The 53,466-nt window shown below is 72.0% G+C and carries 46 protein-coding genes and 4 tRNA genes (1 of these 50 running past the window's edge); 20 read left to right on the top strand and 30 right to left on the bottom strand.

Annotation, left to right across the window (positions count from 1 at the left end; translation table 11 throughout):
• From ACWD0F_RS32430 to ACWD0F_RS32490, 13 genes are all read right to left on the bottom strand, one after another.
• Positions 1–1,130, bottom strand: partial view of a phospholipase D-like domain-containing protein gene (locus tag ACWD0F_RS32430; RefSeq protein WP_449882243.1) — the 5' portion only. The gene continues 25 nt to the left of window position 1, outside the view; only the first 1,130 of its 1,155 coding nucleotides appear in the window; it begins with the start codon at positions 1,128–1,130; its stop codon lies beyond the left edge, outside the window.
• 11 nt (positions 1,131–1,141) lie between these two features.
• Complete coding sequence (locus tag ACWD0F_RS32435; protein WP_449882245.1) at positions 1,142–2,158, bottom strand: ABC transporter ATP-binding protein; 1,017 nt, start codon at positions 2,156–2,158, stop codon at positions 1,142–1,144.
• Positions 2,142–3,146 (bottom strand): ABC transporter ATP-binding protein, encoded by a 1,005-nt coding sequence (locus tag ACWD0F_RS32440; RefSeq protein ID WP_449882248.1) that lies wholly within the window; start codon positions 3,144–3,146, stop codon positions 2,142–2,144. Before ACWD0F_RS32440 ends, ACWD0F_RS32435 begins: the two co-directional genes overlap by 17 nt.
• A gap of 2 nt (positions 3,147–3,148) precedes the next feature.
• Positions 3,149–4,021 carry an ABC transporter permease gene (locus ACWD0F_RS32445; protein WP_449882251.1) on the bottom strand — a complete coding sequence of 291 codons (873 nt, stop codon included), beginning with the start codon at positions 4,019–4,021 and terminating at the stop codon, positions 3,149–3,151.
• Positions 4,021–4,947 carry an ABC transporter permease gene (locus tag ACWD0F_RS32450; RefSeq protein ID WP_449882253.1) on the bottom strand — a complete coding sequence of 309 codons (927 nt, stop codon included), beginning with the start codon at positions 4,945–4,947 and terminating at the stop codon, positions 4,021–4,023. Before ACWD0F_RS32450 ends, ACWD0F_RS32445 begins: the two co-directional genes overlap by 1 nt.
• Complete coding sequence (locus ACWD0F_RS32455) at positions 4,944–5,999, bottom strand: LacI family DNA-binding transcriptional regulator (protein WP_449882256.1); 1,056 nt, start codon at positions 5,997–5,999, stop codon at positions 4,944–4,946. Before ACWD0F_RS32455 ends, ACWD0F_RS32450 begins: the two co-directional genes overlap by 4 nt.
• A gap of 33 nt (positions 6,000–6,032) precedes the next feature.
• On the bottom strand, positions 6,033–7,580 hold the full coding sequence (locus tag ACWD0F_RS32460) for an ABC transporter substrate-binding protein (protein WP_449882259.1): 1,548 nt from the start codon (positions 7,578–7,580) through the stop codon (positions 6,033–6,035).
• 13 nt (positions 7,581–7,593) lie between these two features.
• Complete coding sequence (locus tag ACWD0F_RS32465; RefSeq protein ID WP_449882261.1) at positions 7,594–7,932, bottom strand: hypothetical protein; 339 nt, start codon at positions 7,930–7,932, stop codon at positions 7,594–7,596.
• 8 nt (positions 7,933–7,940) lie between these two features.
• Positions 7,941–8,903, bottom strand: coding sequence for a DUF6772 family protein (locus ACWD0F_RS32470; protein ID WP_449882263.1), 963 nt, complete (start codon positions 8,901–8,903; stop codon positions 7,941–7,943).
• Between the two features lie 159 nt (positions 8,904–9,062).
• Positions 9,063–10,199: an MFS transporter gene (locus ACWD0F_RS32475; protein WP_449882266.1), complete on the bottom strand. Its 1,137-nt coding sequence runs from the start codon at positions 10,197–10,199 to the stop codon at positions 9,063–9,065.
• 280 nt (positions 10,200–10,479) lie between these two features.
• Positions 10,480–10,920: an SRPBCC family protein gene (locus ACWD0F_RS32480; protein ID WP_449882269.1), complete on the bottom strand. Its 441-nt coding sequence runs from the start codon at positions 10,918–10,920 to the stop codon at positions 10,480–10,482.
• Complete coding sequence (locus tag ACWD0F_RS32485) at positions 10,917–12,254, bottom strand: carotenoid oxygenase family protein (protein WP_449882271.1); 1,338 nt, start codon at positions 12,252–12,254, stop codon at positions 10,917–10,919. The genes ACWD0F_RS32480 and ACWD0F_RS32485 overlap by 4 nt, the downstream gene beginning before the upstream one ends.
• Positions 12,251–13,582, bottom strand: coding sequence for an MFS transporter (locus ACWD0F_RS32490; RefSeq protein WP_449882274.1), 1,332 nt, complete (start codon positions 13,580–13,582; stop codon positions 12,251–12,253). Before ACWD0F_RS32490 ends, ACWD0F_RS32485 begins: the two co-directional genes overlap by 4 nt.
• A 112-nt stretch (positions 13,583–13,694) precedes the next feature.
• On the opposite strand from ACWD0F_RS32490, the gene ACWD0F_RS32495 reads away from it, so the two are divergent.
• Positions 13,695–16,361 carry an AAA family ATPase gene (locus ACWD0F_RS32495; protein ID WP_449882277.1) on the top strand — a complete coding sequence of 889 codons (2,667 nt, stop codon included), beginning with the start codon at positions 13,695–13,697 and terminating at the stop codon, positions 16,359–16,361.
• Here ACWD0F_RS32495 and ACWD0F_RS32500 read toward each other — a convergent pair.
• Entirely contained in the window at positions 16,335–16,697 is a 363-nt protein-coding gene (locus ACWD0F_RS32500) for a DUF2255 family protein (RefSeq protein ID WP_449882280.1), read from the bottom strand. The two genes, ACWD0F_RS32495 and ACWD0F_RS32500, sit on opposite strands and share 27 nt — an antisense overlap.
• A 116-nt stretch (positions 16,698–16,813) precedes the next feature.
• Here ACWD0F_RS32500 and ACWD0F_RS32505 point away from each other — a divergent pair, with 116 nt between their 5' ends.
• Both ACWD0F_RS32505 and ACWD0F_RS32510 read left to right on the top strand, forming a co-directional pair.
• Complete coding sequence (locus ACWD0F_RS32505; RefSeq protein WP_449882283.1) at positions 16,814–17,011, top strand: hypothetical protein; 198 nt, start codon at positions 16,814–16,816, stop codon at positions 17,009–17,011.
• A gap of 8 nt (positions 17,012–17,019) precedes the next feature.
• Positions 17,020–18,807 (top strand): multicopper oxidase domain-containing protein, encoded by a 1,788-nt coding sequence (locus ACWD0F_RS32510; RefSeq protein WP_449882285.1) that lies wholly within the window; start codon positions 17,020–17,022, stop codon positions 18,805–18,807.
• Between the two features lie 20 nt (positions 18,808–18,827).
• On the opposite strand, the gene ACWD0F_RS32515 is transcribed toward ACWD0F_RS32510, so the two are convergent.
• The 5 genes from ACWD0F_RS32515 to ACWD0F_RS32535 all read right to left on the bottom strand — a co-directional run bounded on the left by ACWD0F_RS32515 (position 18,828) and on the right by ACWD0F_RS32535 (position 24,323).
• A complete protein-coding gene (locus ACWD0F_RS32515) occupies positions 18,828–20,033 on the bottom strand; it encodes a Cmx/CmrA family chloramphenicol efflux MFS transporter (protein WP_449882288.1) in 1,206 nt (401 codons plus the stop codon).
• A 388-nt stretch (positions 20,034–20,421) separates the two neighbouring features.
• A complete protein-coding gene (locus ACWD0F_RS32520; RefSeq protein ID WP_449882291.1) occupies positions 20,422–21,243 on the bottom strand; it encodes a hypothetical protein in 822 nt (273 codons plus the stop codon).
• A gap of 120 nt (positions 21,244–21,363) precedes the next feature.
• Positions 21,364–22,257, bottom strand: a complete 894-nt coding sequence (locus ACWD0F_RS32525; RefSeq protein ID WP_449882294.1) for a GNAT family N-acetyltransferase — start codon at positions 22,255–22,257, stop codon at positions 21,364–21,366.
• A 54-nt stretch (positions 22,258–22,311) separates the two neighbouring features.
• Entirely contained in the window at positions 22,312–23,517 is a 1,206-nt protein-coding gene (locus ACWD0F_RS32530; RefSeq protein WP_449882296.1) for an FAD-dependent oxidoreductase, read from the bottom strand.
• 158 nt (positions 23,518–23,675) lie between these two features.
• Positions 23,676–24,323: a PadR family transcriptional regulator gene (locus ACWD0F_RS32535; RefSeq protein WP_449882299.1), complete on the bottom strand. Its 648-nt coding sequence runs from the start codon at positions 24,321–24,323 to the stop codon at positions 23,676–23,678.
• A 133-nt stretch (positions 24,324–24,456) separates the two neighbouring features.
• Here ACWD0F_RS32535 and ACWD0F_RS32540 point away from each other — a divergent pair, with 133 nt between their 5' ends.
• The 4 genes from ACWD0F_RS32540 (at position 24,457) to ACWD0F_RS32555 (ending at position 31,521) form a co-directional block, all read left to right on the top strand.
• The gene (locus tag ACWD0F_RS32540; RefSeq protein ID WP_449882302.1) at positions 24,457–25,602 is read left to right on the top strand and encodes a YbfB/YjiJ family MFS transporter; all 1,146 of its coding nucleotides are present in this window, start codon (positions 24,457–24,459) and stop codon (positions 25,600–25,602) included.
• A gap of 23 nt (positions 25,603–25,625) precedes the next feature.
• Positions 25,626–26,321, top strand: a complete 696-nt coding sequence (locus tag ACWD0F_RS32545; protein WP_449882305.1) for an alpha/beta fold hydrolase — start codon at positions 25,626–25,628, stop codon at positions 26,319–26,321.
• A gap of 195 nt (positions 26,322–26,516) precedes the next feature.
• The gene (locus tag ACWD0F_RS32550; RefSeq protein ID WP_449882307.1) at positions 26,517–27,704 is read left to right on the top strand and encodes an NAD(P)/FAD-dependent oxidoreductase; all 1,188 of its coding nucleotides are present in this window, start codon (positions 26,517–26,519) and stop codon (positions 27,702–27,704) included.
• A gap of 22 nt (positions 27,705–27,726) precedes the next feature.
• Positions 27,727–31,521 (top strand): non-ribosomal peptide synthetase, encoded by a 3,795-nt coding sequence (locus ACWD0F_RS32555; RefSeq protein WP_449882310.1) that lies wholly within the window; start codon positions 27,727–27,729, stop codon positions 31,519–31,521.
• Positions 31,522–31,579: 58 nt separating this feature from the next.
• Here ACWD0F_RS32555 and ACWD0F_RS32560 read toward each other — a convergent pair whose 3' ends face one another.
• From ACWD0F_RS32560 to ACWD0F_RS32570, 3 genes are read right to left on the bottom strand one after another with little or no spacing between them, the layout of a single operon-like run.
• Positions 31,580–31,993, bottom strand: coding sequence for a class I SAM-dependent methyltransferase (locus ACWD0F_RS32560; protein ID WP_449882312.1), 414 nt, complete (start codon positions 31,991–31,993; stop codon positions 31,580–31,582).
• Positions 31,994–32,033: 40 nt separating this feature from the next.
• Complete coding sequence (locus tag ACWD0F_RS32565; protein ID WP_449882314.1) at positions 32,034–32,999, bottom strand: TIGR03620 family F420-dependent LLM class oxidoreductase; 966 nt, start codon at positions 32,997–32,999, stop codon at positions 32,034–32,036.
• Positions 32,996–33,964 (bottom strand): NmrA family NAD(P)-binding protein, encoded by a 969-nt coding sequence (locus ACWD0F_RS32570; RefSeq protein ID WP_449882317.1) that lies wholly within the window; start codon positions 33,962–33,964, stop codon positions 32,996–32,998. The genes ACWD0F_RS32565 and ACWD0F_RS32570 overlap by 4 nt, the downstream gene beginning before the upstream one ends.
• Before the next feature lie 117 nt (positions 33,965–34,081).
• Here ACWD0F_RS32570 and ACWD0F_RS32575 point away from each other — a divergent pair, with 117 nt between their 5' ends.
• Together ACWD0F_RS32575 and ACWD0F_RS32580 are read left to right on the top strand one after the other, a co-directional pair.
• The gene (locus tag ACWD0F_RS32575) at positions 34,082–34,696 is read left to right on the top strand and encodes a TetR/AcrR family transcriptional regulator (RefSeq protein ID WP_449882320.1); all 615 of its coding nucleotides are present in this window, start codon (positions 34,082–34,084) and stop codon (positions 34,694–34,696) included.
• Between the two features lie 89 nt (positions 34,697–34,785).
• Positions 34,786–35,823 carry an ABC transporter permease gene (locus ACWD0F_RS32580; protein WP_449882322.1) on the top strand — a complete coding sequence of 346 codons (1,038 nt, stop codon included), beginning with the start codon at positions 34,786–34,788 and terminating at the stop codon, positions 35,821–35,823.
• Between the two features lie 74 nt (positions 35,824–35,897).
• Here the strand turns inward: ACWD0F_RS32580 and ACWD0F_RS32585 are convergent, their stop codons facing one another.
• A complete protein-coding gene (locus ACWD0F_RS32585; protein WP_449882324.1) occupies positions 35,898–36,845 on the bottom strand; it encodes a hypothetical protein in 948 nt (315 codons plus the stop codon).
• Positions 36,846–37,336: 491 nt separating this feature from the next.
• Between ACWD0F_RS32585 and ACWD0F_RS32590 the strand changes: the two genes are divergently transcribed.
• Positions 37,337–38,737, top strand: a complete 1,401-nt coding sequence (locus ACWD0F_RS32590; protein ID WP_449882326.1) for an amidase — start codon at positions 37,337–37,339, stop codon at positions 38,735–38,737.
• A gap of 103 nt (positions 38,738–38,840) precedes the next feature.
• Here the strand turns inward: ACWD0F_RS32590 and ACWD0F_RS32595 are convergent, their stop codons facing one another.
• Together ACWD0F_RS32595 and ACWD0F_RS32600 are read right to left on the bottom strand one after the other, a co-directional pair.
• Positions 38,841–40,268 (bottom strand): N-acetylmuramoyl-L-alanine amidase, encoded by a 1,428-nt coding sequence (locus ACWD0F_RS32595; RefSeq protein ID WP_449882327.1) that lies wholly within the window; start codon positions 40,266–40,268, stop codon positions 38,841–38,843.
• A 29-nt stretch (positions 40,269–40,297) separates the two neighbouring features.
• Complete coding sequence (locus ACWD0F_RS32600; protein WP_449882329.1) at positions 40,298–41,275, bottom strand: M23 family metallopeptidase; 978 nt, start codon at positions 41,273–41,275, stop codon at positions 40,298–40,300.
• Between the two features lie 163 nt (positions 41,276–41,438).
• Here ACWD0F_RS32600 and ACWD0F_RS32605 point away from each other — a divergent pair, with 163 nt between their 5' ends.
• From ACWD0F_RS32605 to ACWD0F_RS32615, 3 genes are all read left to right on the top strand, one after another.
• The gene (locus tag ACWD0F_RS32605; protein WP_449882332.1) at positions 41,439–44,327 is read left to right on the top strand and encodes an AfsR/SARP family transcriptional regulator; all 2,889 of its coding nucleotides are present in this window, start codon (positions 41,439–41,441) and stop codon (positions 44,325–44,327) included.
• A gap of 98 nt (positions 44,328–44,425) precedes the next feature.
• Positions 44,426–45,289 carry an LLM class F420-dependent oxidoreductase gene (locus ACWD0F_RS32610; protein ID WP_449882334.1) on the top strand — a complete coding sequence of 288 codons (864 nt, stop codon included), beginning with the start codon at positions 44,426–44,428 and terminating at the stop codon, positions 45,287–45,289.
• Between the two features lie 65 nt (positions 45,290–45,354).
• On the top strand, positions 45,355–46,011 hold the full coding sequence (locus ACWD0F_RS32615; RefSeq protein WP_449882337.1) for a class I SAM-dependent DNA methyltransferase: 657 nt from the start codon (positions 45,355–45,357) through the stop codon (positions 46,009–46,011).
• A gap of 7 nt (positions 46,012–46,018) precedes the next feature.
• Here the strand turns inward: ACWD0F_RS32615 and ACWD0F_RS32620 are convergent, their stop codons facing one another.
• On the bottom strand, positions 46,019–46,921 hold the full coding sequence (locus ACWD0F_RS32620; protein WP_449882340.1) for a LysR family transcriptional regulator: 903 nt from the start codon (positions 46,919–46,921) through the stop codon (positions 46,019–46,021).
• 101 nt (positions 46,922–47,022) lie between these two features.
• Here ACWD0F_RS32620 and ACWD0F_RS32625 point away from each other — a divergent pair, with 101 nt between their 5' ends.
• Positions 47,023–47,388 carry a YybH family protein gene (locus ACWD0F_RS32625; RefSeq protein WP_449882343.1) on the top strand — a complete coding sequence of 122 codons (366 nt, stop codon included), beginning with the start codon at positions 47,023–47,025 and terminating at the stop codon, positions 47,386–47,388.
• A gap of 102 nt (positions 47,389–47,490) precedes the next feature.
• On the opposite strand, the gene ACWD0F_RS32630 is transcribed toward ACWD0F_RS32625, so the two are convergent.
• Genes ACWD0F_RS32630 through ACWD0F_RS32640 form a run of 3 tightly spaced genes read right to left on the bottom strand, consistent with a single transcriptional unit; the run spans position 47,491 to position 49,299 of the window.
• On the bottom strand, positions 47,491–47,886 hold the full coding sequence (locus ACWD0F_RS32630) for a winged helix-turn-helix transcriptional regulator (RefSeq protein WP_449882345.1): 396 nt from the start codon (positions 47,884–47,886) through the stop codon (positions 47,491–47,493).
• A gap of 9 nt (positions 47,887–47,895) precedes the next feature.
• Positions 47,896–48,657 (bottom strand): MerR family transcriptional regulator, encoded by a 762-nt coding sequence (locus ACWD0F_RS32635; RefSeq protein ID WP_449882348.1) that lies wholly within the window; start codon positions 48,655–48,657, stop codon positions 47,896–47,898.
• 39 nt (positions 48,658–48,696) lie between these two features.
• Positions 48,697–49,299: a TetR/AcrR family transcriptional regulator gene (locus tag ACWD0F_RS32640; protein ID WP_449882350.1), complete on the bottom strand. Its 603-nt coding sequence runs from the start codon at positions 49,297–49,299 to the stop codon at positions 48,697–48,699.
• 112 nt (positions 49,300–49,411) lie between these two features.
• Between ACWD0F_RS32640 and ACWD0F_RS32645 the strand changes: the two genes are divergently transcribed.
• The 6 genes from ACWD0F_RS32645 to ligA all read left to right on the top strand — a co-directional run bounded on the left by ACWD0F_RS32645 (position 49,412) and on the right by ligA (position 53,177).
• A complete protein-coding gene (locus ACWD0F_RS32645; RefSeq protein WP_449882353.1) occupies positions 49,412–50,227 on the top strand; it encodes an SDR family NAD(P)-dependent oxidoreductase in 816 nt (271 codons plus the stop codon).
• Between the two features lie 290 nt (positions 50,228–50,517).
• A tRNA-Ala gene (locus tag ACWD0F_RS32650) sits at positions 50,518–50,588 on the top strand.
• A gap of 9 nt (positions 50,589–50,597) precedes the next feature.
• Positions 50,598–50,670 (top strand) — tRNA-Leu (locus ACWD0F_RS32655).
• Between the two features lie 11 nt (positions 50,671–50,681).
• Positions 50,682–50,754 (top strand) — tRNA-Glu (locus ACWD0F_RS32660).
• A 26-nt stretch (positions 50,755–50,780) separates the two neighbouring features.
• A tRNA-Tyr gene (locus ACWD0F_RS32665) sits at positions 50,781–50,861 on the top strand.
• 183 nt (positions 50,862–51,044) lie between these two features.
• A complete protein-coding gene (gene ligA, locus ACWD0F_RS32670) occupies positions 51,045–53,177 on the top strand; it encodes an NAD-dependent DNA ligase LigA (RefSeq protein WP_449882356.1) in 2,133 nt (710 codons plus the stop codon).
• Between the two features lie 54 nt (positions 53,178–53,231).
• Here the strand turns inward: ligA and ACWD0F_RS32675 are convergent.
• The coding region (locus ACWD0F_RS32675) for a hypothetical protein (protein ID WP_449882358.1) at positions 53,232–53,466 on the bottom strand (235 nt) is incomplete at its 5' end.

Raw genomic sequence — 53,466 nt, forward strand, 5'->3', positions numbered from 1 at the left:
CGCATCCGCTCGAAGTTGGCCACGTACTGCCGGTAGATCGACGGATCGGTCAGCCGCAGCAGTGTCTCGTCGTTGCGGCGCAGCGACGTCTCGTTGTAGTTGTGGCTGCCGGTGAACACCACGCGCGCGTCGTGCTCGCCGTCGTAGGAGCCATCGATCAGCAGGTACTTGGAGTGCACGCGGCCGGGCAGCGCGCCGCCGTCGCCGAGGGTGCGCAGCTCGACGCGCGGCTCGGCCAGCAGCAGCCGCTTGACCTCCTCGTCCATGATCCCGTAGACGATCCGCACGGTGCAGCCCTGGGCGGCCAGGTCGCGCAGCCGCTCCGGGATCGCGATGCGGTAGGTGTCCCATTCGGACATGCCGGCGCGGATGGTCGTGCCGCGCCGGCAGGAGACGTCGCCGAGGGCGTCCACGATGGGGTCACCGCTCGCCTGCGGGAAGAACCGGGCCCGCACGCCGCGGGTCTGGACGACGCGGTTGTAGTCGAGGTTCTTGCGCTCGGCCGCCAGGTCGGCGAAGTAGCCGGCGTAGGCCGCGTACAGGCGCTTGTCGCCCGGCAGGACGACCGCGTTGTTCCAGTACGTCGAGGAGTTCAGGTCGGTGAGGTTGGCCGACGACTGCACCACCACGTCGGAGGCCCGGCCCGCGCGGGAGAACAGGTAGAACTTGTTGTGCTGGCCCTTGTTCCCGATGCACGCGGCGGTGCCGCCGGACGGCGGGCCGGTGCAGATGTGCGCCCAGGAGCCGGCCGTGGTGTCCGTGCCCAGCTCGGCCGTCAGCCGCCCGGCCACCGTGGCGCCACGGGTGTCCCCGTCGAGGACGACCTGCACGCCGACGCCACGCTGATGGGCCTTGATCAGCTCGTCGGCGAACTCGGTGCCCGCCGTGCCCGACATCACGAAGTGGGCGACCTGGACGCGCGCCCCCGCCGGCGTCTGCTTGACGAGCCCGCAGAGGGTGCGCACCAGGGCGGCGCCGTCGCCGGCCGCCGGGTCGTTGAACACCGCCCCGGCGGTCACGGGGACGGCCGGGGCGTCCGCGCAGGTGGTCGCGGCGCTCGCGGTGCCCGGTAACCCGGCCGTGGCCAGGAGGGCGCCGGTCGCGAGGATGGACAGGATCTTGCCTTGCATGGATGACTCCTTCACGAGGCGGCCGTCGTCATCCCGGAGGGGACGGCCTCGGGGAAGTGGCAGGCCACCGGATGGCCCGTGTCCCGGTCGATCAGCGCCGGCTCCTCGTCCCCGCACCGCTCCCGGGCCCGCCAGCAGCGCGTACGGAATCGGCAGCCCGACGGCGGGTTCAACGGCGAGGGGACGTCGCCGGCCAGCACGATCTCGCCGTGCTCCGCCGCGCGCCAGTCGTCCAGGCTGGGCGCGGCCGACATCAGGGCCTGCGTGTACGGGTGCGACGGGCCGCGGTAGACGTCGTCCTTGGCGCCGGTCTCGACGATCTTGCCGAGGTACATGACCGCGACCTCGTCGCAGAGGTGCCGGACGACGCCCAGGTCGTGCGAGATGAACAGGTAGGCCACGCCCAGGTCGCGCTGGAGCTCCTGGAGCAGGTTGAGTATCTGCGCGCGTACCGAGACGTCCAGCGCGGACACCGCCTCGTCGCAGACGATCAGCCGCGGCCGCACGGCCAGGGCGCGGGCGATGCTGATGCGCTGCCGCTGCCCGCCGGAGAACTGGTGCGGGTAGCGGCTCGCGTGCTCAGGACGCAGGCCGACCCGGCTCAGCAGGTCGCGCACCTCCTCGTCCCAGCGTTCGCGGGGCACCAGGCCGGGATGGATCCGCCACGCCTCCTTGATCAGGGCGGCGACGGTCATCCGCGGGTTGAGCGCCGCGTAGGGGTCCTGGAAGATGAGCTGGATGTCCTGGCGGAGCCGGCGCAGCTCCTTGGCGGGCAGCGTGGCGAGGTCGCGGCCCTCGAAGAGCACCCGGCCGCTCGACGGGCGGACCAGGCCGACGATGGTGCGGGCGATCGTGGACTTGCCGCAGCCCGACTCGCCGACCAGGCCGACGGTCTCACCGGGCCGCACGGTCAGGCTCACGCCGGCGACGGCGCGCACCTCGCCGCCCGACCGGCCGATCCCGCGCCGCAGGCGGTAGCCGGCGACCAGATCGGTCAGCTCCAGCAGGGGTTCAGCGCGCGTGGACATGAGCGATCACCTCCTCGGCGAAGTGGCAGGCGCTGGCCCGGCGCTGGCCGAGCTCGCGGGGCGCGGGATCCTGCTCCCGGCAGAGGTCCCTGGCGAACGGGCAGCGCGGGTGGAAGGAGCAGCCGCTCGGCGGCGCGGCGAGGTCGGGCGGCTGGCCCTCGATCGCCTCCAGCGGGGCCCCGCCGCCGCGGACGGAGGGCACCGCCCGCATCAGGCCCAGCGTGTACGGGTGCGCGGGCCGCTCGTAGACCTCGGCCACGGAGCCGGTCTCGACGACGCGGCCCGCGTACATGACCGCGATCCGGTCGGCCGCGCGGGCGACCACGCCGAGGTCGTGGCTGATGAGGATCATGCCGAGCCGGTCGGCCCGCTGCCGTCCGCGCAGCAGCCGCAGGATCTGCGCCTGGACGGTGACGTCCAGCGCGGTGGTGGGCTCGTCGGCGATGAGCAGCCCAGGGTCGAGCGAGAGCGCGATCGCGATCATCACGCGCTGCCGCATGCCGCCGGAGAATCGGTGCGGGTGGTCGTCGAGCCGGCGCTCGGCGTCCGGGATGCCGACCTGCGTCATCAGCTCGGCGGCCCGGCGGCGGGCCGGCGCCCTGCGCATGCCGCGGTGCCGGCGGAACATCTCGGCGATCTGGTAGCCCACGGTCAGCGACGGGTTGAGCGCGCTCAACGGGTCCTGGAAGATCATCGCGATCCGTTCGCCGCGCAGCGCGCGCCACTCGGCGTCCGGCAGGCCGACGACGTCGCGGCCCTCGATCTCGACCCGGCCGCCGGTGATCCGGGCGTTCAGGGGCACCAGGCCCATCAGGGTCTGCGCGGTCACGCTCTTGCCGCTGCCGGACTCGCCGACGATCGCCAGCGTCTCGCACGCGCCGACCTCGAACGACACCCCGCGTACGGCCCGCAGCGGGCCTCTCGGCGTGTCGAACTCCACGGCCAGGTCCTCGACCCGCAGCAGCGGGGTCGCGCTCTCGTTCGTCATCGTCACAACTCCGTCATCGGGTCGGAGGCGTCGCGCAGCAGGTCGCCGAGGATCCCGATGCTGACCACCACGATCGCCAGCGCGGCGCCCGGCGCGGCGGCGATCCACCAGGCGGAGGCCAGGTAGTCGCGGCCTTCGGCGATCGTCGAGCCCCAGGACGCCTGGGAGGACGGCACGCCGAGCCCGAGGAAGCTCAGCGACGCCTCGGCGACCATGGTCAGGCCGACCTGCACGGTCGCTGCCACGAGCAGCGGCGGCAGGCACGAGGGCAGGATGTAGCTCAGCAGGATCCGCCCGTGCGAGGCGCCCATCACCCGGGCCGAGTCCACGAACTCCCGGTCGCGCACGGCGAGGGCCGAGCCGCGCACCACCCTGGCGAAGATCACCCATCGGGTGACGGCCAGCGCGATGATCACGTTCACCATGCTCGGGCCGAGCACGCCGGCCAGCAGGATGGCCAGCAGCAGGCTGGGGAAGGCGAGCTGGATGTCGCCGATCCTGGAGATGATCCCGTCGGCCCAGCCACCGAAGTAGCCGGCGAGCAGGCCGAGCAGCAGCCCGACCGACCCGCCGACGAGCACGGTCACCAGGGCCACGGTCAGCGACGTGCGCATGCCGGCCAGCACCTCGGCGAGGATGTCCTGACCCACCTGGTCGGTGCCCAGCCAGGCGACGGCTCCGTCCGGCAACCGGGTGCCGGGCGGCAGCAGCCGGTCCACGGGGCTGGTGCGGGCGGCGTCGAACGGCGCCAGCAGCGGCCCGAGCACCCCGGCCAGCACGAACAGCAGCACGGCGCCGAGCGCCAGATGCGCGCGGAGCGGCAGCCCGGCGAGCCGCTTGAAACCCGCTTCGGGGGCGAGGGCGTTGACCGACATCAGGCGTTCTCCAACTGGATCCTGGGGTCGAGGTAGGCGTAGAGCACGTCGACCAGCAGGTTGAGCAGGATGTAGCAGACGGTGATCACCGTCAGGATGGCCTCGACCACGGCGTAGTCGCGGAAGGTGATGGAGCCGACGAGCAACGACCCGATCCCGGGCCAGGCGAAGATCACCTCGACGATGACGCCGTTGGCGATGAAGTAGCCCATGAGCAGGCCCAGCATGGTCACCACCGGCACCAGGGTGTTGCGCAGCACGTGGACGTAGAAGACGACCCGGCGGCTCAGCCCCTTGGCGTGGGCCGTGCGGACGTAGTCCTGGTTCATCTCCTCCAGGATCCCGGTGCGCACCAGGCGGCCCAGCCAGCCGACGAACGGCAGCGCCAGCGTGAGCGCGGGCAGCAGCAGGCTCGCCATCGTCCCGTCGGCGGTGCTGGGCAGGATCTGCAGCCACCGCGCGAAGATCAGCGACAACATGATGCCGATCCAGAACGGCGGCAGCGCCTGGCCGGCCAGCGAGGAGACCGAGATGAGGTGGTCGGCCCAGGTGCCCGCGCGGCGGGCGGCGAAGGAGCCGGTCACGAAGCCCAGCACCACGGTGATCACCATGGCCCAGGCCGACAGGATCAGGGTGGAGCCCAGCCGTTCCATGCAGGCGTCCAGGGCGCTGACGCCCTGCCGCCACGACTCGCCGAAGTTCAGGCCGACGATGTCCTGGAGGTGGTGCCCGTACTGGACGATCAGGGGGTCGCGCAGGCCGAGCCGCGCGCGCAGCGCCTCCAGCGCCTCAGGCGTCGCCTGGCTGCCGAGGATCAGCTCGGCCGGGTCGCCGGGCAGCACGCGCAGCGCGACGAAGACGATGGTGATGGCGCCCCAGATCTGCAGCAGGGCCTGGGCGAGTCGCCTGGCGAGGAACGCGCTCACCGCACGCTCCCGCCGCTCGACGCCCGGACGACCAGTCGCGGCGGGAACAGGATCTGCTCGGGCGAGCCCTCGGCCATCGGCCGCTTGAGCCGCCGCAGCATGTGGTCCACGGCCGAGACGGCGATGTCGGCGGCGGGCAGCTCCACCGTGGTCAGCGACGGTATGACGTAGGGGGCGAACGGGTGGCCGCCGTAGCCGACGACCAGGATGTCGTCCGGGATCCGCAGGCCGGCCTCGTCCGCGACCCGGTAGACGCCGAGCGCGAAGTAGTCGTTGCCCGCCACGAACGCCATCGGCCGCTGCGCGCTCCGCACGACCTCCCTGGCCAGCCGGTACGCCTCGCTCGGGTCCCACGGCATGGCGCTCTGCTCCAGCCGCCGGGTCGGCACCTTGAGCAGGGCGTCGGGTTCGAGGGACAACCCGTTGTCGGCCAGGGCCCGCCGGTAGCCCTCGACGCGGTCGGCGACCGACGAGACGCCCAGGTCCTCCTCCAGGAAGTAGATCTTCTCGGCGCCCTGGGCGATGGCGTGACTGGCCGCCGCGTAGCCGCCCTTGACGTGGTCGACGCCCACCAGGTCGGTGTTCAGCTCGGGCACGTCGCGGTTGAGCAGGACGAGGGGGACGCCCGCCGCCCTGAAGCGCCGCCAGTGGTCGGCCCCCTCCTGCACCGTCACCACGAGCACCCCGTCCACGCCGCGGCGCAGCAGCTCCTCGGCCGCGCGCCGCTCGTTGGCCAGGCTCTCCTCCGTCGCCATCAGCAACAAGGAGTAGCCGTGCTGGCGGCAGTGCTGCTCCATGCCGCTGATGAGCTGGGCGTAGAACGGGTTGGACGGGTTGGTGATCACCATGCCGAGGGTGCTGGCCGAGCCCAGGACCAGCGAGCGCGCCGTCGAGTTGGGCACGTAGCCGAGCCGTTCCGCCTCGGCCTTGACGCGGTCGCGCGTCTCGACGCCGACGCTGTCCTTGTCGGCCAGCGCCCGCGACACGGTGTTCACCGAGACGCCGAGGCTCTCGGCGATGTCCTTCAGGGTGGTACGGCGTGCCTCACGCATGGCGCCCCCAGACTGGGTCGAGTTCCACCTGGATCACCCTGCGGTCGACACCGTGCGGAACTCGGGCTGGCTGTTGGCCACCGGGACGAAGCCCGCCACCGAGGAGCGCACCGCGTACGTGCTCGACAGCGCCGCAGGGAAGACGCCGACCGCGTCGCGCCAGATGATCTCGCACGCCTGGCCGTACAGCGACTTGCGCTCGTCCTGGTCGGAGGTCGATCGGGCCTTGGCGAGGAGGCCGTCGAGCTTGTCGTTGCGGTAGCCCATGCGATTGGCCTGGCTGGTGTAGAGCCGGCCGAGCGTGTAGTCGGCGTCGCCCGTGGTCACGGTGTTGACCTGGAGCTCGATGTCCCAGTCGAGGGCGGTCAGGCGCTTGATCCAGGCGGCCTTCTCGATCTGCTGCGGCTCCACGACGACGCCGACCCTGGCCCAGGCCGAGATCATCGACTGGGCCAGCTCGGTCGCCAGCGGGCCGGTGTCCTTGAACCACATCATCGAGGTGCGGATGCCCGAGCCGTGGCCGGCCTCGGCCAGCTCGCGCTTGGCCAGCTCCGGGTCGTAGGCGTACGGCTCCTGGGGCGCGTGGCCGAAGACCGCCGACGGGATCGGGGCGTCCATGACCGTGGCGGCGTCGCCGTACAGGCTGGAGACGATGCTCTTGATGTCGAGCGCGTGGGAGAGCGCGCGGCGCACGCGCGGGTCGGAGAAGGGCTTCTTGCCGCAGTTGAACCAGGCGAGGAAGTAGTTGAGGCCCGGCTTGCTCTCGACCTTGACGCCGCTGACGCCGGCCAGCCGCTTGAGCTCGTCCGGCGGGATGATCCAGGTGACGTCCACCTCGCCGTTCTGCAGCGAGGTCATGCGGGTGGAGGACTCGGGGATGTAGGGCAGGCGCAGGCCGGGCAGTTCGGGGGCGCCGCCCCAGTGGTTCGCCACCGGCTTGAGCACGAGCTGCGACGACGGCGTGAACGACTCGACGGAGAACGGGCCGCTGCCGATGGGCTTGCGGGACAGGCCGGTCTTGCCGAGTTGTGCGGCGGGCAGGATGAAGGCCAGGCTCAGGTTGACCAGCAGGGTGCCGAGCGGGTCCGTGGTGGTGATCCTGATGGTGCGGGGGTCGGGGGCCTCCACGCCGTCGATCGAGGTCCACAGGGGTTTCTGCGGGCCGTCCGAGGCGGCCAGCCGCTCCAGTGACGCCTTGACGTCGGCGGAGGTCAGTTTGCCGCCGTCGTGGAAGACGACGTCCTCGCGGAGGGTGAACTCCCACGTCTTGTCGTCGGGCTGCCGCCAGGAGGTGGCCAGGCCCGGGGCCGGCTCCGCGCCGCTCCTGGTGACCAGCGTGTCGAAGATCTGGCGGTTGGCCAGGAGCGAGGCCTCGTCCACCGCGCTCGCCCCGTGCGGGTCCAGGTCGTTGATCGCCTGATAGAACGCGGCGCTGAGCACCCGCTTGGTTCCCGGCGCCGACCCCGCTCCCGGGCCGCCGGGGGCGCAACCGGAGAGCAGGGCGGGGAGGGAGACGCCGGCGGCCCCTGCTCCCAGGAGGGTCAGGAACTGCCGCCTGCCCACTCCCTCCGTTGTCGTCATGACCGTTCCTCTCTCAGCTCTTGAGCGCCAGGTAGATCAGGACCTTCGCCTGCGGGTCGCCGCCGCGCAGCGTGGCCCGCAGCCGCAACCAGTGGCCGAACTCGCGCACCCGGAGCGTCACCAGGCCGGGCTCCGTGGCCACCTGCTCGACGGTGTCGTCGTCGTCGCACCAGTGCAGGCCGTCGGGGGAGATCTGGGCGGTCAGCCGCAGGGCGGGCTCGTCGCCCCGCAGATCCAGGGTCCGTACGAACCAGCGCGCCTCCGACGCCCAGCCGGCCTCGTACGGCTCGGTCGCGAAGTCGGCGGTGAAAGTGGTGTTGCGCTCCAGAACGGCGGTAAGAGCGTGTCTCATGCCGGTGCTCACCAATCCACGGAAATCAATGCGGAATCAAGGAAAAGGAAATTGCGCACCGGAGAATGGGTCCGTACGCTCACGTAGAAATTGAGCAGGTTCTCCAGGCCGTCGTACTTGTCGGCATACTGGGGCACCGGCACGTCGCGCATGTCCATGACCCGGTCATTGACCTGGAGCTCGATATTCGTCCGGGTCCTGGTGTCGAACTGCCAGCGCAGGTAATGCCAGTTGACCTTGGTCGGCACCTCGTTGTAGCAGAGGTATTGGGGCTCCTCGTCCAGGGCCCGCCAGTCGGCCGGGTCCGGGGCGGTGAAGTCCTCGACCGGCGACAGGTTCTCCTGGTTGTGCAGGTTCTCCTTGGGCGTCGGCTCGGGGACCACCGGGTAGATCCAGCGCCTGGTGAAGTTGTTGTCCAGGTCGGTGTTCTGGTAGCGGGCGACGCAGTGGTAGCGGATGCCCTCGCCGTCGCACAGGTCCGTGGCCACGGTGAACGCGCCGAACTGGGCCTCCGACGGGTGCAGGTTCCCGTCCCACTCGATCTCGCCGAAGCTGTTGCCGAGCGAGGAGTCCGCGGTGGCCGCCTCGCTCTTGTAGGTGAAGTAGGTCTCGAACTGCACGACCCCGCGCTGGGCCATGGTGAGGCGGCGAATGGCCACGGCGGTGTGTCCCGTGACCGGCCGGGTGGCCACCTTGAGTGCGTAGTTGCCGCTCATCGCGGCGTGCGTGCCGATGTCGAAGAAATCGCACGAGCTGAGCTGCGGCGGGCGGAAGTCGCGCATGTGGACGTCCACGGTGTCGAGATTTCCGTGGCCGTCGTGATTGCCGATGAGTTCGCACCAGCCGTGCGTTCCGGTGGCGAACTCGTCGAAGGCGAGTATGCGCGGCAGGGGATTGAACTTGGAAAGCTTCGGATCCGCCGCGATCAACGCGCGCCGTAGGTCCTCGGCCGGAACATGGGTGGTCTCCACGCGCAAGGCGTCCTTCCCATAGCTAACTTCCGGGCCCGGGATGAACGTTCACGTGAACGTTAATTCCAGGTTTCGAGGACGCTAACTGCTCACATCTGCGGATGTCAAGGGATCAGTCCGGACAGAACGGGATGGAGCACCCACTGGGGTCTGCCGGTCTCATCGACGTGTTGAGCGTCCTGGATGACGGCGCCCACGTAGCAGCTGGCCGACGAGCAGGACCGCGCAGGACCCGACGGTCAGCAGCCCGCCGGTGAGGAAGGTGCCCCGTACATCGGCGAGCGGCAGGACCAGTCCGCCCAGCGCGGCACCCGCCGCGATGCCGGCGTTGTAGGCGCCGGAGTTCGCTGCGAGGGCGATGTCCGTGCGGCCCGGCGCGCAGTGCAGCATCGCGTTCTGCGTGGTCATGAACACCGGCCCGAGTGCGCCGCCCATCAACATCAGGAACACCACCGCCGCCACCTGATGAGCGCCGAAGGCGTACAGGCCGAGCATGCCCACCGCCTGCGTGGCCACGGCGGCGGCCAACGCGGACTGCGGAAAGCGGTCCAGAAACGCCCCGGTGACGCTTACCCCGGCCAGACACGCGACACCGAAAACCACGAACAGGACGCTGACCGCGCTCGGGGAAAAGCCGCTCACGTCCCCCAGAAACGTCACGATGTAGGTGTATCCCGTGAACGCCCCGCCGGCGGACAAGGCCCCGGCCGCCAGCACCGTCCAGAACCGCCGCACGTCGGGACTGCTCGCGTACGCGGCGGACTCTTCTTCCGGACGCGAAGTCGGCAGCAGAACGGCGATCGTCACCAGAGAGACAAGCCCCAGAGCAGCCAGCGTGGCGATGGGCACCTGCCAGTTGCTCTGCTGGCCCAGCCAGGTCCCAGCGGGAACACCCAGCACGAGAGCGAGCGAACCAGCCACAGACAGCGCCCCGACCACACGCCCTCGGACCTCGGGCGCGAACAGATCCACCGCGACCGGCCCCATCACGGCCCAGAACAGCGCCTGGGCGAGCGCGGTCAGCAACCGCGCCACGAGGAGCAGCCAGTAGGAGGTGGCCAGCGCCGCGACCAGACTCGACACCACGAGCGCGGCCAGCAGTCCCGTGAGCACATGACGTCGGGGCACGGCCCGCATGACGTGGGCAAGCGGCACAGACGCGATCGCGACCGTCACGCCGTAACCAGTGACCAGGAGACCAACCGCTGACAGGGACACCCGCAGGTCTCCGGAGATGAGCTCCAGGAGGCCGACCGGCAGGTTCTCCGCGGTGTTGAAGGTCAGGGCGGCCAGCATCAGGGCCCCGAGCACCGCCAGCCTGTGCCATGGAGCCGGTTGCCGCGTGATCGTAGTGTCTGCTCCCGTCCTCGCGCGTTGTACCTGCTCAGTAGCACCGTCCATGCAGGCACCTCACCAGGCGCACCAGCCCCGCCGCAACCGGATTCATCCGCGGAACTCCCGCCTGCGCAGCCGGTGCCGGGAATCGCTGGAGGAGCTCGCCGCCGCCGCGGGATACCCTCCGCAGGCAGCGGAAGCCGCACCGTTCGGGAACGGCGCGGCGTGCGGAAACGCTGGTTCAGGCGTTCTCGGCCGCCGTCTTCAGGCGTTCGAGCCAGGCCGTCAGCGAGGCGCCGAGCGCGGCGCCCATGCCCGCGGCGTCGGCGCGGATGGGCTCGCCGTCCCAGGACTCCTCGGTGTGCACGTGCACCATGCCGTCCTCCTCGGTGAACGTCCACTGGTGGATGCCGTCGATGCCCTGTGCGGGGCCGCCCCAGAGGATGCGGTACGGCTCTTCGACCGCGTACACGGTGGAGGCGATCTCCATCCCGAACGTGGTCCAGTGGAAGACCGAGCCGGGGACCAGAGGGCCTTCAGCGGCGGCGGCGGTGATGTCGCTCTGCCAGGAGGTCCAGCCGGACACGTCGGTGTGCAGGTCCCAGACCCGCCGCAGGGGCGCGTCGACGGTGATGGAGTGGCGGGCGACGACGGCGGCGGAGGTGTCGATACCGGTGATCACTTGTTGTCCTCGATCCAGTGGCCGTGGATGCCGGCGGGCACCCTGCGGGGGAGTTCTACGGTGGCGATGGGGGTGTTGCCGATGTCGGTGGCGTCGAGTACGAGCAGCTGGGAGGCGTTCGCCTTGAGGTCGCTGACGATGGTGAGCAGGTAGCCGTCGTCCTCGTTGACGCCGCCTTCGGCGGGGACGAACACGGCCTCGCCCGGCATGCGGTGCTCGCCGTGCGACAGGAGCTGCCGGCGGCCGGTGCCGGTGTCGAACTTGATGGTGTGGTAGCCGGTCAGGCCCGCGCCGGGGAAGGCGATGGCGTAGCTGTAGCGGTTGGCCGCGCCGGTGCGGGCGTCGTTGATCGAGGGGAACTCGGTGGCCAGGTCGTCCAGGGGCTGGTCGGTGGCCTTGCGGGTGGCGGGGTCCAGGATCCAGCGGTGCAGGGTCGATCCCGCGTCGGGGCTGGTGCCGTAGCCGGGGGCGCCGATCCACCACTTCCAGGAGTTCTCCCAGGACGCCCGGTCGTAGCGGGGACCTTCGACGACGACGCGTCCGTGCCGGTCCACGTAGGAGTTGGTGACGTGCAGCAGCGCGCCCTGCTCGACCTCGAACCAGGTCACCCGGGACGGCCCGGTACGCGGCATGACACCGATCCTGAACGGCACGTCGTCGTGCCACCGGTAGGGGATGCCGGAGTGCTCGAAGTGGTCGAAGACCACGGGTGAGTTGAGGAACACGACGTGCTCGCGCGTGATGGCGAAGTCATGCATGAGGGACGGGCCCGACCCGTCGATGACCTCCGAGCGGATGATCTCCCCGGCGGCGGAGGCGACGTGGTAGGTCAGGTAGGGCGGGAACGGGCTGTAGCTGTAGAAGTGCAGCTCGCCGGTGACCGGGTCCTCCTTCGGGTGGGCGGTCATCGCGCTGGTGAGCTTGCCGCCGAAGTCGTACACGCCGACGGTGTCGAGCTCGGCGGTGACCTCCCAGGGCAGGTTCGCCTCCTGGAGGGCGAGATAGCGGCCGCCGTGGAAGATGATGTTGGTGGCGGCGGCGCTGACCTCCAGCTCGGTGCCGGTGAACGGCACGCCGTCCAGGAACGGGGTGCCTACCCAGCGGTTGCGGTACCACTCGGCGCGGCCACCGGACAGCCGCACTCCGTGGATCATGCCCTCGCCCCTGAACCAGTGGCTGGGGGTGATGCCCGGCTTGGGGTTGTGGCCGTTGCGGAAGTAGCGGCCGTTCAGCTCCGGCGGGAGCGTGCCGTGCACGGTCAGCTCGTGAGCGGTGATCTCATCGGGCACCGGGGTGAAGTGGCCGGTGAGGTATGGCTTGGGCAGTTCGGTCATCGGAGTGCGTCCTTCCGGATCGTGATCAGGGCGAGCAAGACGGTCAGCAGGGTGATGAGGGCGGCGGCCGTGAACGTTCCGCGGTAGCCGCCGGTGAGCGAGAGGACGGTCAGGACGGCGAGGCCGATGGCGCCGCCAATCTGCCGGGTGGCGTTGATCAGCCCACCGGCGAGACCGCTGTCGGCGGCCGGGACGCCCGCCGCCGACAGGGCGGTGAGCTGGACGAACGCCGCTCCCAGCCCGGCGCCGATCAGCACCGAGGGGCCGAGCAGGTCGCTCAGGAAGGTCCCGTCGGAAGGAGCCCGCGCCAGCCAGGCGAGCCCGGCGGCGAGCAGGAGCAACCCGCCGGCCAGCACGGCCCGGCCGGACAGCCGCCGGGTCAGCCGGGGAGACGCCCAGGAGGCCAGGGTGATCGTCAGCGCGAGCGGAAGCTGGGTCAGTCCCGCCTCCATCGGCGAGTAGCCGAGGACGCGCTGCTGGTAGAGCGGCAGGAAGAAGAACAGGCCGAGCCAGACCGCGCCGAGCAACGCCATCAGCACATTGGCCGCGGCGAGCGAGCCGGCCTGGAAGATCCGTGCGGGCACCAGGGGGCCGGCCGATCGGCGTTGCAGGTGGACGAAGAGGGTGAGCAGCAGCACCCCCGCGACCACGGCGGGCCAGACGGCGCCGGACACCCCGTAGGTGAAGGCGGTCAGGCCCAGCGTGACGGCGAGCGCGCCCGGCAGGTCGAGACGGCCGCCGCGCGGCCGGTCGGCGGGCAGCAGCCGCCAGGTGGTCACCAGCACCGCCACGGCCACGGGAACCATGACCACGAACACCGAGCGCCAGCCGTAGACGTCGCTGAACAGGCCGCCGAGCAGCACGCCCGCCGCGCCTCCCACGCCGGAGACCGCGCCCCAGACGCCGAGCGCGGTGCCGCGTCGCGGGCCGTCGGGGAACAGCGTCAGCACCATGGCCAGCGCGGTGGGCGCCAGCAGCGCCGCGCCGACGCCCTGGACGGCTCTGGCCACGATGAGGGTGACGATGTCGTTCGCCAGCGCCGCGCCGAGCGAGGCGGCGGCGAACAGAGCGGTGCCGATCAGGAAAACGCGACGCAGGCCGTACACGTCGCCGGAGCGGCCGCCGAGCAGCAGCAGGGCGCCGAAGGCCAGCACGTAGGCGTTGACCACCCACGACAACCCGGCGGGGCCGAGCCCGAGTCCGGTGCGGATCTCCGGCAGTGCGACGTTCACGATCGAGGTGCTCAGCACCACGAGGAACTGAGCCGTGGCCAGAACCGCCAGTGGCGTCCAGTTGGTGGTGGTCGGGGAGAGGGAGGCGCTGCTCATGGCCATCACCCTCGCAGCGGCCCGCGGACGCTCGCGTCGGTGATTCCCACCTATCCGCCGCAGCCACCCGGACTACGTATGACCTGCGGCGTTACGGAATAATGGTGCTCATATGGACGCATCGCTGGTGGGACGGACGGACGAGATCGGCCGCGTGGGCGCGCTGATCGACGCGGCCCGGCAGGGGCAGGGCGGTGCCCTGGTCCTGCGCGGCGAGCCGGGCATCGGCAAGACCTCGCTGCTGCGACAGGCGGAGGCGGCGGCGGGCGACTTCCTGATCATGCGAGCCTCCGGCGCGGAGTTCGAGATGGAGCTGCCGTTCGCCGTCCTGCACCAGCTCTGCGCGCCGGTCCTGGGCAAGGTGCCGGCGCTGCCCGCCCCGCACCGCAAGGCGCTGGAGATCGCCTTCGGCCTGGACTCCGGCACACCCGATCCGTTCCTGGTCGGCGTCGCGACCCTGGGCCTGCTGGCCGAGGCGGCGCCGGAGCGCCCGCTGCTCTGCCTGGTCGACGACGCGCAGTGGCTCGACCACGCCTCGGCCAGGGCGCTGGCCTTCCTGGCCCGCCGGGTCGCCGCTGAACGGGTGGCCCTGGTGTTCTCCGTACGCGAGCCGTGCCGGCTGCCCGAGTTCGACGAGCTGCCGAGCCTGGCGCTGAAGGGCCTGGGGGAGACGGACGCCCGCGCGCTGCTGGCCGCCGCGATCCGTGCCCCGCTGGACGAGCGCGTCCGCGACCGCATCCTGGCCGAGGCCCGCGGCAACCCGCTGGCGCTGCTGGAACTGCCCAGGAGCGCCGGCCTGGCCGGGATGGCCGGCGGCTTCGCCCTGCCCCCCTCCGCGCCGGGCGTGATCGAGCAGAGCTTCCGCGCCCGGCTGGAGCTGCTGTCGCCGCAGGCCCGGCTGCTGATCACCGTCGCGGCGGCCGACCCGGTCGGCGACCCCGGGCTGTTGTGGCGGGCGGCCGAACTGATGGGCATCGAGCCGTCGGCGGCCACCGAGGCCGCCGCGCTGGTCGAGTTCGGCACCAGGATCCGTTTCAGCCATCCCCTCGCCAGGTCGACGGCTTACCGCGCCGCCTCCACGGCCGATCGGCAGCGGGCGCACGAGGCGCTGGCCGCGGTGACCGATCCGGCCGCCGACCCCGACCGGCTGGCCTGGCATCGCGCGGAGGCCAGCACGGGGCCTGACGAGCAGGTCGCGGCCGAGCTGGCCCAGTCCGCCGCCCGCGCCCAGGCCAGGGGCGGTGTGGCCGCCGCCGCCGCGTTCCTCGAACGGGCCGCGGCGCTCACCCTCACCCCTGAGCTCCGGACCGAACGCGTGCTCGCCGCGGCCCAGGCCAAACTCTCGGTCGGCGCGTTCGACGTGGCGGCCGAACTCCTCACCACCGCCGAGACCGCCGCGCTCGACCAGCGGCAACGAGCCAGGGTCGACCTGCTGCGCGGCAAGCTCTCGTTCGTCCGGCGCCGGGGCGGCGAGGGGCCCACGACCTACCTGCTGAGCGCGGCCGCCCGCTTGGCCGGCACCGATCCCGCCTGGTCACGGGCCTGCTACCTGGACGCGATGGAGACGGGCATCCTGATCGGCGGCCTGGGCCCGGTGGTGGCGGCGGCTCGCCAGGCCCCGCCCGCCCCGCAGCCGCCCTCCGGTGCCGACGCGGTCCTGGACGGCCTGGTCAGCCTGGTCACCGACGGGCACCGGGCCGCGGCCCCCGTCCTGGGGCCGATCGTCGGGAACGCCGGCGACGAGGTGTGGGCCCGCTGGCCGTCCATGGGCTTCATGCTGGCCGTGGAGTTGTGGAACCACGACGCCCTGCACGGCATCCCCGCCCGCGTCGTCGCGGCGGGCCGCGAGTCCGGCTCGTTCCACATGTTGCCGATCGGGCTGGCCATGCTGGCCACGGCCTCCGTCCACGCCGGCGACTTCGGCGCGGCGGCGGAGCTGATCTCCGAGGAGGAGGCCATCGCCGCGGCCACCGGCGCGGCACCGCTGGTCTACCCGCGCATTCACCTGGCCGCCATGCGCGGGCGCCGCAAGGAGGCCGCCGAGCTGTTCGCCGGCGTGCTCGCGGCGAGCCAGCGGATGAGCCTCAGCGTCCAATGGGCGACGAGCGTGCTCAACAACGGCCTGGCCGACTACCGGGCGGCGCTGGAGGCCGCGCAGCAGGCCGTCACGCACGGCGATCTCGGCCTGTCCGGGCTGGCGCTGCCCGAGCTGGTCGAGGCGGCCGTCCGCTGCGGCGAGACCGAGCTGGCCGCCTCGGCGCTGCGTACGCTGTCCGAACGCACCCAGGCCGGCCGGCAGGCGTGGGGACTGGGGGTCGAGGCTTACTCGCGCGCCCTGGTCACCGAGGACGAGGACGCCTACCGCGAAGCCGTCGAACACCTCGACGGCAGCCCGATGGCGATCTACCGCGCCCGCGCACACCTGCTGTACGGGGAGTCGCTGCGCCGCCGGGGCCGGCGGCGCGAGGCCCGCGAGCGGCTGCGCACGGCCCACGAACTGCTGTCCGACCTCGGCGCGCAGGCTTTCGCGGACCGGGCGGCCGGCGAACTGCGGGCCACCGGCGAGCACGCCAGGAGCCGTTCGTCGCAGGCGTCGGATCAGCTCACGCTGCAGGAGCTGCACATCGCCCGGCTGGTCGCCGACGGCGCCGGCTCCAAGGAGGTGGCGGCCAAGCTGTTCCTCAGTCCGCGCACGGTCGACGCGCATCTGCGCAACATCTTCCGCAAGCTTGGCCTCACCTCACGCAAACAGCTAAGAGACCTCCCTGGCATTCGCTAGCCGCATGGTGGTCGTCGCGGCCTCCGGGCCGGTGATCGTCTGTACGGGGCCGGGCCAGCTCAGCGCGTACTTCGCCCGGTAGCCGCCGGAGATCCGGTCGACCAGCGCGGGCTCGTCCACCGGTGTCAGCCGTACGGGCACGGCCACCCCGTCCAGCTCGATCTCCGTCGCCGCGTCCGCCAGCACCCTGCGGTACCACCCGCTCCGGTGACCGAAGGCGGAGCGGACATAGGCCGCGCCGTCGATCACCACCACCCAGATCGGCCTGGCCGACCACCTTCCGTCCGCGTGCCGCACACGCATCACGATCTCCTCTGTCTCGGCGAGATTCTCCATGGGCTCACCGTGCCGACGGGGGGATCGTGACCGCGTCGGCGATGACCACCTACGTCACAGGCATAGGCAGGTTTCACCGACGCGAGCGGCGGGTGCGCCCGGCCAGAGTGAGCGGCATGACAACGATCGACGACACTCCGTACACGGTCCCCGGCGAGCCCGCGAAGAAGCAGAAGAAGAACAAGGCCAGACGGCGGGTGGCGAAGGGGCTGGCCTGGTTCGCGCTGCTCTTCACCGCCGTGCTCGTGCTGGCCGAGCCGTGGCTGCTGCTCCCCACGGCCGCCATGGTCGCGGCGATCGTCCTGTGGGACTGACGCCCGCGATGTCCGAGCCCCTCTTCCTCACCGACATGCTGCTGGCCCTCGCGGTCATGGCCGCCGCGGCGGCCCTGGGCCGCCGGGCCCCGCGGCCCCCCTGGATCCTGTACGGCACGGCGGCCCTCGTCCTGGCCCGGCTCGTCGTGGCGGGCCTGCTGCTCCCCGCCGGGTTGCCGCTGGCCGGCACCCGGCTCCTCATCCAGGTGCCCCTCGCGGCGATCCCCTTGGTCCTCGCCTTCTTCCGGCCGGAGGCCCGGCGTCCCGCCGCGGTGGGCGCAGGACTGTCCGCTCTATGGCTGTTCATTCCGTACGCCCAGCAGGAGACGACGGTCACGCTGGTCGTCTCTCTGCTGGCGATGGGCCTGACGTACCTGCTGACCCGGCGGCGCGGCCCCTGGGCGGCGGTCGGCTTCATGATCGCGCCGGCCGTCGTCCTCCTCCTGGGCTACCAGGGCAACGTGGCCGCCTCGGGCACGATGGCCGGGCACCACCACCACACCGGCACGAGCGTCGCCGACCTGACCGGCCCCCAGGACGGGACCCCCGACGTGCGGGTCACCCTGACCGCCGCACACGGCAAGGTCAAGCTGGCCTCCGGCCGCGAGATCGACGCGCTGACCTTCAACGGGCAGGCGCCCGGTCCGCAGATCCGGGTGAAGAAGGGCCGGCTGCTTGAGGTGACCCTGCTCAACACCGACGTCGAGGAGGGCGTGACGCTGCACTGGCACGGTGTGGACGTGCCCAACGCCGAGGACGGCGTGCCCGGCGTCACCCAGGCAGCCGTCATGCCCGGCGGAAAGCATGTCTACCGGTTCGTGCCCGGCCGGACCGGCACGTTCTGGTACCACACGCATCGCGACTCGTCCCGGACGGTCGAGCGCGGCCTGTTCGGCTCGCTGATCGTCGAAGACGGGCAGCAGGGGGTGGAGAAGACGGTCTTCACCCACCTGTGGCCGGGCGCCGACGACCCGGTCGCCGCCTTCGGCACCGCCGACCAGCCGGTGCGGCAGGCCATCGAGGCGGGCGAGCCGGTGCTGCTCCGCCTGATCAACAGCTCGCAGGAGCCGCACCGCCTGCACCTCGGCGGCACACCGTTCACCGTGACCGCCATCGACGGGAACCGGGTGCAGGGAGCGACACCGCTGGCTCGCGGCACCGACCTGCTGCTGGCCGCGGGCGGGCGCTTCGACGTCGTCTTCGCCATGCCGCCCGGCACCGTCAGCCTGTCCATCGACGCGGGCGAGATCCCCAGCGCCGCCGCCCTGGCCTTCAGCCCCGGCGGCACCGAGCCGGCCGCGCCCGCGGCGACCGGCCCGCTCTTCGACCCCCTGACGTACGGAACGGCGACGCCCGTCTCGGACGAGACCTACGACCGCACCTTCGACCTCACGCTGGACGACGGCTTCGGCTTCGCGCTCGGCTCGTTCGCCTACGTGAGCAGCTCCATCAACGGCCGCCTCTACCCTGCGGTGCCGATGCTCATGGTCACCGAAGGGGACCGGGTCAGGATGCGCATCGTCAACCGGAGCCTCATCGACCACCCGATGCACCTGCACGGCCACCGCGTCCGCGTGTTGTCGCGCAACGGCGTGCCCGCCGCCGGCAGCGCCTGGTGGACCGACACGCTCAACGTCGCCCCCGGCGAGATCTTCGAGATCGACTTCACCGCCGACAACCCGGGCCTCTGGATGGACCACTGCCACAACTTCAAGCACGGCGCACAGGGCATGATCATGCACCTGGGCTACACGGGGGTCAGCACCCCGTACACCGAGGACGGTATCCCCGAGTGATCGATACCTCCCGGGGCGGCTTACGTGGTGGTGCGAGAGACCGGCGGCTCCTTGTGCGATGCGGTCCGCGAACGCCGGATGACCTGGACGAGACCGGCCGTGACGAACGCCGCCCCCACCAGCAGGGCGCTGACCCACAGCGGCGAGCGGTAGCCGAGCCCGGCGGCGATGGTGAGGCCGCCGATGGCCGGGCCGGCGGCCGCCCCCACGTTGAGGGCCGCGGTCGCGAAGGAGCCGCCGAGCGAGGGCGCCGAAGTCGCCGCGTACAGAATCTGGGAGATCAGGGTCGAGCCGACGGCGAACGACAGGGTTCCCTGCACGAAGACGAGCAGGAACGTGGCGACCGGACTGCCGGCCGTGAACGTGAACAGCGTCCACCCGGCGAGCAGGGCCGTCCCGCCCACCGTCAGGACGCGCATCGGCCGCGTGTCGGACATTCGGCCGCCGATGGTCACGCCGGCGAACGACCCGAGACCGAACAGCGCCAGCATCGCCGGCACCCATCCATCGGAGAAGCCGCTCACGCTGGTGACCAGCGGTGCCAGGTAGGTGAAGGAGCAGAAGGTGGCGGCGTTCACCAGCGCCGCCGGCACCAGCACGGCGAGCAGCCGCGGGTCACGCAGTGCCCGCAGTTCGTGCCGTGCGCGGGGACGGGTCTCGACCAGGTCGCCGGTCGCCTGCGCGCCGTCCGGCACCGAGCGCAGCACGGCGAGGACGGCCGGCAGGGAGATCAGCGCCACGGCCCAGAACGCCGACCGCCAGCCGAGCGCCTGACCGAGCGCGGCGCCGGCGGGCACACCGGCGACGCACGCCAGCGTGATGCCGCCGAGCAGGATGGAGGTGGCCCGCCCCTTGGCATCCGGCGGGACCATGCTGGTCGCCGTCGCGAGTCCCACGGCGAGGAACCCGGCGTTGGCCAGCGCTGCGAGCACCCGGGTCACCAGCAGCACCGGGAAGCTGGTGGTGAGCGCGCCGGCGACGTGCACGAGCATGAACACGATCAGGAAGACGAGCAGGGCCCGCCTCCGTGACCAGCGCAGACTGAGCACCGCCAGCAGCGGCGCCCCGACGATCATTCCTGCGGCGAAGGCGGACGTCAGCGCGCCGGCGGCCGGAATGGACACGTTCAGCTCACCGGCGATGTCCGGCACCAGTCCGGAGAGCATGAACTCGGACGTTCCCTGGGCGAAGACCGCCAGTCCGAGGAGGTAGATGGCGAAGGGCATGAGCAGAAAACTCCACGACCACGTTGAGAGAACAGCATCAGGACGACGCGGCGCGCCGCCGCGCGAAACGGGCGTTCATCCCGGGGCGCGCGGGCGCTACCGCGTGAAAGAGAGGACCAGGCTCGGCACCACGACGGTGACGGAACTCCTGGAAAGCATCAGTCCATACGACGGTGATCCGGTGGCAAGGATGGCGGAAAGGGCGCGCTCGACCTCAGCGACGGCGCTGCCGCAGGACATCCCAGGAAGCCACCGAAGGACCGGTGGCTAGCGTCTTGATGCTTCAGGACTGGACATAAGCCCACAGATTAGTCAACGATCACCCGGCTCGTCCACCGCATCAGCGCCTGCGGCTGGGTGCGATCACCTCGCTGAGGCGGCAGCTCGGCTAGAGCGGTTCAGTGGAGACGGGGGCCGGCGCCGGAGCGGCATGGTGGCGCGGGTCGGCGAGGTCGTGGGCCGAGCGGGCCAGCCAGATCAGCGTCAGAACGCCACCCGCCGCCGCGACCTGCGCGTAGATGTCGGTCTCGCTGAGGAGCAGCAGGCCCAGCAGCGGAAGCAGCAGCGGCGCCGCCAGGGCGGCGATGCCGTACACGACGGTGTCCCCGTGCCAGCGGCCGTCCCAGCGCTGCGCCCGCAGGACCAGCACCGTCCAGACCAGGCCCGCCAGGAGGCAGAGCAGGAGCAGCAGGGGGTGCGTGGACACGTCGAGGACGTCGAGCACCTCAAGGACGGCCGCGCCGCCGTACGCCAGGACGCCCGCGGCCCGCGCCATGCCGGCGTGCTCCAGGCTGTCTCCCAGCACCGGGTGGAACAGCAGCACGACAACCCCCATCACCGCGCCCTCCAGCAGGGCCGCCCACCAGGGCCGGACCGGCAGGAACAGGGTGAGCAGCCAGTGGGCCGCCGCCACGTAGAGCGCCACCCGAAGCCACCGTGTGCTCCTGTCCAGCGTGGGCGGCGGCCCCGCCAGCGGCCCGCGCAGGCTCTGCCACAGCGCCCAGGCCCACGGCAGGCCGATCAGGGCCACGACGAGCACGTTCGGCCACGTCACCGGGACGTCTTCGCTCACCTCCGTGAACAGCGTCAGCCGCCACAACAGAGCGACATCGCCGGTGGTCAGCGCGATCACGGCGGCGACCGCCAGCACGACGAGGTACAGACCCGCGACGAGCAGGGCGGGACGGCCTGAACGATAGCGACTGGGCACGTGACACTTCCTGGGGGGGTGAGACGGAGAACGTCCCACCTTAACCAGCCGCCGCCGCGAAGTCGATCAAGCTTTTCCGGCGCCCGCGCGGCTGTCCGGGCGCTTCGGCGAAGCGCCGGGTCAGTGGCCGGTTCGGGCGTCCCGAGGCTCGTAGCGGGCGCGCCTGGCCACGACGGAGAAGCCGAGACCCTGGAACAGGGCGGCGGAGGCGGGGTTGTTGACGTTGACGTCCAGGAAGACCTCGGTGCCGCCGCCGGCGCGCATACGTTCGAGCGCGGCGACCGCGAGCCCGCGGCCGAGGCCGCGCTGCCGCCATCGGGGCACGGCGCCGACCTGGATCAGGAACTCCTGCCCGCAGGTCACGAACCCGACCGGCGCGCCGCCGCCCGCGCGCGCCACGAGCGAGCAGCCCGGCAGGAACGTGTCGTCGGCCAGCCAGTCGAGCCACTGCCCGGGTGACCAGCCGGGAAAGCCCGGGCGGTCCGCGAAGGACGCCCGGTAGGCGGTGTAGAAGGCGTCCTGGTTGTCTTCCGTCCACTCTTCGGCCGTGACGCCGGCCGGCAGCGGCACGCGCGGCAGCGGAGTCGCCAGGTCGCGGTGGTAGACGTCCTCCGCGAACGTCTGCTCCAGGCCGCGCGACCGGAACAGCTCATCCGCCGCCGGCGTCAGCGACTCGGTCTCCACCTGGAGGCGGTCCGACCAGGTCTTCGCCAGGTCGAGGAGCTGGTCGAGGAGGCGTGCGCCCAGGCCGTGCCCGCGGTGGCCGGGATCGACGAGCCCCACCGCCGCGCCGGCGCCCCGCCAGGGGCGCACTGAGCCGCAGGCGAGCAACCGGCCGGCGCCGAACGCGCCGAGCGCCGTCACCTCGGCGCCGGTGTAACGACGCTCCAGGAACGCGGGCGCGGCGGTCGCCTGGAGACCGCCGTCATGTTGCCGGCAGCGCTGGGCCAGCTCAACGATCCCGGCCAGGTCCGCAGCGGACAACACGGCCCATTCGACCTTCACCGACGGCACACCAGCAACCGTAGAGCACAGGCGGGACGTCCGTCGCCGGCCACCCCGCAGCCGTCACACCAGTGCCGGGTCCGCCGTCACCGGGGCGTCCCAGTCGATCACGTAGCGCTGCTCGGGACCGATCGTCCGCTCTGGATTCATCACGATCTTCGTCATGAGCGGCATCAGCAGCGGCATGAGCACCCTGCCGACCGCCCCCGGGGCCTTGGCCTGGTTGATCCGCGCCGCGCGGGCGGCGACCTTCTCCACGCGCCTGCGCCGCAGCCGCTCGAAGGCGGCGTACGCCGCCGGCACGTCGGGCAGGTCGCGCAGGCAGCGAGCCAGTTGCACCGCGCTCTCGACGGCCAGCGACGCCCCCTGGCCCGAGCTGTTGGAGGGTGCGTGCGCGGAGTCGCCGACCAGCACCATCCGGCCGCGATGCCAGTGCCTGACCGGCGGCATGATCTGCAGCGAGCCCACCACCTGCAGCTCGTCGGCGTCGGTGGTCAGCAACAACTCCCGGCCGGGATCGTCGTCGGCGTAGGCGGCACGCAGCGTCCGCAACCAGTCGGAGGCGGGCACCGCGCGGGCCTCGGTGAGGCTCATCGGCCGCTCCTGCGGCAGGTTGGCGCCCCACCGGGTGCCGCCGCCGGGCTCCGGCACGTAGAGGTAGTAGGCGCGCCTGCCGAAGGCGAAGGTCATCGTGCCGGGCTGGGCGTGCACTTCGTGCCGGGCGACCGCCTCGAAGCCGAGCGTTCCGGTGAAGCGGGGGCCGGCGGCGTCCGGGTCGATGAGCCGGCGGACGGTCGAGTGGATGCCGTCGGCCCCGATGAGGATGTCGGCGGTGGCGGTGCTGCCGTCGGCGAACCTCGCGGTGATGCCGGTCCCGCTCTCGTCCGCGCTGACGAGCCGTTTGCCGTACTCGATGGGCACCCCGCCGGCGACGGCGTGGTCATGCAGGACGCGGTAGAGATCGCTGCGGTGCACCAGTCGCAGCGGTGGCAGGCCGGTCAGGCCGGGCATGTCCAGGTGCTTGCCGCCCATGGACATGGCCGAGCGGGTGATCGGCGTGGCGATCGCGGTCACGGCGGCGTCCGCGCCGACGGCGGCCAGGGCGGCCACGCCGTTCGGCGCGAGCGCGAGCGTGCCCCCGACGCCGTCGGCGGTGTTGGTGTACGCCTCGTGGACGGTGGCCTCGATGCCGGCCCGCCGCAGCGCCAGTGCCGCCACGGGACCGGCGATGCCGCCGCCGATGACGATCGCTGTCCTGACCTCGGTCATGATCTTCTCCCTGAGTGATCGGTTCGCTTGCCGTCGAACCGCTCTGGGAGGGAGCCAGGCTATCCTCGTGGTTGCCGCCTCGGGCCGGGCGCCTTCCCAGGTGTGGTTCGAGGAACAGGTCCCGGCGTGGTGTTGACGCACCGCGCCGGGGCCGTCACTTACTCCGTGGTGCTGCTCTTCTCCGCGAGCTCCGCCACCTCGGCGGGCAGCTCGCCGGTCTCGTGGAAGGCCCGCCACACGTCGAGCCCCGGGTAGGCACCCGAGGTGAGCTCGGCGAGCAGCGAGCGGATCCAGGCCGCTTCCGCCTCCTGGATGGCCAGGTCATACTCCAGCTCGACCAGGAACAGGCGCGGGACCTGCCGCGCGTGCTCCGCGAACGCGTCACGGGCGGCCGTGATGCCGCCTTCGACCCGCTCCAGCCGCTGCCGCAGAAGGTCCACGACCTCGTCCGGGTGCAGCGCGCTCAGCACCGACAGGCCGGCGCGGAAGCGGGGCTGCTCCGGCATGGGGGTCGAGACCAGCTCGCGCGCCCAGTCGACGAGCTCGGCGCGGCCGGCGTCGGTGATGCAGTAGACGGTGCGCTCGGGCCGGCGGCCCTCACGGACACTCTCCACCGCCGCGATGAAGCCGTGTTTGTCCATGTTGCGGACGACGGTGTAGAGAGACCCCCACTTGATCTCCATGTCCTGATCTTTGCCCCAGGCGCGCAGCGCCGCGGCGATCTCGTAGGGGTGCATGGGGCGATGGGCGAGGGCGGACAACACCGCGAGCGCCAGCAGGTTGGCGACCTTGCGCTGTTTCGGCATCTTCGCTCATCTCCTTCTTACTCGTAGACGAATATACGCCTGCGAGTACCGCGAAAGCAAGCCGATGGTACCGATCGGTTCGTTCTCTGCTAGCATCCTCGCCGTACCGATCGGTTCTATCTTGGGGGAGAGGATGACGCGGACAGCCTTCTGGCAGGCGGCGCGGCTGGCGCTCGGCACCGCCTCGGCGCTCGGGCTCGCGCGCTTCGCCTACGGGCTGGTCCTGCCGGCCATGCGCGAGGACCTGCGCTGGACCCTGGCCGAGGCCGGGGCGATGAGCGCCGCGAACGGGCTCGGCTACCTCCTCGGCGCGCTCGCGACCGCCGCGATCGTCCGCCGATGGGGCACCGCCGCCGCCTTCCGCGCGGGCATGGTGCTCACCGCCGTGGCGCTGGCCGCCACGGTCGCGAGCGACGCCTACCTGGCGCTGCTGGCCTGGCGGGCCGCGGCCGGAGCGGCGGGGGCGGTCGTGTTCATCGCCGGCGGCGTGATCGCCTCGCGGGTGGCCGCCCGCGCGGAGTCGGGCACGCCCATCACCGTCTACTTCGCCGGCACCGGCCTCGGCATCCTCGTCAGCGGGGTGACCGTCCCGGTGCTGGGGGAGCAGTGGCGCCTGGCCTGGATCTGCCTGGCCGTGGCTGCGGGGCTGGCGACCGTGGCGAGCTGGAGCGCGGCGGGCACGGGCGGCGACGCCCAGGACGGGACGGCGGGCCGGGCCCGGGTGCGCCCGCTGTGGGGGGTCGCCCTGGCCTACCTGCTGTTCGCCGCCGGTTACATCACCTACATCACGTTCCTGTCCGCCTACCTCGCCGACCGCCACGCCCCGCTCGGGCAGGTGGTGCTCACCTGGACGGTGCTGGGCCTGGCCGTCGTGGCGGCGCCCGCGCTGTGGAGCCGCCCGACCGCCGAGTGGCCGGGCACCCGCGCCCTGGCGACCCTGCTCGCCGTCCTGGGCGGGGGAGCGGCGCTGGCCCTGGTGGCGCCCGCGCCGCTGGTCATCCTGGCCTCCGCGCTGGTCTACGGGGCGACGTTCATGGGGGTTCCGGCCGCCGTGACGGCGCTCATCAAGGGCAACGTCCGGCCGGCCGACTGGACCGCCACGCTGGCGGCCTTCACCACGGTGTTCGCGGCCGGGCAGACCGCCGGGCCGTGGATCGCCGGGGTGGTCGCCGATCACACCTCGACCGAGGCCACCCTGGCGTGGACGGCGATCCTGTGCGCGGTGGCCGCCGTGACCGCCGTCGCCGGGGGCCGCGTCAGCGGCAAGACATCCGTTTGAATCCGACCGAAGGAGTGAAGATCATGGCGACGTTCGTGCTCATCCCCGGGATGTGCCACGGCGGCTGGTGCTTCGACGAGCTCAGCCACGCACTGCGCGCCGAGGGGCACGCGGTCCACGCGCTGACGCTGACCGGCCTCAGCGAGCGCAGCCATCTGCTGCACGGCGGGGTGAATTTGGACACGCACATCGAGGACGTGACCGCCCTGCTGGCCGTCGCGGACGTCCGGGACGCGGTGCTGGTCGGCCACAGCTACGGGGGCATGGTGATCACCGGAGCCGCCGACCGCGCGCCGGAGCGGGTGAGCTCCCTGGTGTACGTGGACGCCATGGTGCCGGGTCACGACGACTCCTGCTGGAGCCTCGTCACCGACCAGGAGCGCAAGTGGTACATGAACGTGGTGGAGACCGGCTACTCGGTGCGGACCCTGCCCTTCTTCGACCCGCGCGCCACTCCGCACCCGCTCGCCTCGGTGCTGCAGCCGCTCCAGCTCACCGGCGACCTCGCGCACCTGCGGCGCAGGGACTACGTCTACGCCGCGGGCTGGGATGGCCCGTCCCCCTTCACCGAGGTCTACGAGCGGCTGCGCGAGGATTCCGCCTGGACGACGCACGCGCTGGACGGCGGCCACAACCTCATGCGCGACGCTCCGCAGGACCTGTTGCGGATCCTGCTCCAGGCCGCTGAGGAAAACGAACCGGCGAACAACGTCAACTGATCAATCTGACGGCTCGGACATCATCGAGTCAAAGCGCCGGCCGAATAGTAGCGGCCGGCGCCGTTCCCCGCGCGCCCCGTCTCGCCAGCGGGACGGAATTCGCGTTCGCGATCGTGTTCGTTGACCCGCTCTTCATGATCTTCCTAGCCTGTGATGAGTTTCTTCTCTCGAAAGTCACGCAGGATCGGAGGCGCCATGTACGACGTCATAGTTGTCGGTGCGCGGTGCGCGGGGTCACCGACGGCGATGCTGTTCGCGCGCGCCGGATATCGCGTTCTGCTCCTTGAAAAGGCCCGCTTTCCGCAGGACAAGCTCTCCTCCCACTACATTCACCAGCCCGGCGTGGCGCTGCTCGACGAGTGGGGACTGCTGGAGAAGGTACGGGACACCGGCTGCCCGCCGCTCGACCACGCCAGCTATGAGACCCCGGGCGTCCGGGTGGAGGGCTGCTCCCTGCCGGCCGGCGGGCAGCGCGCGGCGTACGCCCCCCGGCGTTTCCTGCTCGACCCGATCCTCGCGGACGCCGCCGTCGCCGCCGGCGTCGAGTTGCGGGAGGAATGCCAGGTCCGCGAGCTGGTCTTCGACGGCGACCGGGTGACCGGCGTCAAGGTCAGGACGCGTGCGGGCGACTCCGTCGAGCGGGCCCGGCTGGTCGTCGGCGCCGACGGCATGCGCTCGCTGGTCGCCCGCCAGGTCAAGGCGCCGACCCGGATCGAGGACGCGCGCATGACCTGCACCTACTACAGCTACTGGGACGGGCTGCCGGCGAACTTCGAGCTGTACGAGAAGCCGGGGCGCTGGGTCGGCGCGGTCCCCACCAACGGCGGTCTCACGCTGGTGATGGCCTATTTCCCGCAGGCGGAGTTCAACCACGTGCGGCTCGACGCCCAATCGGCGTATCTGGCGGCCGTGCGCGAGACCGCGCCCGCGCTCGGTGCGCGGCTGGCGGAGTCGCGGCAGGCCGAGCAGCTCTACGGCACGGGTGAGCAGCGCAATTTCTTCCGCGAGGCGTACGGGCCGGGCTGGGCGCTCGTCGGTGACGCCGTGCACCACAAGGACTCCATCGCCGCGCGCGGCATCACCGACGCCTTCACCCAGGCGCGCCTGCTCACCGAGCACATCGGCGCCGGCCTCCATGACGAGAGCGCGCTCAACCGCGCCCTGCGCCGCTACGCGCGCGACGTGCAGGATCGTTTCATGGATTTCTACCGCAGCACGCTCACCGTGGCGGAACTCAGAGTCCCTCAGGAACGCCTTTTCCTGCTTCAGGCGATCGCCGGGAACCAGGCCATGGTGGACCGTTACTTCGCCACTCTCTCCGGCGTCTGCGATGTCGGCGACTTTTACAACGACGAATTGCTGGAACTGCTCGCCGCAGCCTGATCATCGCGATTAAGGAGTCGAAGTGTACCCGTTGTCCTTCGCCCAGCGCCGGCTCTGGTTCATCCAACGCTTGGAGGGCCCCTCCGCGACTTACAACCTGCCGCTCGTCCTGCGTTTCACGGGCGACCTGGACACCGATGCCCTCGCGGCGGCCGTCCGCGACATCGTGGTGCGGCACGAGAGCATGCGCACGGTGTTCGTCGAGGTGGAGGACAATCCGTTCCAGCGGATCGTGCCCCCCGAGGAGGTGCGCCTGGACGTGCCGGTGATCGAGGTGACGCCGGAGGGCGTGACCGGCGCGGTGGCGGAGGCCGCGTCCCACCCGTTCGACCTGTCGGCCGAGCTGCCGGTGCGGGCGTGCGTGTTGCGGTCGGCGCCGGACGAGCACGTCCTGGTGCTGATCACGCACCACATCGCCTGCGACGGCGAGTCGGCGGCGCCGTTCGGGCGGGACTTCGTCGAGGCCTACTCGGCCCGCAGCGCGGGGCGGGCGCCCGCGTGGCCGGCGCTGCCGGTGCAGTACTCCGACTACACGTTGTGGCAGCGGGAGCTGCTGGGCGACGAGACGGCTCCCAGCCGCGTGGCCCAGGACCAGATGGCGTACTGGCGCAAAGAGCTGGACGGCGTGCCGCAACCGTTGCGGCTCCCGCTCGACCGGCCACGCCCCACGGTCGCCGGCCATCACGGCGATCTGGTGGAGTTCGGGCTGGACGCGGAGCTGCACGCGGCCCTGGAACGGCTGGCCGCGAGCAGGGGCGCGACGATGTCGATGGTGGTGCAGGCGGCCCTGGCGGTGCTGCTGCAGCAGCACGGCGCCGGGGACGACCTGCCGCTCGGCAACCCGATCGCCGGACGCACCGACGAGGCGCTGAACGACCTGGTCGGGTTCTTCGTCAACACGTGGGTGCTCCGGCTGGACCTGTCGGGGAACCCGACCTTCGCCGAACTGCTGGAGCAGACGCGCGACAAGGCGCTGGCGGCCTACGACAACCAGGACGTGCCCTTCGAGTGGCTGGTGGAGTCGCTCAACCCCGAGCGCTCCACGGCCTACCAGCCGCTGTTCCAGGTGATGTGCGTCTGGCTGAACACCTCCAAGTCGAGCGTGCGCCTGCCCGGTCTGGACGTGGCCTTCGAGCTGACCGCGACCGGGACCGCCAAGTTCGACCTGCACTTCACGCTCGCGCCCGAGGACGGCGGCAGCGTGCTGGGGAGCATCGAGTACGCCACCGAGCTGTTCGACCGGAGCACGGTGGAGGCCCTCGCGGCCCGTCTCGTCCGCGTGCTGAAGCAGGCCGCCGCCGACCCCGCCGTCCGGATCCGCGCGGTGGACGTCCTGGAGACGCCGGAGCGGCACCGGCTGCTGACCGAGCTGAACGACACGGCGCTGGCGCTGCCCGAGATCTCCCTGGCCGGGGCGTTCGAGGCGCAGGCGGCGCGCACGCCTGACCGGGTGGCGCTGGTGTACGAGGGCCGCACGCTGACCTACCGGGAGCTGAACGAGCGGGCCAACCGGCTGGCGCACTGGCTGATCGAGCGTGGCGCGGGCCCGGAGACGCTGGTGGGGGTGCGGATCCCGCGCTCGTTCGAGATGGTGGTGGCGATCTACGCGGTGGTCAAGTCCGGCGCGGCGTACCTGCCGATCGAGGCCGACCTGCCCGCCGAGCGGGTCGCGTACATGTGCGACAGCGCCCGCCCGGTGCTCGTGCTGGACGAGCTGCCGGACGTCTCCGGCCGGCCGGCCACGGACCCCGGCGTGCGCCTGGAGCCGTCGAACGCCGCCTACGCGCTGTTCACCTCCGGCTCCACGGGCGGGCCGAAAGGCGTGCTGGTCCCGCATGGCGCGATCATGAACAGGATCGCGTGGGGGATCGAGCACTTCGGGCTCTTCCCCGAGGACCGGGTGCTGCTGGCCAGCTCGATCGGGTTCGACGCGTCGGTGCCCGAGTTGTTCGCGCCGCTCCAGGTGGGCGCGGCCATGGTGATCGCGCGGCCCGACGGCCGTAAGGACCCGGCGTACCTGGCCGGGCTCATCCAGGAGCAGCGGATCACCCAGGCCGACTTCGTCCCGTCGCTGCTGGAGGCGTTCGTCGCCGAGCCGGCCGCGGCCGGCTGCCAGAGCCTGCGGTGGATCGAGGTCGGCGGCGAGGTGTTCGCCCCCGAGCTGGCCGACCGCGTCCTGCGGCTGCTGCCGGACGTGCACGTGCACAACCTGTACGGCCCCACCGAGACGACGGTCGAGGTCACCTCGTGGCGGCACCGCCTGGGCAATGAGGTCGTGCCCATCGGCGCACCGGTCTGGAACACCCAGCTCTACCTGCTGGACGCCGCGCTGCGCCCCGTGCCGCCCGGCGTCGTGGGCGACCTGTACGTGGCGGGCGCGCAACTGGCCCGCGGCTACGCGGGCCGCCCCGCCCTGACCGCCGAGCGTTTCGTGCCCTGCCCGTACGGCGCGCCGGGCGGGCGCATGTACCGCACCGGCGACCAGGCCCGGTGGAACGCCGGCGGCCAGGTCGAGTACGCCGGCCGGGTGGACTTCCAGGTCAAGATCCGCGGCATCAGGATCGAGCCGGGGGAGATCGAGGCGGCTCTGCTGTCCCATCCCGACGTGGGTCAGGCGGTGGTCGTCGTCCGCGAGGACCGGCCCGGCGACCAGCGGCTGATCGCGTACGTGGTGCCCGCTCACGAGGGCGTCGAGGTCCCCGCGCTGCTGGCGAGCCTGCCGGACGTGGTGCACGGGCGGCTGCCCGCGTACATGGTGCCGGCCGCCGTCGTGCCGCTCAAGGCGCTGCCGAAGACCACCAGCGGCAAGCTCGACCGGGGCGCGCTGCCGGCGCCCGACTACACCGAAGGCTCGAACCGCCGCCGCCCGACCAACCCGCGCGAGGAGATCCTGTGCGGGCTGTTCGCCGAGGTGCTCGGGCTGGACGAGGTCGGCCTGGACGACGACTTCTTCGACCTCGGCGGCCACTCCCTGCTGGCGGCCCGCCTGCTCGGCCGCATCCGCAAGGCGCTCGGCGTCGACATGCCCATCCGGGTGATCTTCCGGTACTCGACCGCGGGCCGGCTCGCCGCGCTGCTGAGCACCGGCACCGTGCCGGAGAGCATGGACGACCCGTTCGCCGTGGTGCTGCCGCTGCAGACCGAGGGCGAAAGCGCGCCGCTGTGGCTCTTCCACCCCGGCGGCGGCCTGGGCTGGTCGTACTTCAGCTTCCTGCCCCAGCTCCAGAACCGGACCATCTACGCCATCCAGGCGCGCGGCTACAGCGACGTGACCGCGCTGCCCGCGACCGTCGAGGAGATGATCGACGACTACCTGGCGGAGATGTTCGCGCTTCAGCCCACCGGGCCCTACTACCTGGTCGGCTGGTCGTTCGGCGGCACGCTCGCGCACGCCATGGCCGAGGCGCTCGTCCGGCGCGGGCACGAGGTGGCCCTGCTCGCGCTGCTGGACTGCGCGCCCAGCAGCGTCTTCAAGCAACTGGACGATCTGCCGGAGACCGACGCCCGCGCCGGCATCGAGGACTACCTCAACCGGTTCGTCAACGTACGCGAGCACGAGAGCCTGCTGGACAAGGCGGCGGCGGTGGTCGCCAACAACATCGCCATCATGAAGGAGTACGAGTCGCCGGTCTACGAGGGCGACGTCCTGTACTTCCACGCGGCCCTGAACGAGGAGGACTCGTGGGCGGCGGCCTGGCAGCCGCACGTGCGGGGTGCGCTGGAGGAGCACGACGTGCAGTGCACCCACCTGGAGATGAACCTGCCCGAACCCGTGGCCGAGATGTGCGAGATCCTCACCGGCCGGCTGGACGGGTGACCCGGCACCGCCCTGCTCAGGCCGCCCGGCGGGCCACAGTGACCTGGCGCCGCCGTGGTCAGCCCGCCCGGCGGGCCACGGTGAGCAGGTGGCCGCTGACTCCGAGCAGTGTCGGCACCGACTCCATCGAGCGCTGGGCGTCGAGCATGAGCGCCCGGCGTTCCGGGTCGTCGAGCCAGTCGTTGACGTCGCCGTACAACCAGAACGCGCCCTCCACCCCGTACTGCGCCGCTTCGGGAAGCCCGGCGTCGGCGAACTCGCGCGGCACCTCGGCCAGATGGTAGAGCGGGCCCAGCAGGAGGACCGCGTCCACGCTCGCGTCCGGGACCGGCAGGCGCCGCGCGTCGCCCAGCCGCGCGGTCACCCCGGTCAGCTCCGCGGCCCGCCGCACGTGCAGGGGAACGGGGTCCAGCAGCTCGACGTCGTAGCCGGTTTTGCGCGAACGGCAGCACGGCCGCCGGGCGCTACGCACCGGCCGGCACGATCTCAGACGGAAAGCCTGCCTCCGTCATTCACAGGAGCCGTGCGGCGAGCTGTTCCCACTGACGCAGCGGCGGCTCGTCCGGTGTTTCGGTGAGCACGTTGAGGCTGACGTGATCCGCGCCGGCCGCGAGGTGCTCGTGCACCCGCCGGGCGACGTCATCGGGTCCGCCGACGGCGATGAGCGCCTCCACCAGCCGGTCGTCCAGCGACTCGGGGTCGTCGAAGCCCAGGTCGCGCAGGAGCGTGCGGCGGTTGGGGAGGGCGGCCGCGGCGTGGGCGCGGGCCAGCCCCGTCGCGGCCGGGCGGGAGGGGTGCAGGACGACGAGCTGGGTGACGGCGAGCAGGGGCTGTGGGCCGAGCAGTCTCCTGGCGTTGCGGGTGTGCTCGACCGGCATGCCCAGCGGGTGCGCGCCCCAGGCCCGCTCGCCGGCCAGCTTGAGCATCTTCGGGCCCAGCGCGGCCAGGACGCGTGACGGTGCCGATGCGGATGCCGATGCGGATCCGGGTGCGGGTGCGGGTGCGGTGCCCGGCGGGCCGAACGGGGCCGCGTCCATCGCGTCCAGGTAGCCGCGCATGGTCGCCAGCGGCGGGCCGAAGCGGTGGCCGCGCACACCGGTGACCAGAGCGGGGTGGCTGATGCCGAGGCCGAGCAGGAACCGCCGGGGGAACGCCTCGTCCAGGGTGCGTTGCGCGGCCGCGGTGGTGACGGCGTCGCGCGCGTAGACGCTCGCCACGCCGGTGGCGACGACGGCCCGGCGGGTGGCCGACAGCAGCATGGCGGCCTGCGCCATGGCCTCGCGGCCGGTCGTCTCGGGGAACCACAGGGCCCGGTAGCCCAGGTCGTCGACGGCGGTGGCCGCGTCGCGGACGGTGGTGGCGCGATAGCGGTCCAGCTCACCGGCCCAGATGCCGACCTGCCCGAGATCGGGCCGACGGCGCTCGCTCACCGGCCCTGCTCCGCTCTGCCCGAGGTCGGGCCGGGTTCGCTCGCTCACCGGCCCTGCTCCAAGCCGCTCCGCGCGGCGCCTTCCACGGTGCCTTCCTGCGCGGCGTCTTCCTGGGCGGCCAGGAAGGCGGTGATCTGGGCCGCTCCGGTTCTGGTGAGCCAGGTGCGCAGGTCCATCAGGCCGGGGTGCAGGTCGCGGGTGAAGGCGACGTCGGCCCGCCAGCCGCGCCCGTTGAGCCAGTTGTAGGAGAAGGCGAACTCCTCGCCCGCCGCGGCGAGCACCTCGATGGGGATCTGCACGTACGGCAGGGACCGGCCGATCTCCTCGGAGATGGCGGCGGCGATCCGCACCGGGGTCAGCTCGTCCCCGGCCAGGTCCACCGCCCGGCCGATCCACTCCTGCGGCCGGGCGAAGGCCAGGGCGGCGAAGGCGCCGAGGTCGTCGACGGCCATGATCTGCTGGGGCACGCCGGCTTCGAAGGCGGTGGCCACGGCGCCGTCGTGCAGGTGGTACGGGCCGGTGTAGTTCTCCATGAAGGAGACCGGGCGCAGGAACGTCGCCGGCAGGCCCAGCCGCAGGATGTGCCGCTCGATCCGCCACTTGCTCACGACGTTCTGCGGCAACTTCTCGGTGTCGTGGCGGCCCGCGCCGGCGACCGAGGAGTACACCAGGTGGCGCACCCCGGCCGCGTGCGCCGCGTCGGCGACGTTGCCGCCCCAGCGCACCTCGTCGTCGGCGGCGAAGCCCTCCGGGGTGCCCGGCGATCCGATGGTGGGCTGGACGCTGAACAGGCCGTACGCGCCCTCGGCCGCGATGACGAGCGAGCCGATGTCCTCCATCTCGGCCCGTACGAGCTGAGCCCCCGCCTGTGCCAGGGCCTGGGCGCGGATGGAGCCCGGATCGCGGGTCACCGCCCGCACCCGCCAGCCGTCGGCGAGCAGTCGTGCCGTCACGGCCCGTCCCTGCGGGCCGGTCGCCCCCACCACCACGATGATCTTGTCCGCTGTGTGCATGGGTGTCTCTCCAGGAAGCTCGCATGCCAAGGCAACCCCTTAATTGGGGTACCCCTCCGTTTACGATTGAGTACAATATGGAGGGCCACCCCGTTTTGCAAGCCCGCCGGAGAGCACATGCCGCAGGACAGCCGTACGACCTCGCCCGAACGGCCCAGGCGGGCGGACGCGCGCCGCAACTACGACCGCATCCTGGCCGCCGCCACGGCGGCCATCGCCGAGTACGGCGCCGAGGCGTCCCTGGAAGAGATCGCCCGGGACGCCGGCGTCGGGTCGGCCACCCTGCACCGGCACTTCCCCTCTCGCCGGCGCCTGCTGGAGGCCGTCTTCCACGGCAAGGTCGAGGCCCTGTGCGCGGCGGCGGACGAGCTGGCCACCGGCCCCGATCCTGGTCAGGCCCTGGCAACCTGGGTGCGCGCCGTCGTCACGCACGCCGCGTCCAACCGCGGCCTGGCCGCCTCCCTGATGCGGGGCTCCGGCGACCCTGCCCTCGGGGCCACCTGCCACACGATGATCGTGAACGCCGGGCAGGGGCTGCTGACCCGTGCCCGCGAGGCGGGCGCCGTTCGTCCCGGCATCTCGATCGTCGAGCTGCTCACGCTCGTCAACGCCATCTCCTTGGCCACCGAGCACGAGCCTGACGGCGCGGCCCAGGCCGACCGGCTGCTCGACATCGTCCTGGACGGCGTGGGCAGCGGCCTTTCCGCGCCGGCTTCGCCTCCTCCCCGGTGAGTCACGGCCGCCCCCTGAAACGCTTCGCAAGCCGTCACAGGTCGCGTGTCAGCGGGAGCCGGCGGCGGGCCGCTGCCTAGCGTGTGGGCATGGACCACCGGATGGGCCGGGCATGGGCGGCCTTCAGAGGGTCCCCGTACTTCGCCGCGACCGTCCTCGTGCTGATCCTCGCCGCGGCGGCGGGGCTCTTCGCCGGGTCCTACACCTACGCCATGGCCGACCCGACCCCGCACCGCATCCCGGTGTCGATCGTCGGCGTGGCGCACCCGACCGAGCGCGGCAAGGCCTTCCTGTCCAGCATGGAGAAGGCGCTGGGCGCCTCGATGGTCCCCTCCTTCGAGAAGTCCTTCGAGGCCGCCAAGGAGAAGGTCGAGGAGCAGCAGGTCTTGGGGGTGCTGGTCGTGCGGGGGGCCACGGTCACGCTGTACGTGTCGAGCGCCTCGGGCGCGTCGGTGGCGCAGGTGCTCGGCGAGGCGGCCGCGAAGGCGGCGCCCGCCGTGGGGATGCGGCTGACGCTGGCCGACATGAAGCCGCTCCAGCGTGGCGACCCGCGCGGGCTCGCGCTCTTCTACATCACCCTCGCCGCGGTGATCATCGGGTTCATCGGAGCCATCCAGTTGAGCGCCAACGCCGGTCCGCTGGCCCCGGGCGAGCGCATCGCCTTCACCGTGGCGTACTCGGTGCTGGGCGCGCTGTCCATCGTCGCGGTCGTGGACTGGCTGCTGGGCGCGCTCGACCTGCCGCTCCTGGAGTCCTGGTTCATCCTGGCGCTGACCATGTTCGCCTCCGGGATGGTGTTCACGATGTTCAACACGCTCGTCCGGCGCTGGGCGATGCTGCCCACGTGGGGGCTGATGGTGCTGCTCGGCAATCCGTCCTCGGGCGGGGCCGTGTCGTGGCCGCTGCTGCCGTCGCCGCTGGGCGTCATCGGGCGCTGGCTTCCGCCCGGGGCGTCGATCAACGCCCAGCACACCGCCGTCTACTTCGGCGGGCACCAGCGGGCGATGCCGTTCCTGGTGCTGGCGGCCTGGGCGCTGGTGTCGTCCGTCGTCTTCCTGATCTGGCGCGACCGCCACCCGGGCGCCCGGCCCCGCCCGGCGGATGACGATCCGCCGGCGGAGAGCTAGGCGTTGCGTCCCGCGAGGCCGGCGACGCGGGCCAGGGCGCGCAGCCGAGCCCTGGCCCACCGCAAGACGAGCCCCTATTCGCCGGCCGCCGCCGGGCCGTCGTGCAGCAGCTCGGTCACCGTGGCGGCGCGCAGCAGGCCGGGGTGGAGCAGCTTCGCCCGCCGTTGGGGGATGCCGGCCGCGAGGGCGGCGTCGGCGAGCGCGTCTCCGGCCCACTCCAGGTCCACGATCCGGCCGTCGTCCCGTCTGATCAGCGGCTCTCCGGCGGACCTGCTGCGGCACAACGTGCGCAGCAGGGGGACGACCGGCGGCGGCGCGGGGAAGGCGACGAGGTCGCCACGGTGGTCGCGCAGCGTGATGACGGCGGCCTGGTCGCCCACGGCGTGGACGCTTTCGGGCGTCAGAGCGGCCAGCGCGCCGACCGAGGTGCCGGTGGCCTCCAGCAGCGCGACGGCGAGGGCCTCGGCCTGCCGGCCGTCGGCGGCCAGGTGCGCGACGCCCCGGCGCAGCAGCCGCCGCTCGTCCATGGTGAGCGACCGTGTGTCGTGCGGCGACCGTACGGCGCCGCCGTTCCAGGCGAAGGCGTAGAACGACGACACCGCGGCCCGTCTCCTGGCCACCGTCGCCTTCGCCAAGGGCTTGCCCGGCGTGCGCGTGCCGACGGCGGCCGCGCCGGACAGGGCGTCCGCGCAGTAGGCGTCCAGGTGTGTGCCGGTGACCGCGAGCGGATCGAGAGCCGGCCGCGTCGCCTGCAGCCAGCGCAGGAACGAGGCCAGGGCCTGCAACCTGGCCTGGCGCGTGGTCGTGGAGACGTCCTCCCGCAGCCAGCCGGTCACCACGCGCCAGGTCGCCGGATCCAGGGCGTCCACCAGGTCCACGTCCGCGCCGGGCACGTCGCCTCCGTCGCCGGGCCGGACGCGGGGCCGCAACCCGGAGATCTGCCCGGCGCTGGTCATCGCCGGCTTGCGCCGGCCGCCGTTCAACGAGTGCCGGGGAGCGTCCGCCCGGACCATGCTCAGCATGGGACCGGTCCAAAGGCCGGAACCGCCACGTCAGGACGGTGGAGCTCCCGTGGCGGAGCCGGGGACATCGCGGGGGCGTCGGTTGCCGCTGCGGGAGCGTGGCGGCCGCAGCGGCCTGTGCCTGGCAGACCAGTCATGAACTAGATCATCTCATGACGTGCCCCTCGCGGTCCTGGCATCCGAACGCGCCGCCTGACCTCTCCTGCCGCCCGCCGAAAAGTTCGTTTCACGAACCATGGGTGGTGGCCCGGATGGGCGCGGCTGGGGACGACTCCGGGATCGCGGCCGCGCTGGTGCGGTCATCCTTTCTGCTCACCGCCGTGTACGCCGGGCACGATCGCTGAACGGGTCAGCAGGGCGCCGCGCACGCCACTGTTGCCTTCCCGCTCCGCCCGCTCCGGCCTCCGGCTGAGGTCGCCGGTAAAGACAAGACTGCTGTTCTCCGGCGTTCCCCTCTAGATTTCCCGGCACGGTCACCCTGAGGAGGACACGTGACGGAGTTGTGGGAGCTGGGCGCTGCGGACCTGGCGGAGCTGGTCCGCGCCCGGAAGGCGTCGTGCCGGGAGGTGACGCAGGCGCACCTGCGCCGGATCGACGACGTGAACGGGCGGGTCAACGCGATCACGGTCACACTGGCGGAGCAGGCGCTCGCGGCGGCGGACGCGGCCGACCGGGCATCGGCCAGGGGCGCGGAGGCCGGCCCGCTGCACGGCGTGCCGATCACCGTCAAGGAGAACCTCGACGTCGCCGGGTCGGCGACGACGCTGGGCATCGCCGCGCTGCGGGAGGCGACGGCCGCCGCCGACGCGCCCCCGGTCGCCGAACTGCGCGCGGCGGGCGCGATCCCGATCGGCCGGACGAACATGCCCGAGTTCGGCATGCGCTGGCACACCGCCAACGCGCTGCGCGGCGCGACGGTCAACCCCTGGTCGGCCGGGCACACCCCGGGCGCCTCCAGCGGAGGTGAGGCGGTCGCGGTGGCGACCGGGATGTCGCCGCTCGGGATCGGGAACGACGGCGCGGGCTCGCTGCGCTGGCCGGCCCAGTGTTGCGGCGTCGCCGCGTTGAAGCCGTCACTCGGCAGGATCGCGCAGGCCGGCGAGCAGGCGGGGCCGGTGCCGTTCGCGTTCCAGTTGCTCTCCGTGCACGGCCCGGTGGCCAGGCACGTCAGGGACCTGCGGCTGGCGTTCGGCCACATGTGCGGGCGCTCCGGCGGGGACCCGTGGCACGTGCCGGCTCCGCTGGAGGGCCCGCCGCTGCCGGGGCCGGTGCGGGTGTGCGTGGTGAGCGACGTCGCGGGGGCCGAGCTGGATCCCGGGGTGGCCGGCGCGCTGCGGCGGGCGGCCGACGCCCTGGCCGGCGCCGGTTACGTCGTCGAGGAGGGCACGGCGCCCGCTCTCGTCCGGGCGAGTGAGATCTACACGCAGATCATGTCGGCCTACGGCCGGGTGTCGCGGGAGCAGCCGCCTGTGGAGGCGATCGCGTCGGCGGAGTTCGTCCGGTTCTGGCAGGCGTTCGAGCCGGTCTGGGCGGCTGCGGCGGGGGAGCCGGCGTTCGATCCGATGATGGAGCGGGCGTCGATCGCGCGGTTGTGGAGCGCCTGGATGAGCCGTACGCCGCTGGTGCTCGCGCCCGTCCGCACCCGCCCGGCCTTCCCCGTGGGGTCGGACCTCGATCGCGGCTGGCTGGCGGACTGGCCGGACACCATGCGCATGACGGTGGCGGTCAACCTGCTCGGGCTGCCCGCGGTGGCCGTGCCCGTGTCGGTGACCGGCGGGCTGCCGCAGGCGGTGCAGATCATCGGGCCGAGGTTCCGCGAGGATGTGTGCCTGGACGCGGCCGCCGCGGTGGAGGCGTCGGTCGGCCCGCTGACGCCGATCGATCCACGCTGAACGGCGGGCCCGCATCCGCGCTGAACGGCGAGCCCGCTGGAGCGCGAAAAAAACCGGCAGCGGGGGGTTCGAACCCCCCGCTGCCGGTCACGTCATCACCTGGTCAGCCGCAGTGCTCGAAGGGGCTGTCGTAGGTGGCCGTGCCGACCTTGCCGCCCCACTTGACGCACTTGTCCGCCGCGGCGGCCCGCACCGGACCGGCGAAGTAGGCGAAGTTGCCGCTGTCGGTCACCCGGGTCTTGCCCTGCACCTCCAGGTAGGCGCTGGTGGCGCTGGCCTTCCCGATCGAGGTCTTCTTGATCGTGGCGACGCAGTTGTTGCCGTTGCCGGTGTTGTACAGCAGGTAGACGGTCCCCGCCGTGCCCAGGGCCGCGGAGTCGATCACCTTGTAACCGGTGCCGCACACCGACTCGGGCGTGTGCGGGTTCGTGGTGCCCCCGCCGCTGCCGCCGGTGACGTAGCCCATGTAGGTGGTCCAGTTCCAGTAGCTGCCGGGATCGGTGTGGTCGGTGCCCGGGACCTGGTTGTGGCCGACGATGTGGGTGCGGTCCTTGGGGATGCCGTACCGGTCGGCGATGTTGCGGGTCAGCGCCGCCGACGAGCGGTACATCGCGTCGGTGAACCACGAGGCGTTGTTCACGAAGCCCTCGTGCTCGATCCCGACCGAGCGCCGGTTGTAGTCGCCGGCGTGGAAGGCGCGGTCCTTCTCCCTGACCATCTGGGTGATGGCGCCGTCGGAGGAGCGGACGACGTAGTGGGAGCTGACGTTCGCTGCCGCGTTCTGGAACCACGAGATCGTCCCGGCGTAGGAGCCCTGCGTCACGTGGATGACGATGCGGTCGATGGTGTCGCTGGTCGGGCGGCTGGAGACGGCGTAGTTGCCGCTGTTGGCCGCGACCCACGTGGCGGAGGGGTAGTCCGTGGACGCGGCGAGCGTGCTCGGGCCCTCCTCGGCGTAGCGGCCGAGGTCGGGCACGACGGCCCGGGCCGGCGCCGTGATGCTCTCGCCGGCCGGGGTGGCGCCGCGGATGCCCTTGGCCAGCAGCTCGTAGACGGCGTCGGCGTACAGCCTGGCCACGTCAGGGGAGGAGGCGTTGCCGTACTTGGCCACCGCCTCGTACCACTGGCCGGGGTCCTTGCGGTCGGCGGCGCTCAGCTCCAGCTCGTCGGCGTAGGCGCGCAGCACGGCGGCGCCGCCGGTGATGTTGGCGGCGTCGTCGGTCTTCAGCGCCGAGACGGGCCGCTTGGTGAGCGTCGCCGCCCGCTCCAGCGTGCGGGCGGTGACCAGGTGCATGACGCCGTAGCCGCCGCTCGCGCTGGGCTCGCCGCGGTGCCCGTCCAGGTGGGTCTCCGCGTAGGCGAGTGACACCAGCAGGTCACGCGGCACCTCGTACGTGCCGGCGGCCTTGGCGAACGCGGCGGCCACGGGGCCGGGGGCGGACGCGGCGGCCGGCTGCTGCCCTGCCAGCAGCGTCAGGGGGATCAGCGCGCCGGTCAGCAGCGCGGCTGAGCGGCGGAATCGGGCTGGCACAGTTTTCTCTCTTCTCAACGGGGTGGTGTTCAGCCGCAGTGCTCGAAGGGGCTGTTGTACGCGGTCGTGCCGGCCTTGCCACCCCACTTGACGCACTTGCCCGCCGCCGAAGCCTTGACCGGACCGGCGTAGTAGGTGAAGTTGCCGCTGTCGGTGGCCCGGGTCTTGCCCTGCACCTCCAGGTAGGCGCTGGTGGCGGTGGCCGTGCCGAGGGACGACTTCTTGAGCGTGGCCACGCAGTTGGCGCCGGTGGTGGCGTTGTAGAGCAGGGAGACGGTGCCCGCCGTGCCCAGTGCCGCGGAGTCGATCACCTTGAAGCCGCTGCCGCACACCGAGGTGGCCGTGTGCGGGTTGGTGGCGCCGCACTTGTTCTTCGAGGTCAGCGTCTGGGTCGGGTAGCCGAAGGTGGTCCCGTTGAAGACGGCCTTACGGATGTTGCCGGGGTAGCCGGTGCCCTGGCGTACCTCGAAGTGCAGGTGCGGGCTGATGTTGTTGCCCGGCTTGCTGGTGTTGCCGAGCGTGCCGAGCTTCTGGCCCTGGCTGACGGTGGCGCCGGAGGCGACGGAGCGCGTGTTCAGGTGCGCGTAGAACGACGTCCAGCCGCCGCCGTGGTCGATCTTGACCAGGTTGCCGTAGCCGTTGGTCGAGCCCTGGTGGGCGGAGATGACCACGGTGCCGCCCGCGGCGGCCGAGACGGTGTCGCCGAGGTCGGCGTTGGCCGTGCTGCCCCGGTTGAAGTCGATCTCGTACGACTGGTGGGCGCTGCTGTTGCTGGAGTTGCCCGTCCAGCTCTGCCCGCAGGGGAACGGGAGCTGGAAGGCCGGCGCCGCCAGGGTGGACACCGCCGGCACCTCGGCGGTGTTCGGCGGGTCGTTCGGATGCGGCGTGGCGGTCGCCGCCGGTGTGGGGGCCGGCGTCGGAGCGGCCAGGGCGACGGAGCCCGACTGGCCGACGGCGAGGCCGCATAAGAGGACGAACCCCACCGTGAGCACCCTTGTGGGTCTCATATGAATGCCTTTCTGAACAGCCTGATGGATCTCTGCTGGGGCTCAAGATTGCGGGTACGGCGTACAGAGAACATCCAAAATCGGTATAAAGGCTCAGCCAGCTCGAACGCACAACCCGACAAATGGTTGCCATGCCTCCCACTAAGGAGTAGGTGCGGTCATAGTGGTTGATCAGCTTAATCTCGGTGTTCTCGGCCCCTTACAGGTCAGATGCTCGGACGGCATCCTGCGCATCGCCGGCAACAAGCCGCGCCTGCTGCTGGCCACGCTGCTGCTCGAGGCGAACCAGACGGTCGGCTCGGACACGCTCATCGAGGTGCTCTGGCCCAGGAACCCGCCCTCGTCCGCGCTGGCCAACCTGCGCACCTACGTCAGCTCGCTGCGCGGCGTGCTCGCCAGCGCCGGGGCCGGGATCGCGGCCCACCCCTCCGGCTACGCGGTCGAGGTCGACCCCGCCCAGCTCGACGTGCTGCTGTTCGAGGAGCTGGTGGCCGGAGCGCGCGACGGGGCCGGCGAGGCGTCCGAGCGGCTGCGCAGGGCCCTCGCGCTGTGGCGCGGCGACCCGCTGAGCGACCTGCCCGCCAGCCCGCTGTGGGACGCGCGGCTGCGGGCTCTCACGCAGGCCCGGCTCGCCGCGGCCGAGGAGCTGGTCACCACGAAGCTGGCCGGCGGGGAGTACCTCTCGGCCATCGACGACCTGCGCCTGCTGATCGGCGAGCACCCCTACCGCGAGGATCTCTGGCAGCGGCTCATCCTCGCCCTGCAGCACGCCGGGCGCCGGGCCGAGGCGCTGCACGCCTACACCACCATCCGGCGGCAACTGGTCGACGAGCTCGGCATCGAGCCGGGGCAGGACCTGCGCGACGCGCACGCCTCCGTGCTGGCCGGTGAGCCGGCGCACCCGTCCGGGCCGGCCGGCGACCCCGCGCGGGCGAGCGTGGCCGCTGAGCCGGCGCCCGCTCCGGCGGTGCCCGCGCCGCACCAGTTACCGGCCGACGTGCCGGACTTCACTGGGCGGGCCGGCGCCGTCGCCGAGTTGTCGAGGGCGTTGTCGGCGCGCGAGGGGGAGCCGGACGGGCCGCCGTCGATCGCGGTGGTGGTGGGGCCGCCGGGCGTGGGCAAGTCGGCCCTTGCGGTGCACTGCGCGCACGCCGTACGGGCCGGATATCCCGCCGGGCAGCTGCACTTATGCCTGGGCGGCACCGACCCGGCGCCGGCCGACCCGGCGGAGCTGCTGGCCGAGGCGCTGCGCGCGCTGGGCGTCGGTGAGGCGGCGCTGCCGCCGACGGCGCACGAGCGCGCCACGCTGTACCGCACCCTGCTGGCCGAGCACCCCATGCTCGTCTTCCTCGACGACGCGGCCGACACCGCGCAGGTACGCGCCCTGCTCCCCGGCAACGGCTGCGCGGTGCTCGTCACGAGCCGGCGGCGCATCTCCGAGTTGCCCGGCGCGCTGCTGCTCGAACTGGACGTGTTGCCGCCCGCGGAGTCCGAGGAGCTCCTGGGCAGGATCGCCGGCGCCGAGCGGGTGGCCGCCGAGCGGCCGGCCGCGCTGGCCATCCTCGACTCCTGCGGCCACCTGCCCCTGGCCATCCGGGTGGCCGGCGCCCGGCTGGCCGCGCGCCCCGGCTGGTCGCTGAGCGTGCTCCAGCAGCGCCTGGCCGACGAGTCGACCAGGCTCGACGAGCTGCGCGCGGGCGACCTGGAGGTACGCGCCTCCTTCGAGAGCAGCTACCGGCAGCTCCCTGGCGACGCGGCCACCACCTTCCGTGCCCTGGGCCTGCTCGGCCCGGCGTCCGTGCCCGCCTGGGTGGCCGGCGCGGTGCTGGACCGCGACCGCACCGAAGCCGTGGTCGACACCCTCGTCGACGCGAACCTCCTGCGCCTCGTCGGCACCGACCCCCTCGGCCAGCCCCGCTACCGGCTGCCCGACCTGCTGCGCTGCGACGCCCGGGACAAGGCCGGCGGCGAGCGGCAGGCGCTGGCCCGGGTGCTGGGCGGCTGGACGACCGCGGCCGAGCACGCGAACACCCGGCTGCCGACCACGCTGTTCAGCCTGACCTCCGAGCAGGCGACCCGCTGGAGCATGCCGCCGGAGACGCTCGGGCGGCTGACCGCCGATCCGCTGTCGTGGTTCGACGCCGAGCGCGAGACGCTGGTCGACGCGGTACGGCTGGCCGCCGACGCCGGCCTGACCACCTCCGCGTGGGGGCTGGCCGGAGCACTCGTCCCCTACTTCGACCTGCACTGCCGCTACGAGGAGTGGCAGCTCACCCACCGCCTGGCCCTCGACAGCGCCCGCGCGGCGAACGACCGGCGCGGCGAGGCCGCCATGCTGCGCGGCCTGGGGCAGGTCTGCCTCTACCAGGACCGGTACACCGAGGCCGGCGACATGTTGCGGCGGGCCCGGGCGATCTTCCACGAGCTGGACGACCCGAGGGGCGAGGCGATCTCGATCTGCGGGCTGGGCGCGGCCGACCAGTTCTCCGGCCGGCATCTGCGGGCGCTCGGATCCTTCCGCCGGGCGCTGGCCATGTTCCTCGCCGTGGGGGACCAGAGCGGTGAGGCGTACGCGCGGCAGGCGATCGGCCGGGTCCACCTGTCGTTGCGGGATCTGGGCCAGGCGTCCCAGTGGCTCGGTGAGGCGCTGCGGCTGGCCAAGGAGCTCGGCGACGACCATCGCGAGGGGTGCGTGTCCCTGCAGCTCGGCCGGCTGCACGATCTGAAGGCCGAGTCCGACGCGGCGATGAGCCTCCAGGGGCGGGCGCTGGACATCTTCGAAAGCCTCGGCGACCGGCACTGCGGCGCGTACGCGATGCAGAGCCTGGGCGGGCTGCGGGCGGCGCGGGGCGACCGGTCCTACGGGTCCGACCAGCTACGACGCTCACTGGTGATCTTCCAGCAGCTCGGTGACCGGAGCGGGGAGGCGGCCACGTTCCAGACCCTCGGGGAGTTGTACCGCTCCTCCGGCCGCGCCGCGCTGGGCACCCACTACCTCGACCGGGCGATCGAGCTGCGCCGGGCGCTGCGCGACGGGGCGCCGACGCCGTGAGATAATGACTGCCACGGAGCCCTCTCGGCCCCTGGGTGCGACCCAGGCAGGCGAGAGGGTTTTTTCATGCCCGCAACCTTTTTCAGAGGAGCCTTTTGATGAGACTTGGCCTGTCCTGCTCCCGCTTCGCCTGGTCCGGCGGCGACGCGGCCATCGCCGGTCGGTTCGCGGCCGTGGCCCGTGGCGCCGACGAGGCCGGGCTGCACAGTTTGTGGGTGATGGACCACTTCTTCCAGATACCGAACTTCGGTCCCGCGACGGAGCCGATGCTGGAGGCGTACGGCGCGCTGTCCTACGCCGCCGCCCTCACCAGCCGCGTCACCCTCGGCGCGCTCGTCACCGGCGTTCCCTACCGCGCGCCCGGACTGCTGATCAAACAGGTCAGCACCCTGGACGCGCTCTCCGGCGGCCGGGCCGTGCTCGGCATCGGCGCCGGTTGGTACGAGGCGGAGGCACGCGGACTCGGCCTGCCCTTCCCGTCGCTGGCCGAGCGGTTCGAGCGCCTGGAGGAGACGCTCAAAATCGCCCGGCAGATGAGGAGCGAGCAGGACGAACCCTACGAAGGCACGCACTACCGGCTGGAGCGCACGCTGAACGCGCCGCAGGCGCGCCCGCCGATCCTGATCGGGGGCAGCGGGGAGCGCAAGACCCTCCGCCTCGTCGCCGAGTACGCCGACGCCTGCAACCTGCTGCACGGGGCCGACGTGCCGCACAAGCTGGGCGTGCTGCGCGCCCACTGCGAACGGCTGGGCCGGCCGTACGAGGAGATCGAGAAGACTCTGCACCTGCGCATCCCCGCCGGTGAGAGCGTGGATGAGAGCGTCAGGCGGTGTGGCGAGCTGGCCGCCCTGGGCATCGACCACGTCATCGTCGCGGTCCCCGACCCGGCCGCCGGGCTCTGGCAGGAGCACCTGGCCGAGCTCGCCGGCCGGATCGCCGCGATCACCCCGGCCGGGCGCTGAGCGATCGCTACCGAAGCGCGGCCGTCGTGAATGCGCCCGTTGCGGAGGCTTTAGCATGACCCCTCATGACCGAGCCGGACTTCCTCACCACCACCCGTGCCGCCTACGACACGGCCGCCGCCCAGTACGCCGAGTTCGTCGGCGGGCGGTTCCTCGCCGACCCGCTGGAGCGTGCGCTGCTGCCCGTCTTCGCCGAGCTGGTCCGGGCCTCGGGTGACGGTCTCGTGGCGGACGTGGGATGCGGTCCCGGCCACCTCACCGCGCATCTGGGCGGGCTCGGCGTCACCGCCTTCGGCGTCGACCTGTCGCCGGAGATGGTCGCGCTGGCCCGCGCCGCCCATCCAGGGCTCCGGTTCGGGGTGGGGCTGATCACCGCTCTGGAGGTGGCGGACGCCTCCCTGGCCGGGGTGCTCTCCAGCTACTCGATCATCCACACGCCGCCCGAGGGCCTGCCCGCGGTGTTCGCGGAGTTCGGCCGGGTGCTGGCCCCGGGGGGTCATCTCCTGGTCAGCTTCCAGGCGTACGACCATCCCGCGGAGCTGGCGCAGGCGTTCGACCACAAGGTCGCCCTCGCCTACCGCTACTCTCCCGACGGAGTGGCGGAGCTGCTGCTCGAAGCCGGGCTCACCGAGGTGGCCCGGCTGGTCCGCGCCCCTGGCGAGGACGCCCAGCGGGGGTTCCCGCAAGCTCATCTCCTGGCACGCCGGTCGGCGCGGGATTAGCGCTGTGCTAGGCCGGGGTCTCCACCGTGGCGGAGGCTCCGAAGGCCCGCCGGCCGTGCGCCAGCAGCGCGCTCACCGCCGGGCCGTGCGCCGCGCGCCAGACCAGCGCGAGCAGCGCGGGGTCCTCGACGTCGTCGATGGGCAGGGCGGCGAGCCGGTCGCGGTAGTGCTCGGCCATGGACGCGCTGAGCACGCCGACGGCGATCCCCCGGGCCGCGAGGTCGGCGATGGCGTCGGTGGCGCTGGCCTGCATCGCGATCACCGGCCGCAGGGCCCGCGCGGCGCAGGCCCGGTCGAACACGGTCCGCAGGCCGGTCCCCGGCGGCATGCACACGATCGGGTACGCGCCGAGGTCGCGCAGCGTGACCCGGGGCCGTCGCGTCAGCGGATGCCCGTGCGGAACGGCCGCGACGAGCCGCTCGCTGATGATGGTGAACGCCTCCAGCCCCTCGGGGGTGGCCGTCGCCGTGCCGACGAGCGCCAGGTCGACGGCGCCGCTCCGGACGCCTTCGACGAGCCGGTCGGAGCCGTCCTCCAGCAGGGTGAGCTCCACCCCGGGATGCGCCCGGTGGAACGCGGCCAGCGTGTCGAACAGCGGCGTGATCGTGCATCCGGTGACCATCCCGACGGTCAGCCGCCCTTTGATGAGGCCGGTCACCTCGCCCACCGCCTGCTCGACCGCGCCGGCGGCGGCCAGTGCGGCGCGGGCGTGCTCCAGCGCGGCCTGTCCCGCGACGGTGAGGCAGGCGCTGCGCCCGGACCGGTCGAACAGCTCCGCACCGAGCTCCCGCTCCAGCTGCCGGATCTGCGCGCTGACGCCGGACTGGCTGATGTGCACCCGCTCGGCGGCCCGGGTGAAGTTCCGCTCCTCGGCCACCGCGACGAAGTACTCAAGCTGCCTCAGTTCCATGACTGTGAATTCTAGCTCCCATAAGAACGATCTGTTGGACTTCTGGTTCTGCGGCGGCCAAGCTGGAAGCCGTTGACACGGAGCCTGATGGAGGAAGTCTTATGCCCGCATATGAGAAGGCCCTGCGGCCGGAGGACATCACCCGCCTGTTCGTCGAGCGGTCCAACGCCGGTGACGCGGCCGGGGTGGCCGAGCTGTACGAGCAGGACGCGGTGCTGGCCTACCCGCCGGGCAGCCAGACGGTGGGCCGGGAGGCGATTCGGGCGCTGTGGGAGAAAGTGCTGGCCGGGCGCCCGCACTTCGAGCTGGAGACGCCCTTGCCGACGCTGATTCACGGCGACATCGCGCTCACCTCGACTCCGCCCAAGGACGGTTCGGGCGCCCGCGCGCAGGTCGTGCGCCGTCAGGCGGACGGGAGCTGGCTGCGCTTCATCGACCAGCCCGAGTTCGCCACGCCCGCCGGCTGACCCGGCACTTCACCCTCCCCGCTCGGCCGAGCGCCGTTCCCCTGCTTGACCGAGCGCCATTCCCCTTGCCTTATGCCTGTGTCGTCACGCCCGCCGGCCGGCTCAGGGCTTCGTTTCCGCGTCGTGGCGCTCCTGGCAGGCCGCGACGTCGCGGGCGCGCAGGGTGATCCAGTCGAGCAGGCTCTCCAGCGGCACCGCCAGCTCCACCCCGAGCGGGCTGAGCCGGTAGGACACCTTGGGCGGGACGTCGGGCTCGACGAGCCGCTCGATGATGCCGTCACGGGTCAGGACGCGCAGGTTGTGGGAGAGCATCTTCTCGCTGATCCCCTTGATCCGGTCGCGCAGCAGGTAGAACCGGAGCGGGCCGGGGCGCAGCGCGGCCACGATCAGCAGGCCCCACCGGCTCGTCACGTGGTCGAGGACCGTACGGCCGGGGCAGTCGCTGTTGAAGGCGTCGCTGCCCGGATCGAAGAGGCCGTGCTTCGCACTTACCGTCATGGCCTGAGCTTACTCAGGGAAAGCCCGGGTCACGGCGAGTCGCATGGCCTGCCGTACGACCTCGGCCTGGGCGGGCGACAGCTCCTCCAGGAAGGGCTCGATCACGGCCGGATCCCAGCCGGGCATCGGCTGGGCCAGCAGGTGCTCGCTGGTGTAGGCGGCGAGCGCCTCTGCCAGCGGCGCCACCCGGGGATCGCCGGGCTCGGCCTCGGCCAGCTCGTCGAGCCGGCGGTAGAAGTCGTGGCCGGCGGCCCTCGCCCCGGGGTCGGCGGCCAGCGCGTCGAACATCCCGAACGCGCGTGGCCTGCCGGACCGGCCGGACGTGCTGTCGACCAGCACCAGCAGGTCGCGATCCCAGGCCGCCGCCTTGGACGCGGGCAGGTGCACCACGTGCAGGAACTCCAGCAGGTCGGGCGAGGCGGTGTCGTCGGGGCCGAGCGTCCCGGCCTCGGAGCGCCGCAACACCTCGGCCAGCCGGGCCCGCCGGGCCTGGATCTCGTGCTCCTGCCGGGCCAGATCCGCGTCGATCTCGGCGAGGATCTCGGGCAGCTCCCTGGCGGCGTCGTCGGCGATCACGTCGCGCGCCTCGTCCAGGCTCAGGCCCAGCTCGACGAGGCGGCGGACGCGGGCCAGGGCGATGGCGTCGCGCATGCCGTACTCGCGGTAGCCGTTCGCCAGGCGGGGCGGCTCGGGCAGGATGCCCTGGTGGTGGTAGTAACGCACGGTCCGGGTGGACACCCCGAGCAGTGCGGCGAGCTCTCCGATGCGCATGTCGTCCAGTTAAGACGTTGACGCGGTGTCAGGGTCAACTCAGCGGCGCACGGCCTTGAGGAACATCTCGACCAGGGCGTCGGCGTATTGGGGGGTCAGCGGGCCGGAGCGGTGCAGCCAGCGCTGGTGCAGGGGGGCGTACAGGAGCTCCAGGGCCAGGTCGAGGTCGGTGTCGGGAGCGATCTGGCCGGCCCGCTGCGCGCTGCGCAGCCGGGCCTTCTTGGCCTCGTCGACCGGGCCCGCCAGCTTCTCGCGGTACTGCGCGGCGAGGTCGGGATCGTTGATGATCTCCGTGTTGAGCGCCCTGATCGGCGCCTCGAACGCCGGATCGGCGAACTCGGCCACCGTCGCCCGCATCACGACCTTCAGGTCGGCCTCGATGTCGCCCGTGTCGGGCAGCGCCACCTCGCCGTCGCCGGCCTCGCTCAGCGCCAGGAACGCGTCGAAGACCACCGCGCCCTTGGAACGCCACCAACGGTAGATCGTCTGCTTGCCGACGCCCGCGCGCGCGGCGATGGCCTCGATGGACAGCTTGGCGTATCCCATCTCGGAGACCAGCGCGCGCGCTGCCTCCAGGATGGCCTGCCGTGACCGCTCGCTGCGGCGGGCCTGGTCGGGTTGCCTGGACACATGGGCCAGCATAGCACTCTAACGAGACGAGACGGTCCGTCTTGACAGGCGTCGCGCAGCGAGTAGAGTTCGGTTCCGTTGGCGAGACGACCCGTCTCGTCTTGCATATGTGAAGGAGGCGGTCATGACCCGTGCGTGGTTCATCACCGGTGCGTCCCGTGGCTTGGGCAGGGCGTTCACCGAGGCGGCGCTGGCGGCGGGAGATCGGGTCGTGGCCGCCGCCCGCGACGTCGGGCCGCTCACGGAGCTGTCCCGGCAATATCCCGCCACTCTTGTACGGATGCCGCTCGACGTCTCCGACCGGGCCGCCGTCCACGAGGCCGTCGACCGGGCCGTGGCCGCGTTCGGCAGGCTCGACGTCGTGGTCAACAACGCCGGCGGACTGCTGCTCGGCATGGTGGAGGAGGCCACCGAGGAGCAGGTCAGAGCCCATTTCGACGTCAACTTCTTCGGCGCCCTCTGGGTCACCCAGGCCGTCGTCCCGCACCTTCGGGCGCAGGGCTCCGGCCACCTCCTGCAGGTCACCTCGATGGGCTCGACCGGCGGCTTCGCCTCGACCGGCCTCTACTCCGCCGGCAAGGCGGCCCTCGACTCGGCGAGCCAGGCGCTGGCCATGGAGGTCGAGCCGTTCGGCGTGAAGGTCACCATCCTGCGGATGGGCGGCTATGACACCGGCCTGTTCACCACCGGCACCACGGCCACGGACCCGAACCCCGTCTACGACACGCTGCGCGCCCGGCTGGCCGAGATGTGGGGCGATGACGCGGGCCCCGGCCCGAGCGACGCCGCCCCGGTCCTCATGGAGCTGGTCGGCCTGCCCGAGCCGCCGCGGATTCTGATCGTCGGCGGCACGTCCTACGACCTGGTCCAGCAACTGGAGCAGGCCCGCGCCGCTGAATACCACGCCTGGGAACACCTGAGCCGCAAGGCGGCGGGCTGACACGATAAATGAGTGGCATTCGCCGAATGCCCGCGGTTATCGTTGACCACATCGAAGGACAGGCGGACTCAAGACCGCCCAGAAAACGTTGGGAAAGGCCCGCCATGCTGACCGCAGCCACCGCACTCGAACAGGAACGGCGCGCCTATCGCCGCCCTGCGGCAGGCTACTGCGCCGGCCTCCGGTGGGCTTCTGGATAATCCTCGCGAAGGATCGTCCCGAGGCCGCCAGGTTACCCACCGGGCGGCCTTTCTCTTTCCTTCTTCGACAATTGCACAGTGGCGCATCAAGGGCTGATGGTGAAAAGGCATCACACCTGCCTTGCAAGCAGGAATTCAGGTTTCGAGATCCTGTCGGTCCACGTCTCAAAGCGTCCGTGGCCCAACGGCAGAGGCACCGGTCTTAGGAACCGGACGGTGCGGGTTCGAATCCCGCCGGACGTACGCACGGCCCAGCCCCGTTGGTCTAGTGGTCAGGACGCCCGGCTTTCACCCGGGAGATCGCCGGTTCGAGTCCGGTACGGGGTACGACCCACCGTTGTTCTTCTTTTCTTGCGCGAGCTGGGCACGTGGCGAGCCCCTTCGGCTGTAAACCGGACGCTCCGGCTGTGGCGGTTCGACTCCGTCCTCGCGCACTTCCGCCTCGACCGACGGGGGCCGGGGCGGCCTGGCGCGGGGACGGGCCTGCCAAGCCCGCGCGTTCGGCTCTCGCCTGCGTCTGCAGGTTGACAGATCATTCCGGCTACGAGGAAGAACAGCCCGTCCCGCTGCTGAACTGAGGTTCGGAAACTGTCGGCGCCGGCAGGCATGATGAAGCCATGACCGACGCACCCCCTCTCACTCACCTGGCCGACGCGACGGCCTATGCCGAAGCCGTCCAGCTTGCCGTCGACTCCGCCGCGGCCTATTACGCCGACGGCACCTCCACGCTCGACGACGACGCCTACGACCGGCTGGTCCGCGGCATCACCGCCTTCGAGGAGGAGCATCCCGACCAGGTGCTGCCGGACTCGCCGACGGGCAAGGTGGCCGGTGGGGCGGTGGTGGGCGACGTGCCGCACACGGTGCCCATGCTGAGCCTGGACAACGTGTTCGGCGCCGAGCAGCTGGCCGACTGGGCGGCCTCGCTGGAGCGCCGGCTCGGCCGGCCGGTCACGGTGTGGAGTGTGGAGCCCAAGCTCGACGGGCTGGCGATCTCGGCCCGCTACCGGCACGGCCGCCTGGCCCAGCTCGTGACGCGGGGCGACGGCACGGCGGGCGAGGACGTCTCGCACGCGATCGGCACCGTCGTCGGCCTGCCCGACCGGCTGGCCGAGCCGGTCACGGTGGAGCTGCGCGGCGAGGTCATGATGACCGCCTCGCAGTTCGAGGAGGCGTGCGCCAAACGCCAGGCGCACGACGGCACCACGTTCGCCAACCCGCGCAGCGCCGCCGCGGGCACGCTGCGCGCCCAGGACCGGCCGTATGTGTGCGAGCTGACGTTCTTCGGCTACGGCGCGCTGCCCGCGCCCGACGACACCGGCGAGCTGGCCACCCGGCTGCGCGAGCTGCCGCACAGCGAGATCATGGAGTGGGTGGCGGCGCAGGGCGTGCAGACCACCGCCGCCACGCCGGTCGCGGGCATCGTCGCCGAGACGCTGGAGCGGGTGCAGGAGCGCGTCGGCGAGATCGCGGCGGCCCGGGCGGAGTTGCCGTTCGGCATCGACGGCATCGTGATCAAGTGTGACCTGGCCGCCGACCAGGCCCAGGCCGGGTTCAGCTCGCGTGCCCCGCGCTGGGCGACCGCCTACAAGCTGCCCGCCACCGAAAAGATCACCAAGCTCCTCGGCGTGGAGTGGAACACCGGCCGCACCGGCATCATCGCCCCTCGCGCCGTGCTGGAGCCGGTCGAGCTCGACGGCAGCGTCGTCACCTACGCCACCTTGCACAACGTCGCCGACATCACCCGGCGCGGCCTGATGCTCGGCGACAGCGTCACCGTCTACAAGGCGGGCGACGTCATCCCGCGTGTCGAGGCTCCGGTGGTGCACCTGCGCACCGGCGACGAGCGTCCCATCGAGATCCCGCAGGCCTGCCCGTCCTGCGGCGATGCCATCGACACCACCCAGGAGCGGTGGCGGTGCGTGCGCGGGCGCGGGTGCCGCGCGATCGCCTCCATCGTCTACGCCGCCGGCCGCGACACGCTCGACATCGAGGGCCTGGCCGAAAACCGCATCAAGCAGATGCTCGACGCCGGGTTCATCGTCGACTTCGCCGACCTGTTCTTCCTGACCCGCGAGCAGTTGCTCAGCCTGGAGCGCATGGGCGAGACCAGCACCGACAACCTGCTGGCCGCCATCGACCGGGCCAAGGGCCAGCCGCTCAGCCGGGTGTTCTGCGCGCTCGGCATCCGTGGCACCGGCCGTTCCATGAGCCGCCGCATCGCCCGCCACTTCGCCACCATGGCCGCCATCCGCACGGCCGACGCCGAGGCGATCCAGCAGGTGGAGGGCATCGGCCCGGAGAAGGCCCCGGTCGTGGTGGCCGAGCTGGTGGAGGTCGCGCCGCTCATCGACAAGCTGGTCAAGGCGGGGGTGAACATGACGGAGCCGGGCGCCACCCCGGCCTCCGCGACCGCCGCGCCCTCTGCGTCGTCGGCGGGGTCGGCGGGGTCGGCGGCGGAGTCGGGTTCTGGGGAGGATGCGGTGTCCACGACGGCGGACCTCCCCCTGGCCGCCATGTCGGTCGTCGTCACAGGGGCCATGACGGGCCCGCTGGCCGCGCTGTCGCGCAACGAGATGAACGAGCTGATCGAGCGCGCCGGTGGCCGGGCCTCCTCCAGCGTGTCGGCGAAGACGTCCATGTTGGTGGCGGGGGAGAAGGCCGGCTCCAAATGGGCCAAGGCCGAGAGCCTGGGGGTCCGGATCGTCACGCCGGAGGAGTTCGCCGACCAGGTCAGCGCGTTCCTGTGACAGGAGGGCTCGGACAGACCTGAGTTGGTCGCGGGCCCGCGTCTCAACACCGCCTCAACCATTTCTCAACACCGCCTTCCGCATGCTGTCCTCAGTCCCGCCGCCGCGCGGGGAGGGCTGTGGGGGAGAAGGGGTGTCATCGATGAACGGGACGAAGCGGATCGCGGCGGCGCGGTCGCTGGCGGCGCAGCTTGAGAGGATGTTCTGTGACGGTATGGGCTTTTGGTCCCTGCAGTTGAGTAGGGATTTTCGTGAAATAGGTTGACGTTCAGTGTGAGTGCGCTCAACT

Source organism: Nonomuraea sp. NPDC002799 (genome assembly GCF_053592075.1).

Excerpts from the sequence above, each read along its gene's own strand:
- ACWD0F_RS32570 (WP_449882317.1), bottom strand. The coding sequence starts at position 33,964 with ATGCACACAGCGGACAAGATCATCGTGGTGGTGGGGGCGACCGGCCCG.
- ACWD0F_RS32495 (WP_449882277.1), top strand. The coding sequence starts at position 13,695 with ATGGACGCATCGCTGGTGGGACGGACGGACGAGATCGGCCGCGTGGGC.
- ACWD0F_RS32485 (WP_449882271.1), bottom strand. The coding sequence starts at position 12,254 with ATGACCGAACTGCCCAAGCCATACCTCACCGGCCACTTCACCCCGGTG.
- ligA (WP_449882356.1), top strand. The coding sequence starts at position 51,045 with ATGACCGACGCACCCCCTCTCACTCACCTGGCCGACGCGACGGCCTAT.
- ACWD0F_RS32640 (WP_449882350.1), bottom strand. The coding sequence starts at position 49,299 with ATGCTGGCCCATGTGTCCAGGCAACCCGACCAGGCCCGCCGCAGCGAG.
- ACWD0F_RS32575 (WP_449882320.1), top strand. The coding sequence starts at position 34,082 with ATGCCGCAGGACAGCCGTACGACCTCGCCCGAACGGCCCAGGCGGGCG.
- ACWD0F_RS32465 (WP_449882261.1), bottom strand. The coding sequence starts at position 7,932 with ATGAGACACGCTCTTACCGCCGTTCTGGAGCGCAACACCACTTTCACC.
- ACWD0F_RS32455 (WP_449882256.1), bottom strand. The coding sequence starts at position 5,999 with ATGCGTGAGGCACGCCGTACCACCCTGAAGGACATCGCCGAGAGCCTC.
- ACWD0F_RS32550 (WP_449882307.1), top strand. The coding sequence starts at position 26,517 with ATGTACGACGTCATAGTTGTCGGTGCGCGGTGCGCGGGGTCACCGACG.
- ACWD0F_RS32585 (WP_449882324.1), bottom strand. The coding sequence starts at position 36,845 with ATGCTGAGCATGGTCCGGGCGGACGCTCCCCGGCACTCGTTGAACGGC.
- ACWD0F_RS32635 (WP_449882348.1), bottom strand. The coding sequence starts at position 48,657 with ATGCGCATCGGAGAGCTCGCCGCACTGCTCGGGGTGTCCACCCGGACC.
- ACWD0F_RS32530 (WP_449882296.1), bottom strand. The coding sequence starts at position 23,517 with ATGACCGAGGTCAGGACAGCGATCGTCATCGGCGGCGGCATCGCCGGT.
- ACWD0F_RS32630 (WP_449882345.1), bottom strand. The coding sequence starts at position 47,886 with ATGACGGTAAGTGCGAAGCACGGCCTCTTCGATCCGGGCAGCGACGCC.
- ACWD0F_RS32515 (WP_449882288.1), bottom strand. The coding sequence starts at position 20,033 with ATGCCCTTCGCCATCTACCTCCTCGGACTGGCGGTCTTCGCCCAGGGA.
- ACWD0F_RS32500 (WP_449882280.1), bottom strand. The coding sequence starts at position 16,697 with ATGGAGAATCTCGCCGAGACAGAGGAGATCGTGATGCGTGTGCGGCAC.
- ACWD0F_RS32460 (WP_449882259.1), bottom strand. The coding sequence starts at position 7,580 with ATGACGACAACGGAGGGAGTGGGCAGGCGGCAGTTCCTGACCCTCCTG.
- ACWD0F_RS32445 (WP_449882251.1), bottom strand. The coding sequence starts at position 4,021 with ATGTCGGTCAACGCCCTCGCCCCCGAAGCGGGTTTCAAGCGGCTCGCC.
- ACWD0F_RS32475 (WP_449882266.1), bottom strand. The coding sequence starts at position 10,199 with ATGCTGGCCGCCCTGACCTTCAACACCGCGGAGAACCTGCCGGTCGGC.
- ACWD0F_RS32435 (WP_449882245.1), bottom strand. The coding sequence starts at position 2,158 with ATGTCCACGCGCGCTGAACCCCTGCTGGAGCTGACCGATCTGGTCGCC.
- ACWD0F_RS32645 (WP_449882353.1), top strand. The coding sequence starts at position 49,412 with ATGACCCGTGCGTGGTTCATCACCGGTGCGTCCCGTGGCTTGGGCAGG.
- ACWD0F_RS32620 (WP_449882340.1), bottom strand. The coding sequence starts at position 46,921 with ATGGAACTGAGGCAGCTTGAGTACTTCGTCGCGGTGGCCGAGGAGCGG.
- ACWD0F_RS32505 (WP_449882283.1), top strand. The coding sequence starts at position 16,814 with ATGACAACGATCGACGACACTCCGTACACGGTCCCCGGCGAGCCCGCG.
- ACWD0F_RS32510 (WP_449882285.1), top strand. The coding sequence starts at position 17,020 with ATGTCCGAGCCCCTCTTCCTCACCGACATGCTGCTGGCCCTCGCGGTC.
- ACWD0F_RS32625 (WP_449882343.1), top strand. The coding sequence starts at position 47,023 with ATGCCCGCATATGAGAAGGCCCTGCGGCCGGAGGACATCACCCGCCTG.
- ACWD0F_RS32535 (WP_449882299.1), bottom strand. The coding sequence starts at position 24,323 with ATGCCGAAACAGCGCAAGGTCGCCAACCTGCTGGCGCTCGCGGTGTTG.
- ACWD0F_RS32440 (WP_449882248.1), bottom strand. The coding sequence starts at position 3,146 with ATGACGAACGAGAGCGCGACCCCGCTGCTGCGGGTCGAGGACCTGGCC.
- ACWD0F_RS32490 (WP_449882274.1), bottom strand. The coding sequence starts at position 13,582 with ATGAGCAGCGCCTCCCTCTCCCCGACCACCACCAACTGGACGCCACTG.
- ACWD0F_RS32540 (WP_449882302.1), top strand. The coding sequence starts at position 24,457 with ATGACGCGGACAGCCTTCTGGCAGGCGGCGCGGCTGGCGCTCGGCACC.
- ACWD0F_RS32545 (WP_449882305.1), top strand. The coding sequence starts at position 25,626 with ATGGCGACGTTCGTGCTCATCCCCGGGATGTGCCACGGCGGCTGGTGC.
- ACWD0F_RS32580 (WP_449882322.1), top strand. The coding sequence starts at position 34,786 with ATGGACCACCGGATGGGCCGGGCATGGGCGGCCTTCAGAGGGTCCCCG.
- ACWD0F_RS32615 (WP_449882337.1), top strand. The coding sequence starts at position 45,355 with ATGACCGAGCCGGACTTCCTCACCACCACCCGTGCCGCCTACGACACG.
- ACWD0F_RS32600 (WP_449882329.1), bottom strand. The coding sequence starts at position 41,275 with ATGAGACCCACAAGGGTGCTCACGGTGGGGTTCGTCCTCTTATGCGGC.
- ACWD0F_RS32610 (WP_449882334.1), top strand. The coding sequence starts at position 44,426 with ATGAGACTTGGCCTGTCCTGCTCCCGCTTCGCCTGGTCCGGCGGCGAC.